Below are 57,671 nucleotides of genomic sequence, written 5' to 3'. Positions count from 1 at the left end.
AGCAGGTTTTTAAACCACAGCATAGTAGTGACAGATCCTAGGTTTGTGCATTGGGGGACAATCTTATACCCAAGCTGCCCCAAGATGCTAGGTTCGCAGTCCGGCATGGGCGGTCTGATCCGCACGATTTTGTCGCATTTTTTTCGATTGGGTGCTCGGTGTCTGACGGGCTGAGGTACAATCGGCCTCTGTTTCATTTGAGCATCCAACCGGCACAGACAGGATCGGCATGAAAATTCTTCACACTTCAGACTGGCATCTCGGACATCAGTTGCACGGCTATCCCCGGGAATACGAGCACCAGCAGTTTCTGGACTGGCTGGCAGAGACCCTCGAACAAGAGCAGGCCGATGCGTTGCTGGTGGCGGGAGATATTTTTGACACCGCCAACCCGCCCGCCAGTGCCTGGCGGATGCTGTACCGGTTTCTGGCCCGGCTGGCGAAAACCCTGCCCAAACTGAACGTTGTGATGACGGGCGGCAACCATGATTCGCCCAGCAAACTGGATGCCCCTCATGAATTGCTGAAAGCCTTTGATTTGCATCTGGTCGGCGGGATCAGCCGGGATGACCAGGGGCAGCTGGAGATGGAGCGGCTGCTGGTGCCCTTGACCGACGCTGCCGGAAACACGGCGGCCTGGGTGCTGGCGGTGCCTTTTCTGCGCAGCAGCGACCTGCGTACCGAAGACTTAACCGAAACAGACGATCGCCTGATCAAAGGCGTGGAAACCCTGTATCAGCAGGTGACAGCGGCTGCGATCCAAAAGCGTGAGCCAGGTCAGGCACTGATTGGCATGGGTCATGTGTATATGGCCTCGGGTCAGTTGTCTGAGATGTCGGAGCGCCGGGTGCTGGGTGGTAATCAGCACGCCCTGCCTGCGTCGATTTTCCCGCAAGAACTCTGTTATGCCGCGCTCGGCCATTTGCACCTCGCACAGCGGGTGGCGAAACAAGAGCACATTCGCTATTGCGGCTCGCCATTGCCTTTGTCGATGTCAGAGCGTCATTACAAGCATCAGGTGGTGTTACTGGAAACGGACGGCGAACGTCTGTCCGAGATCCGGCCTGTTCCGGTGCCCAGAACCGTCGAGATGCTGAAAGTGCCGGCGGAGCCACAGCCACTCAAAGCGGTGCTGAAAGTCCTGACATCGCTTGAGCTGGATGAGCATCCCCGTGAAGCCCAACCGTTTCTTGAAGTGCCAGTGCTGCTCGAAAAGCCGCAGGCGATGCTGCGCGAGAAAGTCATGCAGGCGCTGGAAGGCAAAGCGGTCCGGCTGGCAAAAATCACCCCGCATTATCAGCAGCAGGACAACGCTCCCTCGCTGGCGCACCAGCGATTGTCGGAAGTCAGCCCGCAGCAGGTGTTTGCCCTGAGCTGGCAGCAGAAATATGACGGTCAGCCTTCAGATGCCATGCGTGACGCATTTGAACAGTTGCTGACACAGGTTGAAGATGAATAACCCCCGGACTCCGAATTCTAAGGCTGACTTATCATGAAAATACTGGCTTTGAGAGGCGAAAATCTCGCCAGCCTGCAAACACAGTTCGAGATCGATTTTGCCAACGGGCGGCTGGGGGAAGCCGGTCTGTTTGCGATTACCGGAAAAACCGGTGCCGGAAAATCTACTCTGCTGGATGCGGTCTGTCTGGCGCTGTACGACCGCATGCCGCGTCTGCAATCCAATAAAAAGAACGATGCAGAGATTGGCCGGGGTGAAGATGACAACCGCCTCAAAGCCAATGACGTTCGCAGTATCCTTTCCCGGGGCAAGGCAGAAGCTTTTGCCGAGGTGGACTTTCAGGCCAATGACGGCACGCAATGGCGGGCACGCTGGCAGGTGCGACGGGCCCGAGGCAACGCGGAAGGGCGGATTCAGCCTGCGGAGCAGTGGCTGGAAAATCTTGAATCTGGCCAGCGGTTTGCGGGGAAGAAACAGGAAGTTCAGGCAGAAATTGAGCGGTTAATTGGCCTGACGTTCGATCAGTTTCGCCGGGCAGTGATGCTGCCGCAGGGCGAATTCGCGGCTTTTCTGAAAGCCGGCGCGGATGATCGGGCTGCCCTGCTCGAAAAGATGACGGGCGGGGAAATCTATGGCCGTTTATCCGTTGCGGCTTTTGAAAAAGCCCGAGAAGAAAAACAGAAACTGAGTCAGTTGCAGGAAAAGCTGGGGGATATTGCGCTCCTCAGCGATGCAGAAAAACAGGCACTGGATGAAGCGATCGCGGACCTGAAAGCCCAGTTGACGGCCAGCGAGAAACGATTGGCTGAACTTGGGCAACATCAGCAGGCGATGGCGCATCAGGCGGATTTGCAGGTGCGGGTCACTCAGAGCCAGCAGGCATTGGCGGAGACGAAAGCACAGGGCGAACAGGCCGCTCCCCGCATCGCGTATCTGGCCAAGCTGGAAAAAGCTCAGCCCGCACGGGCAGATTTTATGCTGCTGAACCAGTCAAAACTGCAAATCGAACGGCTGGAAAAATCGCAGGTCACCGCCCAGCAGGCGCTGGAGCGACATCAGCAGCAGCGGATTCAGGCCGATGCCGCGGCTGAACAGGCGCAAGCCGCGCTGCTGAAGGTCCAACAGGACTGGCAGACGCTTGAGCCCAAACTGAAACAGGCCCATCTGCTGGATCAGAAAAAAGAAGGTCTGGAACAGCAGCAACAGGCTTACCGGCAGGAAATGCAGTCGCTGCAGCAGCAACTGAATCAGGAAAATGAAACCTGCCAGCAGTTGCAGGCGGAGCAGCAAGCGCATGAAGCGCAAGGCCAGCAGCTTGCTGCCCGGCTGGAACAGCATCAGGCGCTGGCCGCCGTGGCTGAGCAACATGCGTCGGTGCAAGATAATCTGAAGCAATACCTGAGTGCTCACCGGGCGATGAGCCGGATCAGGCAGGAGCGTCAGCTCGGATTGCAGGAGCAACAGGCTTATCAGCAGCAGAGCAGCACGCTGAATCAGGAAAGCGATCGCCTGCTGACTCAGAAGCAGGCTTTCACACAGCAATTGGCGGCTCTGGATATCCATGCGCTGGAAGCAGCTCAGGCGCAAAGTCAGCAAGCATATCGTCAGAAGCAACAACGATTGGATGGCTTACGCCAGCTGATGGCTCAGGCGCAGGAATGGAGCAACCTGCTGGAGCGGGAGGGACGGTTGACGCAGGAGCAGCAGGAACTGAATCAGGCCCGGCAAACGGCCGAACAGCGACTCCAGGTGCTGAGCCCGGAACTGGCACAGATCCATGTCCGCATTGAAGAATCGGATTACCAGTTGCAGCAAAACCGGGCCGTGCTGCAACTGACCGATTATCGCAGTCTGCTGAAGTCGGGCGAACCCTGTCCGCTGTGTGGTGGCGCGGATCATCCTTACGCAGCGCAGCATCCTGTGGTGGAAAGCCTGCTCGACCAGCAGCAACAGCGTCGTCAGGCACTGGCAAAAACTGCACAGCAACTGGAGGGGGAGCGTCATCACCTTGAACAGTTGCTGCCGCAGCATGCCCAGCGATTGGCCGTGATTCAGGATGAGCTGGCCAGTCTTCAGGTGGTGTCCACCAAGGTTGCAGCACAGGCCTGTCAGCAGGCGCTGTCACTGGATATTTCGCTTTCTGCGGATATCAGCGGGGCTGAACTGCGGACGCATTGGCAGGGATGGCAACAGGAAGCCGAACAGCTTCATCCGCAGATGAAACAACTGCAGCACCAAGATGAAACCAATCAGACGCAGATCCGGCAAGGGCGGGTACTGGAGCAGCAGATTCAGCAACTGGCTCAGGCGGCCTCACAACTGGCTGAGCAAAAACATCAACTCGATCAGAGCGAAGCGGGCAGACAGGCACGTTTGGCGGCTTTGGATGAGCAGCAGCAGGAACAGCAGCAGGTGCTGAAGCACAGGGCAGAGGCGCTGAATTTACCGTTCGGTGGGGAAGCCTGGTTGTCAGGGCTGCGGGAGCTGGGTGAGGAGCAATATCTGCTGCAACTGAATCAGCAGGTAGCGGATTACCGGCAATGGCAGCAGTCGCGGCTCACGACCGAAAAGCAATTGCACGAACTGGCTCCGCGTATTGCTCAGAGTCAGACGCAACGACAAAACCTGCACAAGCAACATCAGGAGACAGAACAGAAACGGACTGCTTTGTCGCAGGACATCCAGCAGTTGTGGCAGGCGCGACTGGCCTTGGTCGGTGAGCAACCACTTGCGCCATTGGAGGCGCAGCACCAGGCATTGATTGAAAATGCCCGGCGGGCAGTCACGACCTGTGAACAGCAGCAGCGACTGGCCGGTGAGGCCTGTGCTGCGGCTCAATCGGCCTTGCACAGCCTTCAGCAGCAGTTGATTGAGGCACAGGCGGAATCTGAGCGGGTGCACCAGCAATGGCTGGACTGGCACCAGAAACTGGGGATGGATGCAGCGGAACTGGTGGCCTTGCTCAGCCGGGAGGAATCCTGGGTGGCTCAGGAAAAATCAGCTTTGCAAGCGCTGGAGCAGGCGCAGGCGGATGCCCGGACCCGATTATCCGAGCGCGAGCAGTCGCTCGAAGAGCATCAGCCGAAGGTGGCGGCTGCCACAGCTTGGTTTGTCGCACAGGATATCCCGCAGGAGGCAGCTCAGCAGGAAGCCTGCCAAGCCCGGTGGCTTGAAGAGAAACAGTTGTTGGATGAGCAGCATTTCAGCAAGCGTCAGCAACGGACCCAGGCCGAACAGGCTGAGCAGCAGGCGGGAACACTGACCACGCAGTTAAAGCAGCAGCAGGCGCAAACCGAGCTCTGGCTGAATATCAGTGAGCTGATCGGCTCTTCTACCGGCGATAAGTTCCGCAAGCTGGCCCAAGGGCTGACCTTGCAGCAACTGGTGCTGCTGGCAAACGAACATTTGCAGGATCTGGCACCGCGTTATGCCCTGCAGCCCGTGCCGGGCAGCCCGCTGGCCCTGCAGGTGATCGATCATGATATGGGGGATGAAGTGCGCAGTGTCGAGTCCCTGTCCGGTGGCGAGAGCTTTCTGGTGTCGCTGTCGCTGGCATTGGGTCTGGCGTCGCTGGCGGCTGATACCCGTCAGTTGGGCTCACTCTTTATTGATGAAGGCTTCGGGACGCTGGATCCGGACAGTCTGGAGCTGGCACTGGCCTGTCTGGATGCATTGCAGGCTGATGGCCGCCAGATTGGGGTGATATCCCATGTCGGGACACTGGTGGAGCGCATTGGCGTTCAGGTGGCCGTCGAGGCAATGGGCGGCGGCCGAAGCCGGGTCAAAGTCACAGGTTGACGAGGCTTGAACAGCATAAGATGACAGTTTAATAGCAATCCCATTAAGCTTTTCGCCGGCGGGTCACAAAAGTGTCATACTTTATTCGGATAATGGCGCCCGACAGAGAGCTACGACTTAGGTATCGAAACTATGGTTAAACGGATTCTAGTGGTTGAGGATGAAGCACCAATCCGCGAAATGTTGTGCTTTGTACTGGAACAGAAAGGCTATCAGGCCATTGAAGCGGAAGATTACGATTCAGCACTGGAAAAGATCAACGAACCTTTTCCTGAACTGATCTTGCTCGACTGGATGTTACCGGGCGGCTCCGGGATCAATCTGATCAAGCACCTCAAGCGTGATGAAGTCACCCGGAACATCCCGGTTGTGATGCTGACGGCTCGCGGTCAGGAAGAAGACAAAGTCCGCGGACTGGAAGTGGGTGCGGATGACTACATCACCAAGCCGTTCTCTCCGAAAGAGCTGATGGCACGTTTGAAAGCGGTGATGCGTCGTGTATCTCCGACATCGCTGGATGATGTGATTGACGTGCAGGGGCTGAAACTCGATCCGGTGTCGCACCGCGTGACGTCGAATGATGAGCCGCTGGACATGGGACCAACAGAGTTCAAGATGCTGCATTTCTTTATGACGCATCAGGAGCGGGTTTACAGCCGTGAGCAGCTGCTGAACAATGTCTGGGGCACCAATGTGTATGTGGAAGACCGGACGGTTGACGTTCATATCCGCCGACTGCGTAAAGCGTTGGAGTCGGGCGGTCACGATAAAATGGTGCAGACTGTGCGCGGCGCAGGGTACCGCTTTTCCACAAGGATTTAACTGCCGGTTTGAACCGCTGCAATTTTTGTATTTCGTTTCTGAAGCGGTTCCAGAACGCTGAAAAGAGCCAGAGGTTGGATGTCCGGTTGTCGCCGACCGCAACTGCTGGTGGGAGACATCAATGGTAGAACGTTTGTCCTGGAAAAAGCTGGTCAGAGAACTGGCTTTTTTTTATTTGCCCTGGGTAATTCTGGGCCTGATTTTCGGCGATATGCCCTGGTTTTTGCTGGCTGCCAGCTGGATTTTGCTGGGCTGGCATTGCCACAATCAACTGAAAATGTCGCACTGGCTGTGGACGGACCGGAGTCTGACACCGCCGTCCGGTTCCGGCAGCTGGGAGCCGCTGTTCAACGGCATCTATCGCTTACAGCAACGGAACCGTCGCCGCCGCCGGGAACTGGCCACCCTGATCCGCCGATTTCGCAACGGTGCAGAATCCCTGCCGGATGCCGTCGTGGTGTTTCGCAGTGAAGGCAATATTGTCTGGTGTAATAAACTGGCTCAGGATCAACTGGGGTTACGCTGGCCGGATGATGCCGGTCAACCGGTCAGCAACCTGCTGCGGAGCCCGGATTTTGTGCGTTATCTGGCGCGTCAGGATTTCGAGGATCCACTGGAAATCACTTCTCCCCTGAATTACGACCGCACGCTCGAGCTGCGGATCATGCGTTACACCGAAGGGGAATACCTGATGGTGGTGCGGGACGTGTCTCAGCTGAAACAGCTGGAAGGCATGCGCCGCAATTTCTTTGCCAATGTTTCCCATGAGCTGCGTACGCCGATGACGGTCCTGCAGGGGTATCTGGAAATGTCCCGTGATCCGGAAATGCTGATCGGTCCGATGTGGGAAAAAGCCCATGGTGTCATGACGGAGCAGCTCACCCGGATGAATTCGCTGGTTGAGCAACTGCTGACACTGTCTAAAATCGAAGCGGCACCCAATCTGGAACTGGATGAGCGTGTCGATGTGCCCGCCATGCTGGATGTGCTGGAGAAAGAGGCGATTTCGCTCAGTGGCGACAAAGATCAGGTGTTTGAGTTTGAGGTGGATGAAGCGCTGCATGTTCTGGGCGATGCGGACCAGCTGCGCAGTGCCATTTCAAACCTGGTGTACAACGCGGTGAAGCACACGCCGCCGCAGTGTAAAGTCAGTGTGCGCTGGTTCCTGTCATCAAAAGGACCGCGTCTGGAAGTGACCGACACCGGCAGTGGGATCGAACCGCAGCATATTCATCGTCTGACCGAGCGCTTTTACCGGGTTGATAAAGCCCGTTCCCGCGAAACCGGGGGCAGTGGCCTCGGACTGGCGATCGTGAAACATGCTCTCAGCCATCATGACACATTCTTAGAAATTCAAAGTGTGGTGGGAGAAGGCAGTACGTTTTCGTTCACATTGCCGCAGCGACTGGTTGCGAAAGCCGCCTGAAGCGAGGATAGTGTGTGACGACTTAATATAGAGGAGGGGACAGAGCGGTCCATGAAACGCAGAGGGCAGAGTGTGAAAAGCAGTTGGGTTGGACTGGGATTGCTGGGAGTCGTGAGTTCAGGTTTAGCCTGGGCCGACAATGATGTGCAGGCGTCTTCGCCGGAATGGCCGGTATACCAACCTGTGGCTGAGATTCAGGGAACCCTGAGTTCCGTTGGCTCTGATACGTTTGCGAATTTGATGACTTACTGGTCCGAAGCGTTTCGCCACCTCTATCCGCAGGTAAATATTCAGGTACAGGCGATCGGTTCCTCGGCAGCGCCAACGGCTTTAACAGAAGCAACGGCACAGCTGGGGCCGATGAGCCGTCCGATGAAGACCAAAGAAATCGCGGCATTTGAACAAAATTATGGCTACAAACCCACCCCGGTCCGGGTCGCCATTGATGCGCTCGCCGTGTTTGTCCATGAAGATAATCCGTTGCCGGGTCTGCGTTTTCAGCAAATCGATGCCATGTTTTCCCGGACCCTGCGGTGTGGCGGCAATCGCCAAATTACACACTGGGGACAGCTGGGGCTGACAGGGCGCTGGGCCATGCGGGATATTCAGCGGTTTGGCCGGAACTCTGTCTCCGGTACGTACGGCTATTTTAAGCAAAAAGCCTTGTGTAACGGCGATTTCCGGAATGATGTCAATGAGCAGCCGGGGTCGGCATCTGTGGTTCAGTCAGTGTCGACTTCTCTCAATGCGATAGGCTATTCAGGTATTGGTTACCGGACCACGGGAATTCGCGCCATTCCGGTTGCACAGGGTGACGGGCCTTTTGTGGCCGCAACGCATGAGAACGTTGCCAACGGGAGCTATCCGCTCGCACGTTATCTCTATATTTATATCAATCAGGTGCCGGGGAAGCCGTTGCCAAAACTACAGGCAGAATTTCTGCGTTTTGTACTGTCGGCGCAGGGGCAGCAGCTGGTCGATAAGGATGGGTATGTGCCCTTACCGCCAGAAGTCCTGGCCCGAGAACTGGCCGTGCTGGGGCTGGCACCCGCTAAATGATATTGGTGCCGGTGCTGCGTGTTCGACTTCAGAATTGCTGCGCAGGCGGGGGAGCTCACCCGCACTGCGCGGGCATCACACCATCTCTTCCGACGGGCTGATGCTCAGTTCCCAACCGGCTTTTCGCCAGTATTCCTGCTCTTTGTCCAGATCAGCTGCCAGCAGCCGGTTATTGGTCTGCCAGCCATCCGGTAAACTCAGTAACCATTTTTCTTTCTCTGCCGTCAGCACCATCGACGGCAGCGGCTCATCGGTGCGCTGGCCATGGAGCGCGACCGCCAGACGCAATGCCCGGATCATCGGATAAAGATGCTTGCGCTTAAAGATGCTCAGCTCAGGCATTTCATCGAGTTTGAGGGATTTGCGCTGGAAGCGGGCCAGTGTCGCCAGCACGGTCTGTTCTTCCAGATTAAAGCCGGGCATTGTACTGTGGCGCAGCAGATAAGCGGAATGGCGGTGAAAACCGGGATAACTGATACTGAGCCCGACTTCGTGTAAAAGAGCGCCCCAGTTCAGCAGGGAGACCAACTCCGCATGGGTGCTGCCAGCCGTCGCCTGGATGTAAATCTCTTTCGCAGTATCCCGGACCCGGGTTGCCTGATCGATATCGACATTATATTGCGTTGCCATCGCTGTGGCGGTCCGGATCCGGATATCACTGTGCCGGAAACGTTCTTCCATTTCATACAGCAGACCTTCACGCAACGCACCGTCCGAAAAGATCATCTGATCGATTTTTAAGGCTGTGAAGATTGCGCTCAGAATGGCGACGCCTGCGGCAAAGACAGGTTTCCGGTCATCTGGCAGACCGGGCAACGCAAGCTCATCACTGTGTTTACAGGCTGAAACCAGCGTCACGACCTCTTCCAGCCGTTCTTTGCTGATGATGCCATCCGCATGGCCCTGCGCAATGATGACTTCCCGAATCGCTTTAATGGTACCGGAAGCGCCGATGGCGGTGTCCCAGCCCAGCCGTCGGTACCGGCTGGCGATGCTCTCCATTTTTTGCAGCGCAGCCATGTGTGCCGCAGCCATCGCTTTGGGGGAGATCTTGCCTTTCGGGAAAAACTGCTGGTTGTAGCTGACACAGCCCATGTGTTTGCTGTATTGCAGCTTGGGCTGAAATCCTTCGCCGATAATCAGTTCCGTACTGCCGCCGCCGATATCAACGACCAGCTTCTGTCCTGGTTCATGCTGGGTATGGGCGACTCCCAGATAGATCAGCCGGGCTTCTTCTGTCCCGGCAATAATTTCTATGGGGTAAGGCAGAACCCGTTCGGCACGCTGCAAAAAGACAGCGGCATTTCGGGCCTGACGCAAGGTATAGGTGGCGGCAATCCGGACATTTTCAGAGTCAAATCCCTGAAGTCGTTCGGCAAACATCGCCAGACAACTCAGGCCGCGCTGAATGGCAGCCTGATCCAGTTCCATGTTGTCATTAAGGCCGTCAGCCAGATGAACCCGTTGTTTATGTCGGCTGACAATCTGCAGGCTGTGGCCGACCACCCGGGCAACCACCATATGGAAACTGTTGGAGCCCATATCGATGGCGGCTATTTCTCGGGGACGATCGATTTCTATCATGCGGCGTTTTCGTTATTCTCTTGAGTGGCTTGTGCATCAGCCTTTCGGCTGGCTTCCTTTTGCAGCTTTTTTTCAGACTGCTTCAGATAATCGTAGATCTCAATCTGAGATCGGATCTTTCGTTTGTTGCCACGAGGCACGTAATGATTGCTCATCGACTTGTCCAGAACCCGGGCTTTGACCGTGTCTGAGAACTGGATATTGAGAATGTCGATGATCTTCTGTTTGAGCTCGGGCTGTCGGATCGGACAGCCGACTTCAATCCGGTTATCAATATTACGCGTCATCCAGTCTGCGGAAGAAATATAAACCTCCGGGTTACCATCGTTTTCAAACACCATGATTCTGGGGTGCTCCAGAAAACGATCGACAATGCTGATGATGCGAATATTGTCACTAATCCCCGGTATTCCCGGGACCAGCGAACACATGCCCCGGATGATCATATCAACCCGGACACCTGCACTGCTGGCCTGATACAAGCGATTGACCAAGCCTTTATCGACCAGATTATTCACTTTCAGTGTAATCGCCGCGCGCTGATTCTGCTTGGCATTGTCAATTTCCCGGTCAATCAGCTCGTACAGACGGCTGCGGGAGTTGCGCGGCGAGACGATGAGCAGGTTGAATTTCACCGGACGATAAGGGTTCTGTATAAAGCTGAACACCTGACGGACTTCATTGGTCAGTTCCGGATCGGCGGTAAAGAGAGAGAAATCGGTGTAGATACGGGCGGTTTTCTCATGGAAGTTGCCGGTTCCGATATGAGCGTAACGGACAATTTCGTCGCCTTCCTGCCGGGTGATCAAACAGAGCTTCGAGTGAATCTTCAGGCCCGGCACACTGAACACGACACGAACGTCAGATTCGGTCAGCCGCCGTGCCCACTCAATGTTGGCTTCTTCATCAAATCGGGCCTGCAGTTCTACAACGACCGTGACCTGCTTGCCGTTGTTCACAGCATCAATCATGGAATCAATGATGCGGGAGTTTTTCGCCACCCGGTAAATATTGATGTATATACTCCGGACTTTGGGGTCGAAAGCAGCCTGGCGCACAAACTCTGTCATATGGCTGAAAGAGTGATACGGGTAGTAGAGCAGGATATCCTGTTCCCGGATGGCCTCAAAAGCGTTGCGGGCACGGGTGAACTGATAGCTTTCGATCGGTGGCAGGGGCTTATTTTCCAGATACTTGCGCCCGACATTCGGGAAGCTGATGAAATCTTTAAAGTTATGGTAGCGGCCACCGGGAATGATACTGTCGTAGCTGGAGACTTTGAGCAGGCTGCACAGCTTTTCTATTAATTCGCCCGGCATGTCCCGCTGATACACAAAACGCACCGGCATTGCGGTCAGTCGCTGACTCAGGCCTTCGGACATCAGCTCCAGAATACTGTGATCCACTTCCTGACTGAGATCGTATTCTGCATCCCGGGTCATTTTCATGGAATAAGCAGATAGGCTGTCGTAATCAAAGAAACCACTGAAAATGTCATCCAGACACAGGCGAATGATGTTATCGAGCAGAATCAGTGTTTTGCGGTTTTTGCCTTTGGCTTCCGGGACTTTGATGAAACGGGGCAACTGATCGGTTGGGATCTCCAGCAGTGCATACTGACTGGATTCGCCCTGCCTCATATCAATGGCCAGATAGGTGTATTCATCTTTCAGGAACTGAAGCAGATCGATATCTTCGGTCAGCAGGATCGGGGTGACATGCGGCAGAATGGTGTTGCGGAAATAGCGTTTCAGCCATTCGCTCTGGTTGTCATCAATTTGCTGTTCATTGACCAGAAAGATATTGCGCCGTGCCATTTCCAGCAGGATTTCATTGTAGAGCGTATCGAAGTCCTGATTCATTTTCAGAACCCGGCTCTGAATCTTACTCAGCAGATGCTTGGCATTGTCGTTGACCCCTTGCTCCTGACTGATCAGGATGCGCCGCTTTACATCAGCAAAGCGGACTTTGTAGAACTCATCGGTGTTGCTTGAAAAAATACCCAAAAAGCGAACGCGCTCAATCAGTGGGACGGATTTATCAGCGGCTTCCTGCAGGACGCGTTCATTAAAAGACAGCCAGCTCAGTTCTTTATCGATATAAAGCGGTTCAGTACTCATGATTTTCCTAACACAAGAATCAACAGCAATTAATGGACCTCGATTCCCTCCGGTTCTTCGAAATCAATCGTCAGATCATCTGCGAGACTTTCCAGTTGGTGCTGCACGGTCGACACAGAAAGCGATGCTGGAATTTCGAGTTCGAACCAGGCGGTAAAAATGGGGTAGCCCCAATTCGGAGCGCTGTGGGTATCGGTTTTTAATTTATAGATATTGATGCCCAGCTCGCCGAGGCTGGTGGTGACTTCTTTGACAATGCCGGGACGGTCATTCCCGGTGACGGTCAGCGATTGCAGTTGCTTGGGAGGCGGCGTGAGGTGAGTGTCTTCTTCAATATGAATCTTCAGCCCTTCGAGCTTGGACATGGCCTGCCGAAGTGCTTTCACGGATGCTTCCGGAACATCCACCTGAAGAATCCCGGCAAATTGTCCGGCCAGATGATTCATACTACTGCCCAGCCAGTTTCCCTGGTGCTGATAAACAGTATCCGATAACTTTCCAACTAAACCTTGGCGATCCTGGCCAATGACAGTAATGACAAGATGCTTCATGTCGTGCCTCCTTCTGGTAGCGGTTCAATTCATTATCTGACCCCACTCTGATTATGTCCAGACAGGATATGCATTGAGTGACCAGAATACGGCTACCGTCATAAAGCACTCAGATTATTCGGTTTTTGTGACACTTTTATGTCAGCCTGTCTTTCTGCGCACAGATTCATTTGTGAAATGAAAAACTTACGGGTCGTGTAATATAATTGTCATCTAACAGACATATAATTTGTCAGTATGTAACTTTCATGGGGTGAGAATGGCAAATGCCGGTGCATTTTTGACAGACGACAGCCGTATCCGTCGATATAAAGACAGGGTGGCGCGTTTTAGTGTGATTGCCGGTGGAATTTTTGTCCTTTTAACGCTCGTTCTGATCTTCTTCTATCTGCTGTATGTGATATTGCCTGTTTTCTCATCGGCAAGGATCACACCTGTTCAGACATTCACGGTACCACTTTCAGACACCCGGGCGGTGATGCTGAATGATCAGGGCACCGCTGCATTTCATTTTTCATCATCCGGTGCGCTGAGTCTGGTCCCGCTGAATTCGAAAGCAACCTCGGTGTCGTCGCTTTCTGTGTCTGTCATGGCGCAACCAACCAGCTTTGCCGCCGGTTTGCCGCACGAACAGGTTTTTGCCTACGGGGATGCCCACGGGGGCGTGCGTGTGGTCAAACCTTTGGTGCATCAGGGTGAACTGCGGGCCGCTTCTCCGCTGGATCAGACGTATATCCAGCTTGATCCGCTGGAGCAGCCTTTGATTCGGCTGGCGATAACAGTCCGGCGACAGGTCGCAATTCTGGTTGGTTTGACGCAGGATCACCGATTGGTCGCGAAAGTATTTCAACGCACGCATGGCTTAGATGCCAGTACACAGGACTGGGCTGAAACCACGCTGTCCATGCCAGAGATTTCTGAAGACATCACCGCGATGATCGCGACGCCGGATGGTCGTTCGCTGTATCTGCTGGCAGGAGATTGGCTGCATGCGATTGATTTACAGGGGGCAAAAGGCAGCATCCGCCTGCAGCAGAATGTCAGCCGGGGTGAGGGTGAGCCTGTGGCCATGACTGCATTGTCCGGGGCGAACTCTTTGCTGATCACCGGTGCGAACGGTGAGGTCGTGCAGTGGTTTGAAGGGATCAAAGGCGGTCGCCGCCAGTTGATAGCTGCCCGCAGTTTTGAGGCTGCGCAGGGCGGATTACAGCAACTGACTCCGGAGTATTACCGAAAAGGTTTTTTTGCGATTCAGGACGATGGCACACTGAATACGTATTACATGTCGGACAGCACCCAACCGGTGCTGAGCATGCCGTTATTGACCGGGAAACCAGGCAATATCCCTGAGCTGATGGCCATTTCGCCCCGGGCCAATCGTCTGCTGGCGATTGACGGAGAGCAATGGCAGTTATTCCGGGTTGAAAACCCTTATCCAGAGGTCAGCTTCAACAGTCTGTGGCGAAAGGTCTGGTACGAAGGTTACCCTGAGCCGGATTATGTCTGGCAGTCGACTTCGGCTTCTGATGAATCCGAGCCCAAACTCAGTCTGGTGCCAATCGTGTTTGGCACGCTGAAAGCCGCCGTCTATGCACTGTTTTTTGCGATTCCGCTGGCATTGGCCGGTGCGATCTATACGGCTTATTTTATGTCGACCAAGATGCGCCGGGTGATTAAGCCTACGGTTGAGATCATGGAAGCCTTGCCGACAGTGATTCTGGGATTCCTGGCTGGGATCTGGCTGGCGCCGCTGGTGGAAACTTACTTGATTGGCATTGGGCTGTGTCTGCTGATTTTGCCGCTGGCGATGGTTGCTGTCGGGTTCGGCTGGGCATTCCTGCCGGGACGCTGGCATCGCCGGGTGCCAACAGGTCTGCATATATTGCTGCTGATGCCGGTGCTGGTGCTGGTCGGTTATCTCTGCTTTGCGATCAGCCCTATGATTGAGCAGGCGTATTTCAATGGTGATATTCGCTCTTATCTGACGAATGTCTGGGGCATTGGTTATGATCAGCGCAATGCGCTGGTGGTCGGGATCGCCATGGGTTTTGCCGTCATCCCAACCATATTTACCATTGCAGAAGATGCGATTTATTCGGTGCCGTCCCATTTGAGTAATGGATCGCTGGCATTGGGTGCGACGCCGTGGCAAACCCTGACCCGGGTGGTACTGCTGACGGCCAGTCCTGGTATTTTTTCGGCGGTGATGATGGGGCTGGGCCGGGCCGTCGGTGAAACCATGATTGTGCTGATGGCGACCGGAAATACACCGTTGATGGAGTGGAATGTGCTGGAAGGGCTGCGCACGCTGTCTGCGACTATCGCGATTGAAATGCCGGAATCAGAAGTCGGTAGCGCACATTATCGTGTGCTGTTTCTGGCGGCATTTGTCTTGTTTATTTTTACGTTTTTCTTCAATACCCTGGCAGAAATCGTACGTCAGCGATTGCGCGATAAGTACAAATCGCTCTGATAGCCGGGGTAAGAGCTGAGTTGCAAAGTTAATGTTGAAATGGATGCGTTCCGGTTCCCCCTGGATCTGGCTGACGGCAGGTATGGTCAGCCTGAATCTGCTGGCGGTGCTGGGCTTATTACTGATGATAGGCTGGAAGGGGTTGAGCTACTTCTGGCCGGCACAGGTTTATCAGTTTGACGTTGATCTGGCCGATCAGCGGCAAACCGTGCTGGGTGAAATTTATGAAACCAGTGCCGTCCCACGTCAGCAATTACTGGATGCCGGATACGCGTTGTCAGGTTCAGACAGCCCGACGATTGACCGATATCTGATTAAAACCGGCAACCGGGAGCTGGCCGCACTGGATTTTATCACCCTGCTGGACACGCAAATCCGAACCAAGGACATTGCTCATGGGGCGGTGGTGATAGAACGTGTCCGAAACGGCAAGTTTTACGGCTATCCGCAGGCTTTGCTTTATGGCTTGGAGCGTCGTGAAATCACCACTCCCGACATGCTGTTGACCTGGCTCGATCATGCGATCGCCGAGCGGGAAACCCTGCCTGATGTTCAGGCGGTACAACAATCACAGGCGCTGCTGATCCAGGATGCACAGGGGCAAGTCATCCGGATTCCGCTGACGGATATATTAGATCTCTGGTATCCCAATGATATGTCATGGCACGACAAGCTGATGCACTGGGGCAGTCAGGTGCGCCATTTTGTGACGGATGCGCCCAGAGAAGCCAATACCGAAGGCGGTGTTTTTCCGGCGATTTTCGGCACTGTGCTGATGGTGTTACTGATGAGTGTGATTGTGACGCCTTTGGGGGTACTGGCTGCAATTTACCTGCACGAGTACGCGGAACAGAATCGCTTGACCCGATTAATCCGGGTCGCTGTGATTAATTTGGCTGGTGTCCCGTCCATTGTGTACGGGGTGTTCGGCTTGGGCTTTTTTGTGTACATGGTTGGCGGTACGCTGGATGAGATCTTTTTTTCGGATCAGCTCCCGGCACCGACATTTGGCACCCCGGGGATACTCTGGTCAGCACTGACGCTGGCAATTCTGACACTGCCTGTGGTGATTGTGTCGACGGAGGAAGGCTTGGCGCGGATTCCGCCTTCGATCCGCCATGGTTCGCTGGCGCTTGGGGCCACACAGGCAGAAACCCTATGGCGGATTGTGCTTCCGATGGCCAGCCCGGCGATTATGACGGGATTGATTCTGGCGGTTGCCCGTGCGGCGGGAGAAGTGGCACCCCTGATGCTGGTCGGGGTGGTGAAAATGGCACCATCTTTGCCAATTGATGCACAGTTTCCATACTTACATTTAGACCGGAAGTTCATGCACCTTGGCTACCACATCTATGATGTTGGTTTTCAAAGTCCGAATGTTGAAGCGGCACGGCCGCTGGTGTACGCAACTTCACTGCTGTTGGTCACCGTGATTGTCGGGCTGAATCTGACGGCCATCGGGATTCGTAATCACCTGCGGGAAAAATTCCGCGAACTGGAACAATAACGAGAAGGATGGAGATGTTTTCATTCAACGCCAGTATGGACTTGCTTCAGCCAGTCGATCTGACCGCACTGCCAGAGGAAAAAACGGCCCTGACTATCGACGGGCTGGATTTGTATTATGGTCAGAAACAGGCGCTGTATCAGATCAACATGAAGATTGCCAAAGGGCAGGTCACGGCGTTTATCGGCCCGTCCGGCTGTGGTAAATCGACCCTTCTCCGCTGTATCAACCGGATGAACGAGCTGGTGGAAGGCTGCCGTGTTGAAGGGCAGATCCGGCTGCATGGCAAAAATATTTATGATCAAAACGTGGATGTGGCGGCACTGCGTCGTCAGGTCGGAATGGTGTTTCAGCGACCCAACCCGTTTCCCAAGTCTATCTACGAAAATGTGGTATACGGCCTTCGGCTGCAGGGCGTGAAGAATAACCGGGTGCTGGATGACGCTGTGGAGAATTCACTGCGCGGTGCTGCTTTGTGGGATGAGGTGAAGGATCGTCTGCACGAAAATGCCTTTGGATTGTCCGGCGGTCAGCAACAACGACTGGTGATTGCACGGGCCATTGCCATTGAGCCAGAAGTGATTCTGCTGGATGAACCGACATCGGCGCTGGATCCGATCTCGACGCTGACCATTGAAGAGCTGATTAACGATCTCAAGAAAAAATATACGGTGATTATCGTGACCCATAACATGCAGCAGGCTGCACGGGTGTCGGACAATACCGCATTTATGCATATGGGTGAGCTGGTGGAATACGCGCCAACCAATGACATTTTCACCACCCCGAAAGAGAAACGTACCGAAGATTACATTACTGGCCGTTACGGCTAAGGAGTTGCAGCGCATGTTGGATAATTTAAGTCTCAGCCGTCATATCTCCGGCCAGTTTAATGCCGAGCTTGAAAGCATTCGTACCCATGTGCTGGCGATGGGCGGACTGGTGGAACAGCAACTGACTGATGCCCTGAAAGCCATGCATAAGCAGGATGTTGATCTGGCACGGCGGGTCATTAAAGATGATCACAAGGTGAATGCCATGGAAGTGGCCATTGATGAAGCCTGCACCCGGATCATTGCCAAGCGCCAGCCAACCGCCAGTGACTTACGACTGGTGATTGCGATTATCAAGACGATTACGGATCTGGAACGTATCGGGGATGTGGCAGAGAGCATCGCCAAGGTTGCGCTGGAGAATTTCACGAACAAGCAATATAACCTGTTGGTGTCACTGGAAGCCCTGGGCCAGCATGCGGCCCGGATGCTGCACGAAGTCCTGGACGCGTTTGCCCGGATGGACGTGAAAGCGGCGATCCGGGTCTATCAGGAAGACGACCGTATTGATAAAGAGTATGAAGCGATCATTCGCCAGCTGATGACCTATATGATGGAAGATCCAAGGTCGATCCCCAATGTCCTGCAGGTGATGTGGTCTGCGCGCTCCATTGAGCGAGTCGGGGATCGCTGCCAGAACATTTGCGAATACATTATCTATTTCGTCAAAGGCAAAGATATTCGTCATACCAGTCCGCAGGAAATGGAACATTTTATCGACAGCAACCGTTAGGGGGAGCTGATAGCCATGTTTTCAGGGAGCTTCAGGCTCCCTGATGGTTTGGGGCGGGATCAGTCATTGTCGCCCTTGTCGAATCGGTCCGGTACAAAGGTTTGCTCATCCATCGGCGGGCGGTGATAACCTTCTTTATTGATCTCAGGTAACTCGATGTCCGGGTATTCGATGGATTCGTAAGGAATCTGGCTGAGTAAGTGCGAGATGCAATTGATCCGGGCTTTTTTCTTATCGTCGCTGTCGACCACCCACCAAGGGCTTTGCTTGGTATCCGTGTGGGCAAACATTTTGTCTTTGGCTGCGGAATACTCGACCCAGCGCGAGCGGGACTCTAAATCCATCGGGCTGAACTTCCAGCGCTTAATTGGCGTATTGATTCGCTCCAGAAAGCGTTTTTCCTGCTCTTCGTCAGAGACGGAAAACCAGTATTTGAGCAAAATGATGCCAGAGCGCTGCAGCATGCGCTCGAATTCAGGGCAGGCAAGCAGAAACTCTTCATATTCTTCTTCGGTGCAAAACCCCATCACTTTTTCGACACCGGCTCGGTTGTACCAGCTGCGGTCAAACAGCACAATTTCTCCGGCAGAAGGTAACTGCTCCACATAACGCTGAAAATACCATTGGGATTTTTCTTTCTCGGTGGGTTTTGGTAAGGCAACCACCCGGCAGACCCGTGGATTGAGCTTTTCGGTGATCCGCTTGATGGTTCCGCCTTTCCCTGCGGCATCCCGGCCTTCAAAAATCACCAGCACACGCAAGCCTTCCTGCTTCACCCATTCCTGGCATTTCACTAATTCTATCTGAAGGTGCTCGAGTGCTTTTTCGTAATCTTTCTTCTTGAGTTTGCTTTGTAACTGCTCATCCGACATAGATAAGTCACACCCCTGTTTGATTGGATGATTTAATCTTAGCGGGTTTCAGGGCTGGAATATGTGATCAGTCGGATAAGATAACCAACCGGGCAATCATGCCCGGCTGGTAAAAACATGACTCATTAGGCTCGGGCCGCCTGAAGCACTGCGGCGATTTTTTCTGCGCTGGTGACGGGAATGGCGAAGTCGTCCACACTGGCATCACCCATATGCGCGCCCGCGGCGACATGTTCCATCAGGCTTGGCCGCGTCGTTTTACCTGACAGGTGTAACTCGGTTACGCCGGTTTGAGTCAGAATGTCGGCAGCGTTATCCGCGGTAACCCCAGCACCGGCCATGATGCTCAGACGGTTATCGCAGTAGCGTACCATTTCGGCTAGCGTCTCTGCGCCCTCCAGTACCGAGGCTTGTAAGCCAGAAGAAAGGACCCGTTCACAGCCTGCCGCCATCACCACATCCAGAGCCTCGTAAACATTCACACACTGGTCAATCGCACGGTGGAAAGTGACGCCCAGCCCATCGGCAGCCTGCATGAGTGCGGCGAGCTGATTGTGATCGACTTTTCCTGCGGCGTTGAGTACGCCAATGACGACGCCTTGTAATCCAATCTGTTTGGCCGCATGAATATCAGCCAGCATGATTTCCATATCCTCTCCGGAGAATAGGAAGTCGCCCTGACGGGGGCGGATCATGGCATAAACCGGGACACTCGACAGGCGGGCTGCCTGACGCATAAATCCGACGCTTGGGGTCAGTCCGCCCAGAGAGAGGGATGAGCAGAGTTCAATGCGGGTTGCACCGCCCTGTTGTGCGGCATGAAGGGATTCAATGTTGTCGATACAGACTTCAAGATGGGTCAGCGCAGTCATGGTTCAGCCTTTGCAAAGAAATATCATTGCTGAGTGTAATCGCTGAAAGGAGCGCAGTCGAAGCGGAAGATCAAAGGAGCTCAGAAAAAAAGAAGCCCGGCACAATGGCCGGGCTCAGAAATCTAGCGCAAAGCTGGATTACAGGTCAGCAGTGTGCTCAGACAGGTAAGCTGCAACGCCGTTTGGAGAAGCGTCCATACCTGCTTTACCTTCTTCCCACTGTGCTGGGCAAACTTCACCGTTCTTCTGGTGGAAGTTCAGAGCGTCAACCATACGCAGCATTTCGTCGATGTTACGGCCCAGTGGCAGGTCGTTCACAACTTGGTGGCGAACAACGCCTTCTTCGTCGATCAGGAAAGAACCACGGAAAGCAACGCCCGCTTCTGGGTGCTCAACATCGTAAGCTTTACAGATTTCGTGCTTCACGTCTGCAACCAGAGGGTATTTCACTTGACCGATACCGCCGTTTTCAACAGCAGTGTTACGCCATGCGTTGTGAGAGAACTGAGAATCGATCGATACACCGATGACTTCAACGCCTTTTGCTTGGAAATCAGCGTGACGCTTGTCGAAAGCAATCAGTTCAGAAGGACATACGAAAGTGAAGTCCAGCGGGTAGAAGAAAACAACCGCTTTTTTACCTTCAGTGAACTGCTTGAAGTTGAAGTTTTCAACGATTTCACCGTTACCCAGAACTGCAGCAGCTGTGAAATCTGGTGCTTGACGACCTACTAGTACCATGTTGGTGCTCCTAATATTGGAATGTTTACCACCCCGTATGGGCAGTCCCTGATAAAACAGGACACACTATATCGAAAGTGCTACATTGAAAAAAGTGGAATAAATAGATTATTACAATCGAAAAATACGATGAGCAAATTTCCTTCACTGAAACAACTACATTATCTGGTGACTTTATATGAAACCCGTCACTTTGGTGAGGCAGCCAAGCAATGTTTTGTCAGCCAGTCTACCTTGAGTTCCGGGATCCAGAATCTGGAAGACTTGATTGGCTGCCAATTAATCGAGCGCGACAACAAAGCGCTGGTGTTTACGTCGGTTGGCGAAGAAGTGGTGATCCGGAGCCGGGAATTACTGGCCCGGACACAGGATATGATGGAACTGTCGAAAAGTGGCGATGATCAGATGGCAGGGCAGGTCCGTTTGGGGTGTATTCCGACCATTGCGCCTTTCCTACTGGGAGATTTGGTCCAGGCCGTCAACCGCCGTCACCCCCAGCTTCACCTGTTATTAAGAGAAGACACCACGGATAATCTGCTCAGCGCCCTGAGAAACGGCGAAATGGATGTGCTGATTCTGGCATTACCGGTGGAAATCAGTGGCATGCAAAGCCAGGTGGTGGGGCGGGATCCATTCAAAATGGTGCTCAGCAAAACTCAGGCTGTCCGGGTGGCATCGCCGCTGCGCTATACGGATTTGCCCGACGAATCTGTGTTTTTACTGGAAAAAGAACATTGTCTGACTGGTCATGCGGTCTCAGCCTGTCAGCTGACCAGTAAAGAGAAGATCAATCCTTTCGCTGCAACGAGCCTGCATACGCTGGTTCAGATGGTTTCCAATGGTTTGGGATCGACCTTTATTCCCCAGATGGCGATCAAGCATGGCTTGGCTGATAACCCGGATCTGGTCATTCTGGAACCACCGGGTGATGCAGCATACCGGGAAATCGGTCTGGTCTGGCGTCCGACTTCAAGCCGAATTCCGACTTTTCAGGCGCTCGCAGCGATTGTTGCCGACTTACTTTAAGTGCTTCCAAACGGGTCAGCAGAAAATATCTTTATATTTGGTGAATAATTCTGCTGATCTGCCATTCTTCTGAAGTATTGTCCTGTCTCGAGAAAAGCTCAAATCACTGATTTTGTAGATTTTTTCTGTTTCGTTCAGAAAAACAATTCTGTTTTGCATCATGAAAGTGATTCCCTGTGTGTATGACTCCTATAATTTTTGTCTATAAATGTATTGAGATTGAGCCGTTTGCATCCGGTTGCTAATCCGGCTGATGTTTTAAACGTTCTTTTTGCAATTCAGAATTGCACCCGAAACTGTTATTTAATTACGTAATCCTCAACATTTTTGAGGCCGTACAGAATGAAAGTCAAAAAAACGGAAATATCGCTTCAGGCTGTTTTAATTTGGTGTTTTGAGTAATAGCTCTACATTTCATAAATATATGATTTTAATTAAATTTATTTGTTTTGCTGTTTGGTTTGAGTTTTGGGGTGGTTTGCTTTTCTCAATTCATTCAGGCAACTTAGCTTCCATGTCGAGGCCAATTCTGGTCTAAGCTGAACATCAGCGAACGCCTTGTTTAGGTGGTTATTTAGTTACAGCTGTCTGTGGCTGAAGCAAATGGGGAGATTTCAATGGATAGGGACAATCAATATCAGTTTGGTCAGTTGACCTTGAAGGCATCACTGTCTGATTCGCAACGCGATATTTTAAGTGATGAGGCGATGGCATTTATCGACAAACTGGTGACCCGTTTTGCTGCCCGTGTCCCTGAGTTGCTGGCAACCCGTGAAAGCCGTCAGAAGGCCATTGATGACGGCCAGCTGCCGGATTTCCTTCCAGAAACCCGGGATATCCGTGAAAGTGACTGGACCATTCAGAATATTCCTGCCGATCTTCAGGACCGCCGTGTTGAGATTACCGGTCCGGTCGATCGGAAAATGGTGATAAACGCGCTCAATGCCAACGTGAAAGTCTTCATGGCTGATTTTGAGGATTCGTTCGCACCGGCCTGGAGTGCTGTGATTGATGGTCAGCGAAATCTGCGTGATGCGGTGAATCGCACGATTGCTTATACCCAGCCTGAAACGGGCAAAGTCTATGAACTGAACGCGGACCCTGCGGTCTTGATTTGCCGGGTGCGCGGACTGCACCTGCCGGAAAAACACGTGCTGTGGCAAGGTCAGCCCATTCCTGGGGCGCTGCTGGATTTCGGCCTGTATTTTTTCCATAACCACAAACAGTTGCTGGCCAATGGCAGCGGGCCCTATTTCTACGTGCCGAAACTGCAGGCCTATCAGGAAGCGGCCTGGTGGAGCGATGTTTTCAGCTTTGCTGAGGATGAAGCCGGTCTGTCCCGCGGCACCATCAAAGCCACTGTGCTGATTGAGACGCTGCCGGCCGTATTCGAAATGCATGAAATTCTGCACAGCCTGAAAGCGCATATCGTTGGCCTGAACTGTGGTCGCTGGGATTACATTTTCAGCTACATCAAAACACTGCGTAATCACCCGGACCGTATTTTACCGGACCGTCAGGTGGTGACGATGGAAAAGCCATTCCTGAATGCTTACTCCCGTTTGCTGGTTCGCACCTGTCACCAGCGTGGCGCCTTTGCCATGGGCGGTATGGCTGCCTTCATCCCGTCAAAGGATCCAGATCAGAATGCCTGGGTGCTGAATAAAATCCAGACCGATAAAGCACTCGAAGCGAAGAATGGTCACGATGGCACCTGGGTGGCACACCCGGGACTGGCAGATACTGCACGCGCTGTGTTTGATGAGTATCTGGGTGAACGTTCGAACCAACTGGATGTGACCCGTGAATCTGATGCGCCGATTACCGCGCAAGAATTGCTGGCCCCTTGTGAGGGGGAGCGAACGGAAGAAGGCATGCGCCACAATATTCGTGTCGCGGTGCAATACATTGAAGCCTGGATTTCCGGCAACGGTTGTGTGCCGATTTATGGCCTGATGGAGGATGCAGCGACGGCGGAAATCTCCCGCGCTTCAATCTGGCAGTGGATCAAGCACGGCAAGACGTTAAGCAATGGTCAGGTGGTCACAAAAGATTTGTTTGCGCAGATGCTGGCAGAAGAAATGCAGGTGCTCGAGCAGGAAGTCGGTTCATCCCGGTTTCATCAGGGCCGGTATCAGGAAGCTGCCTCGATGATGGCACGCCTGACCACCAGTGAAGCACTGGTGACCTTCCTGACATTACCGGGCTATGAATACCTTGAATAAGCCTGCCGTTGTCACAGTCAGGCAATGAAACGTGAGCGACCCGATTGAAATATGGCTGTCTGGAAAAAACCGGACAGCGGAAGCCCAAGAAACCCAATGAAAACTGAACCGCAGAACCTCCAATTTTGCGAATGATCGTCACATAATATGAGGGATTTATTATGACACTGACTCGCCAGCAACAGATTGAAGCCATTGAAAAGGACTGGGCTGAGAATCCGCGTTGGAAAAACGTGAAGCGTACTTATACCGCGGAAGACGTGGTGAACCTCCGGGGTTCCGTCGTCCCGGCGAACACACTGGCTCAGCGCGGTGCTGACAAGCTGTGGGATCTGGTGAACGGTGCTGCGAAAAAAGGGTACGTGAACTGTCTGGGTGCGCTGACCGGTGGTCAGGCTGTCCAGCAGGCGAAAGCTGGAATTGAGGCGATTTACCTGTCTGGCTGGCAAGTGGCGGCAGACAATAACACAGCCTCTTCGATGTATCCGGATCAGTCGCTGTACCCGGTGGACTCTGTCCCGGCCGTGGTGAAGCGAATCAACAACTCTTTCCGCCGGGCTGATCAGATTCAGTGGGCGAATGGGAAGAGTCCGGAAGAAGGCGGTATTGATTACTTCCTGCCGATTGTCGCAGATGCAGAAGCCGGTTTTGGTGGTGTTCTGAATGCTTACGAGCTGATGCGCAGCATGATTGATGCGGGTGCGGCCGGGGTTCACTTTGAAGACCAGCTGGCTTCTGTGAAGAAGTGTGGCCACATGGGCGGTAAAGTGCTGGTGCCGACGCAGGAAGCCGTTCAGAAACTGGTTGCCGCCCGTCTGGCTGCAGACGTTGCAGGCACAACCACGCTGGTGATTGCGCGAACCGATGCCAATGCTGCGGATCTGCTGACCTCGGATTGTGATGCATACGATGCCGACTTCATCACCGGTGAGCGGACAGCGGAAGGTTTCTATCGCGTTCGCGCCGGGATTGATCAGGCGATTGCCCGTGGTCTGGCTTATGCACCTTATGCCGACCTGATCTGGTGTGAAACGGCGACGCCGTGTCTGGAAGAAGCCCGTAAGTTTGCAGAAGCGATTCATGCGGAATATCCGGATCAGCTGCTGGCCTATAACTGCTCCCCGTCATTCAACTGGGAGAAGAATCTGGATGCTGCAACCATTGCGAAGTTCCAGCAGGAACTGTCCGACATGGGCTATAAGTATCAGTTCATTACCCTGGCAGGGATCCATAACATGTGGTTCAACATGTTTGAACTGGCCCACGCTTATGCGCAGGGCGAAGGCATGCGTCATTATGTCGAGAAAGTACAGCGTCCTGAGTTTGCGGCAGCAGAGAAGGGTTATACCTTCGTGGCGCACCAGCAGGAAGTGGGTACTGGTTATTTCGACAAAATGACCAATGTGATTCAGGGCGGAAACTCTTCAGTGACCGCGCTGACCGGCTCGACCGAGGAAGATCAGTTCTGAGTCCAGTTCTGAGCAGACTGATTGGATTTGACTGAGCAATCTATCCTAGTAAGACCGTTTCGCAGCTGTACTCCGCAAGGAGATTGCGATCAGCGTTATCTTCTATATCCAGGGGCTGGTCACGCAGCCCCAGAAAGATAGCCTTTGAATACCAATCGCAGTCAATCACTGGTCATCCTAGCGGGTTCAAATGTTCGATCACTGCGTTAGATTTTTTGATTGTAGAATGACGACTGATCTAAAAAATCTGCCTTTTTCTCAAACATTTTTCCTGCGCTATTTCTGAACATTGACTGACTTTGATTGGTATAACTTTGAAATTGTTATCGCCTTGGGAGCCGCTGGCTCCCCTTTTTCATTCTTCATCTTTCGAAGGTTCAGCCAGATCCGGCTGTATCAGCCTCGCCTGATTTTCCTGCCAGTACATCCGGCTTGCCGCCATCAATCTCGGGTACAGAATCAGAAAACTCTCTTCCAGTGCAGCGTAATGTGTCGTCAGAAACGGCGGGCATTCAGACAGTGCATGCAATTTGGGACGTCTGGCAGCCATCCGCGCCAACGCATGATGAATACTTTCAGCCCGGCGGTACTCCAGCAGCCAGGCTTGTTCCCACATCCGCGTGGTCATTTGCTGGTACGTCTCTGGTACGGGTTCGGCAAAGTCTTCGATTTCCGCTCTGGCCTGTGCAACAAATGCGGTGAGCGGTAACCTATGAAATGTCGTCCAGTGACGTGCCAGATAGTGATCCCAGATCATATCCAGAGCAATGCCACTCACCCGGCGGATTACCGGCGGAAACGTCTGACGCCAGGCCCGGACTTCGGGCTGGCTGTCAATAAAGCCGTCGACAAAGCGATGCAGCCGGATCCCCGCAGCCACTTCTGGCGAGTATTGCCTGTATGGGTCACCGCGGACAAAATCAGCCAGCAGGTTGCCGGTCAGATGGCTCTGGCAATGATCGGCCAGATGCAGATGTGCAAGGAAATTCATGGGCTGTACTTGTAAAAAACGTCATCGTCTGGGCCCCAGTTCTTCAGAGCGCATACCAATACTGTAACAGGGAAATGGCTGTGCTGTGCAATCGGAATGCCAGACATTGTAATGCCGGAAGATTCTTCCCCGATTGATAGAAAGCCTGTGCTGTGGTGTCCAACTTTTTAGAAAATCTGACTCGAATCGAAAGAAATGGCAACTTCAGGGGTCAACATCACAATGCGGCTGGTAGTTTTTTATACAATAAAAGGAGATGTCGCAGTCATGTTATGTTCAGGCAAGGTGAAGGTGTCATGCGAATCTCAAAAGCGATGAAGGTTTCTACAGGGGTGGCACTGGTCATTTCTGTGCTCAGTTGTTCTGTTTTTGCACAGCAAAATTCTTCACAAGATGAAGTCTCTGCGGTAGCGAAAATCATTGGCGGAACACCAGCCGAGCAGAATGCATTACCCTGGCAGGCTTTAATTTATATTGATTATGGCCGGGATGGGCAGGATATCTTTCAATGTGGCGGGGTGATTATCGATCCCACGACAGTCCTGACTGCGGCACATTGCATGGAACAGAACCAAGTTGTTGCTATGCCATTTGAAATTTTGGTCTGGGGAGGCATCACAACGACCAGCAGTGCCCGGGAGAGCAATGCCTATACAGTGGCCAGTGTGACCATCCATCCTGATTTTGACCCTGTTACCTTCGCGAATGATATTGCGTTGCTGCGACTGAATTCTGCACTCACCGGTGATGTACAGCCGATTCAGATTGCCACGATCAGTGAGCAGTTTGAGGCCGATCTGGCTTTCGACAATACCTATACCCAAGGGGGGGGCAATCCGGAAAATCTGCTGGTTTCCGGCTGGGGCCTGACGTCTACTGAGCCTGATGCCACAGTCTCCAATACCTTACAGCAGGTCCTGCTGTCTGGGGTGCCGGATGAGGTGTGTGATCGGGTCTGGAGCAATATTAATCTCGGGAACCGGGATCAGGTCGTTTGCGCGATTGCTCCGTCACCGGCGGTCGAGCGGGACAGTTGTCAGGGGGATTCCGGCGGACCCCTGGTGTGGCAAAACCCGCAGAATGAGGGCGATACGGACTTCGGACTCCGGTTGGTCGGGCTGGTGAGTTTTGGGGCTCAATGTGCCTCCGATGCGCCGGCAGTCTATACGGAAGTGTCGCATTACCGGACCTGGATTGGCTCTGTCGCGGGTGTCGGGCTGGATTTTGACCCCGATCCGGTATTTATCATCGATCCGTTTGAACGGGCCAACTTGAATCCAGAACCGTCTTTTCAAGGTTCAGAAACGCCCGTTCATTCAGGGCTGTCCCGTTCTGACAGCGGTGGTGGAAGTCTGGCGCCCGGCGGACTGTTGGGATTACTGTTCCTGTTGTACTGGCGCAGGAAAAAGTAAGTGACAGACAGCCTTTTCGCGTCTGAATGAGCGGCGCGAATTGTGCAGGAAAGCTGGCACGATGGACGGGCCTCACCTGTGGTGCAGGCCCGTTTCGCAATTCTAACCCTGAATATCATTTATGTAACAATTGACGATTTTTATCGGGCCTTATACTTAACCCACTGTAGTTCATGAGGGTAGTAGTGATGAAAGCCCCCATCGATAAGTGCCTGTTATTCCTTCTTTTCTGTGTTTTTCATGTTTCACCTGTTTTCGCTGAAACTGAGTCGCCGCCCATGGGGAACACGGAAAATCCACCTGAAGCCAGAATCATTGGTGGTATTTCAGCCTCGCCGGGGGAAGTGCCCTGGCAAGCGTTCATCAGCATCGATTTCTCCAGCAACGGCACAGAAGCCTATCAATGTGGCGGTGTGGTGGTTGATGCCAGAACTGTCCTGACCGCTGCCCATTGCATCATCAATGCCGGACGAAGAGCGACACCTGAACACGTCCGGGTCTGGGCCGGTATTACCTCACTGCTTGGGGCGACCAGTCGCAGCGTCACGCCTGTGATCGCCATTACGGTCCATCCGGCTTATAACAGCAGTAACTTCAATCATGACATTGCCATTTTGCAGTTGGCGATGGATCTGCCTGAAGCGGCAATCCCGATTCAGATTGCGTCTGTAGCCACACAACTGCGAGCCGATAATGCGTTTGCCAATACCTGGGTGGCGAATGGTGATCGACCAGGAAACCTGCTGGTGACAGGGTGGGGCAGTACAACGCCAAATCCGGACGCACCCGGGGCAACGCAGCTTCAGCAAACCTTGTTATCCGGCGTGCCGGATAGGAACTGCGACATGCTGTGGGGCAGTTCGGTGAATCCGCAGGTGTACCGTATTTTTGTGTGCGCTTCTCCCCCTTCTCCCCGGTTGTCGCGAGACAGCTGTTATGGTGATTCCGGCGGACCGCTGGTTTGGCAGGATCCGCAGGCGAGCAGTGATCCGGACTTCGGACTGCGTCTGGTCGGGCTGGTGAGCTTTGGTGAGGGGTGTGCCGGCAATTTGCCGGGTGTCTATACCCAAGTTGCAACCTATCTGGATTGGATTGCCGCGGTGGTGGGCAGCGGTTTTGTCGCAACCCCGGCTTCCGCTTTTGCCATGAATCCTTTTTTGAAAGATTACAGTCAGGCCGGGCTGGAGAACATTAATGTTCAGAGCAGTGGCGGCGGTGGAGATGACAGTGGCGGTGGTCTGTCGCTGTTCATTTTACTGGCCCTGACGGGGCTGGCCGTCCTGCGAACCCGACGCTGACAATCAAGCAAAGTATTTCATCCCATTGCTGCGGGCTTGATCTTGCAGTAAGGCAGCCTATACTAGCTGCCTGCTGTAAGTTAGGGCCCAAAATAATGCAAGTTTCAGATTTTCACTTTGACCTTCCCGATGAATTGATCGCGCGATATCCGCAACCTGAGCGTTCTGCGAGCCGTTTACTGCAATTAGACGGTAACAGCGGTGAGATTGCGCATCAATCGTTCAAAAATGTGTTGGATCTGGTTCAGCCAGGTGACTTGCTGGTGTTTAACAACACGCGAGTGATTCCGGCACGTCTGTTCGGCCGCAAGGCAAGTGGCGGTAAGCTGGAAGTTCTGGTTGAGCGGCTGCTGGATGATCAAAGCATTCTGGCACATGTTCGTGCTTCCAAGGCTCCGAAGCCGGGCACACAACTGCTGCTGGGCGAAAACGATGAATTCGAAGCCGAAATGGTTGCCCGCCATGACGCCCTGTTTGAAATTCGATTCAACAGCGAGCTGACCGTACTGGAAATTCTGGAACAGGTTGGCCATATGCCATTGCCGCCTTATATCGACCGCCCGGACGAAGATGCAGATAAAGAGCGTTATCAGACTGTCTATAACGCTAAGCCGGGTGCAGTTGCAGCACCCACGGCCGGGCTTCATTTTGATGATCAGCTGCTGGCAGACATCAAAGCCAAAGGCGTTGAATTTGCTTTTGTGACCCTGCATGTTGGTGCGGGAACATTCCAGCCGGTTCGCGTGGATAACATTCACGACCATCACATGCATGCGGAATACGTCGAAGTACCGCAGGATGTGGTGGATGCGATTCAGGCAACCCGTGCTCGGGGCGGTCGCGTGATTGCAGTGGGCACCACTTCGGTTCGTTCACTGGAAAGTGCGGCACAGGATGCCCTGAAAAACGGCACCGAACTGGTCCCGTTCTTTGGCGACACCGACATCTTCATTTTCCCGGGCTACGCATTCCAGCTGGTGGACGTATTGATTACGAACTTCCATCTGCCGGAATCAACACTGATCATGCTGGTCAGTGCTTTTGCGGGATATGAGCACACCATGAATGCTTATCGTCAGGCGGTTGCAGAGCAGTACCGCTTCTTCAGTTATGGGGATTCCATGCTGATCACGCGGCGGCAGGCTGAATAAAAAAACATCGGTTCGCGACATGTTTTTGCTTTGTGGCAATCCGTGTCGAACTTTCCCCGAATCTGACTGTCTGGCTTTCTGCCGGACAGTTTTCGATCTCATGGCAGATCACTGCTGCATCAGGCGAAGGGCCTTTTGCATAAACCTGGGTCGTCAGACCTGAATGTCAGACTGTTTCTCTGGCAATTGGAGGCTTTGTGAAATTTGAATTAGATAAATCTCTGGGACGCGCCCGTCGTGGCCGTCTGGTATTTGAACGCGGTACCGTAGAAACGCCGGCGTTTATGCCCGTGGGAACTTATGGCACCGTCAAAGGGATGACGCCGGAAGAAGTCAAAGATACCGGTGCTCAAATCCTGCTGGGGAACACATTCCACCTGTGGCTGCGTCCGGGTCAGGAAGTGATGAAGCTGCATGGCGACCTGCATGATTTCATGCAATGGCAAGGCCCGATTCTGACGGATTCAGGCGGCTTCCAGGTGTTCAGTCTGGGGGATATCCGCAAAATCACAGAAGAAGGCGTTCATTTCCGTAACCCGGTGAATGGCGACAAGATCTTTATGGATGCCGAGAAATCCATGGAAATTCAGTACGACCTGGGTTCAGATGTCGTGATGATTTTCGATGAATGTACACCGTACCCGGCGACGCATGATGAAGCCAAGCAATCGATGGAAATGTCACTGCGCTGGGCCAAACGCAGCCGGAACCATTTCGATAAACTGGGTAATGAGAACGCACTGTTCGGTATTGTTCAGGGTGGCGTGTACGAAGATCTGCGTGATGTGTCCGTGAAGGGCCTGACGGAAATTGGTTTTGATGGTTACGCGGTGGGTGGTCTGGCCGTTGGTGAACCGAAAGAAGACATGCACCGTGTGCTGGAGCATACCTGTCCGCAACTGCCGGAAGATAAGCCACGTTACCTGATGGGTGTGGGTAAACCGGAAGATCTGGTGGAAGGTGTGCGTCGCGGCATTGACATGTTTGACTGTGTGATGCCAACCCGGAACGCCCGTAACGGTCACCTGTTTGTCACTGGCGGTGTGATCAAGATCCGCAATGCGAAACATAAAACGGATACAAGTCCACTGGATCCGCATTGTGACTGTTACACTTGTCGCAACTATTCGAAGGCGTATCTGTACCACCTGGATAAATGTAATGAAATTTTGGGGGCGCGCCTTAATACAATCCACAACTTACGTTACTATCAGCGTTTGATGGAAAGCATTCGTCAGGCGATTGAAGAAGATCGTTTCGACGCATTCGTAGAAGAGTTCTACGCGCGCCGGAACCGCGAAGTTCCACCGTTGAAAGACATTTAACTATAACGAGGACGTGAATAAATGAGTCTTTTTGTTTCTCAAGCACATGCTGCTGCTGAAGGTGCACCACAGGGTGGCGGCATGCAACTGTTCATCATGCTGGGCCTGTTTGCAGTCATTTTCTATTTCATGATCTACCGTCCGCAGGCGAAGCGGGTGAAAGAGCATAAGAACCTGATGTCTTCTATGGGCAAAGGGGATGAAGTGCTGACGAATGGTGGTCTGGTTGGCAAAATCACCAAAGTGTCTGAAGAAAATGACTACATTGTGATCGCACTGAACGACACCACTGAAGTGACAATCAAGAAAGATTTTGTTTCTGCGGTTCTGCCAAAGGGCACAATGAAATCTCTGTAATTTATGGCTTTGAAGGATCTTCTCAGTGTTAAACCGGTATCCCTTGTGGAAGAACCTGATGGTGGTGTTCGCACTGCTGATCGGTTTGCTTTATGCACTTCCCAATGTGTACGGTGAAGATCCAGCGATCCAAATCTCCGGGGCGCGTGGCGCCTCGGTAGATATGTCGGCGCTGGATAAAGTCACCGCGCAACTTAATCAAGATAATCTCTCCTACAAATCTATCGCATTCGAAAATGGGACTATTCTGGTCCGGTTCCAAGACACTGAGACGCAAATCAGTGCCCGCGATTTAATGAATCAATCTTTGGGTGATGACTACGTTGTTGCTCTCAACCTTGCCCCATCAACGCCTCAGTGGCTGGAAATGCTGGGGGCATCACCCATGAAACTTGGTCTTGACCTGCGTGGTGGTGTTCATTTCCTGATGGAAGTGGATATGGATGCGGCCATGGATAAGCTGCTGACCCAACAGGAAGAGGCGTTCCGTACCGAGCTGCGTGAAGCCCGCATTCGTTACCGTTCGATTGATATCAAAGAGAATGGTGTTGAAGTGCGACTGCGTAATGAAGAGCAGGTTCAGCAGGCAAGACGTGAACTGTCCAAGTTACATCAGGACATGGTGTTCAGCGAAGGCAGCGGTTTCTCACTGAATGCACAATTTACCGAAGGCCGTTTGCAGGAAATCCGCAATTACGCCGTTGCTCAGAACATTACGATTCTGCGTAACCGGGTGAATGAACTGGGTGTTGCCGAGCCGCTGGTTCAGCGTCAGGGTGCAAACCGTATTGTTGTTGAATTACCGGGTGTTCAGGATACTGCACGTGCGAAAGAGATTCTGGGAGCAACTGCGACCCTGGAATTCCGTGAAGTCGATACTGGCGTTGATCTGGCCGCTGCTGCGTCAGGACGAGTACCGCCGGGCAGCGAAGTGAAATCCTCGCGTGAAGGTAATCCGGTTGTCTTGAAAAAACGTGTGATTCTTGAGGGTGCACACATCACAGACTCCACTTCCGGCAGTGATGAATATGGCCGTCCTCAGGTCAGCATCAAGCTGGACAGCGAAGGTGGCAGCAAAATGACCGCGTTCTCACGGAATAACGTGGGTAAGCTGATGGCCACGCTGTTTATCGAATATAAAGACAGCGGCAAGCGCACTCCGGAAGGCAAGGTGATTCTGGAGAAACATGAAGAAGTGATCAACCAGGCCACGATTCAGACGGTGCTGGGACGTGACTTCCGGATTACGGGAATTGATACCCCGGCTGAAGCGCAAAATCTGTCTCTGCTGCTCCGTGCCGGTGCACTGATTGCCCCAATCTCAATTGTTGAAGAACGGACAATTGGTCCATCAATGGGACAGCAAAACATCGACATGGGGATCCAGGCTTGTATCTGGGGCATGGTCGCAGTGATGTTGTTCACCCTGATGTACTACCGCAAGTTCGGTCTGATCGCTAATATGGCACTGGCCATGAACCTGATTCTGATCATTGGTGTGATGTCGATGATTCCGGGGGCGACGATGACGTTGCCGGGGATCGCCGGTATTGTTCTGACCGTTGGTATGGCGGTGGATGCCAACGTCTTGATCTTCGAGCGGATTCGTGAAGAGCTGCGCGAAGGACGGAGTCCGCAACAGGCGATTCAGCAAGGTTACGCGAATGCCTTCAGTACGATTGCAGATGCCAACATTACCACGTTAATCACCGCGATCATCCTGTTTGCTGTGGGAACCGGGGCAATCAAAGGCTTCGCAGTCACTCTGTCTATCGGTATTCTGACGTCAATGTTTACGGCCATTATCGGGACCCGCATGCTGGTGAACCTGCTGTATGGCGGCAAACGTATTGATAAGTTGTCGATCTAAGGAGACGCTGACATGTTTCAAATCTTGAAAGCGGATAAAGTGATCGACTTTATGCGTTGGTCAAAACTGGCCTTTGTGTTGTCTGCCGTCATGATCATTGCCTCGATTGGCGTGGTTGCGACCAAAGGCATGAACTGGGGGCTGGACTTTACCGGTGGTACGCTGATTGAAGTCGGCTTTGAGAATCCGGCTGATCTGGAGCAAATTCGTCAATCACTGGAAACGGCTGGTTTTGGCGATGCGATCGTTCAGAACTTTGGCACGGCCCGTGATGTCATGGTGCGTTTGCAGCCGCGTGAAGGCGTTGCTGGCGAAACACTGGGTAATCAGGTGCTGGATGCCCTGCGTGATGGGACGCATCAGCAAGTGGAAATGCGACGGATCGAATTTGTTGGCCCGAATGTTGGTGATGAACTGGCAGAAGCGGGCGGTATGGCGATTCTGGTCTCGTTGATTTGTATTTTGCTCTACGTTTCTATGCGCTTTGAATGGCGTTTGGCTGCGGGTGCTGTTCTGTCACTGACACACGATGTCATTATCACGATTGGTATCTTTTCTCTGCTGCAGATTGAAGTTGACCTGACCATAGTTGCGGCACTGCTGACCGTTGTCGGTTACTCACTCAACGATACCATCGTGGTGTTCGACCGGATTCGGGAAAACTTCCGGAAGATGCGTAAAGGCGGCCCGGCAGATATCATGAACAACTCCATCACACAAACATTAAGCCGGACGCTGATCACGTCAGGAACAACCTTGTTTGTTGTGATTGCACTGTTCATGAAAGGTGGCACCATGATCCACGGTTTTGCAACCGCATTGCTGATTGGTATCACGGTTGGTACTTACTCTTCTATTTATGTGGCTTCTGCACTGGCGCTGAAACTGGGGATTACCCGTGAGCACCTGATGCCACCAAAAGTTGAGAAGGAAGGCGAAGAATTTGATGCGATACCTTAAGGCAGGTATCTGGTGGTCAGTTCGCTGACCACTGTTCTTCAGTCGAAAAAAAGCCCCGGCCATTCAGCCGGGGCTTTTTCAGTTCTGAGGTCCCTGTTCGGGATCAGCCAGACTTATTTTTTCAGCGCTTCGCTGCCGTGTTCACGGATCTTGGACAGAATCGGTTTCACAACGCGAACGTTACCCGCCACGATGTTGCCGGACACCAGGTAGTTTGTGTTCCCAGTGAAGTCAGTACAAATTGCGCCTGCTTCACGTGCAATCAGTTCACCTGCAGCCATTTCCCATGGCTTTTGGCCCAGTTTGAAAACGCCGTCAACGCGGCCGGCTGCCAGATAACACAGATCCAGCGCAGTCGAACCGGACTGACGCATGTCATCACATTCAATAAACATGGCGTGCTGAATTTTTGAATAGCTTTCAGCGTGTTGTTTTGCCGCAAAAGGCAGGCCAGTTGCCAGAATGGTACCGGTCAGGTCACGTGGCTGAGAGGCACGGATACGCTGGTTGTTCAGCTGCGCGCCAGAACCACGAGTTGCAGTGAACAGTTCGTTACGGGAAGGATCATAAACAGCAGCAACTTCGGTGCGACCACGCATACGCAGGGCAACAGAAATTGCAAAGTGCGGCAAGCCGCGAACGAAGTTATTGGTGCCATCCACCGGGTCGATGATCCATTGGCATTCTTTGTCACGGCCTTCCTTTGTGCCAGACTCAGCACCCACGATACAGTGCTCAGGATAGGATTTCAGAATCGTGTCGATGATCATCGCTTCTGCTTCGTGATCGATATTGGTGACAACATCGTTGCCTTTTTTACTGACTTCAATGCCTTGTGGTTTTTCTAAAGACTTAGCGACATGGTCACCGGCTTTACGTACAGCACGGATCGCGATATTGAGCATCGGATGCATAGGATCTTCCCAACGGATGTTAAAGAACTAAAAAGCGGCGGGGAGTATATCAGAGACTGTGCAAAAGGGAAGCGGTTATTTTTCGTACGAAACTGACTATGCATATCTGTCCAATGTCTCTCTGATAATGTTTTCCCCACTTTAGGATTGGCTGTGCTAAAATCCCCCGGTTTTGGAATCAGAGTTGGAAAACACACCTTCATGTTAGAGCAAATCCGCGTGGTGCTGGTGGGCACCTCTCATTCAGGAAATATTGGTTCAGCGGCACGCGCCATGAAAGTGATGGGATTAAGTCAGCTGGTGCTGGTCGAACCGGCCTGTGAAATTGACGGACAGGCAATCGCACTGGCTGCCGGCGCGGCAGACATCGTTGAAAATGCCAGCGTTGTTGGCAGCCTGGACGAGGCGATTGCCGACTGCGGTCTGGTGATTGGCTCCAGTGCGCGCTCCCGCAGCCTGGAATGGCCGCAACTGAATCCGCGTGAGTGCGGTCTTCAATCGATTGAAGAAGCGCCTTCTCATCCGGTTGCGCTGCTGTTTGGACGTGAGCGGACCGGCCTGACCAATGAAGAGCTGCAAAAGTGCCACTGCCATGTGTATATTCCGGCAAACCCGGAGTACAGCTCGCTGAATCTGGCCATGGCGGTGCAGACAATCAGTTATGAAGTCCGGATGGCTTATCTGGCCAAAGAAGCGCAGGCATTCCCGGCAGAAGAGACGTTGGCGGAATATCCGAGAACCATGGAACTGGAGAAGTTCTTCGATCATCTGCAGGAAGTCATGGCGCAGACCCAGTTTATCAGCAACCGTTCCGGCATGGTGATGCAAAAACTTCGCCGTTTGTTTGTTCGGGCCAGACCGGAAGAACAGGAGCTGAATATTCTGCGAGGCATCCTGTCTTCAGTACAAAAATCCCTCTCTGGACAGAAAAAATAACCATAAATGAACAAGATAAAACCTGACTGTTTTACTCAGGTATATACTTGACCAAATTAGTCAGGTATGCGACACTGCTGCCATAGATTGAAGTGGGTAGCGGTGTGTTATGAGATTGACATCAAAAGGACGGTATGCAGTCACAGCCATGTTAGATGTGGCACTGCATTCTCAGGAAGGTCCGGTGCCTCTGGCAGATATTTCAGAGCGCCAGGGGATATCACTGTCTTATCTTGAGCAATTATTTGCTCGCTTGCGCAAAGCCGGTTTGGTTGCGAGTGTTCGCGGACCTGGTGGCGGCTATCGCTTGGGTGAAGAAGCGCATCAGATTGCAGTAGGCACTGTCATTGCTGCTGTCGACGAATCTGTTGACGCAACGAAATGTCACGGGAAAGGCGATTGTCAGGGCGGCGTACGCTGTCTGACCCATACCCTCTGGCATGATTTGAGCACCCGAATCAGTGACTTCCTGAACAATATTACGCTCGGTGAGCTGATGCAGGATAATGACGTTATCGAAGTTTCGGATCGTCAGGACCAACGCCTTCAGAAATCGTCCTTTGGAAATAAAAATACACACGACAGCGCCACTATAGGTGTCGATGTTCGCTCCTAGCGCCCAGCGGCCCGTGTTTTTGGAGATGAAGATGAAACTGCCAATATATTTAGATTATTCTGCGACTTGCCCTGTTGATCCACGTGTTGCCGAGAAAATGGTGCAATGCATGACAATGGACGGAAACTTCGGTAACCCGGCGTCCCGTTCTCATCGTTTCGGCTGGCAAGCCGAAGAAGCAGTCGATACTGCCCGTGAGCAAGTGGCTGACCTGCTGAATGCTGATCCACGCGAGATCGTATTCACGTCAGGTGCAACAGAATCTGATAACTTGGCGATTAAAGGTGTTGCACACTTTTACGCGAAGAAAGGTAAGCACATCATTACCTGCAAAACCGAGCACAAAGCAGTTCTGGATCCATGTCGCCAACTGGAGCGTGAAGGCTTTGAGGTGACTTATCTGGAGCCTGAAACCAATGGTCTGATCGATCTGGCGAAACTGCGTGATGCCATTCGCGAAGACACCATTCTGGTTTCGATTATGCACGTGAACAATGAAATCGGTGTGATTCAAGACATCACAGCGATCGGTGAAATCTGCCGCGAAAACGGTGTAATTTTCCACGTGGACGCTGCGCAATCTGCAGGCAAACTGCCAATTGATGTTCAGGAAATGAAAGTTGACCTGATCTCTTTGTCTGCACACAAAGTTTATGGCCCGAAAGGGATTGGCGCACTTTATGTTCGTCGTAAGCCGCGTATCCGTCTGGAAGCGCAGATGCATGGTGGTGGTCATGAGCGCGGTATGCGTTCAGGGACTCTGGCAACACATCAGATCGTGGGCATGGGCGAAGCATTCCGTATTGCAAAAGAAGATATGGACAAAGATCGTCAGCACGCACTGGCACTGCGCAACCGCCTGCTGGACGGTGTGAAAGACATCGAAGCGATGACGGTCAACGGTGACCTGGAGCAACGTGTTCCGAACAACCTGAACATCAGCTTTGCTTTTGTTGAAGGTGAGTCGCTGTTGATGGCGCTGAAAGACCTGGCGGTTTCTTCAGGTTCTGCCTGTACTTCTGCAAGTCTGGAGCCTTCTTATGTACTGCGTGCATTGGGTCTGGACGACGAGCTGGCACACAGTTCAATCCGCTTCTCTTTCGGTCGATTCACAACGGAAGAAGAAGTAGACTACGCAATTTCGCAAATCAGTTCCGCAGTCAACAAACTGCGTGAGATGTCACCGCTTTGGGATATGTACAAAGAGGGAATCGATCTGAACACAGTTGAGTGGGCGCACCACTAAGTTGCGATCTGCACGAATTCGAGGAAACTACCATGGCATATAGTGACAAAGTAATTGATCATTATGAGAATCCACGTAACGTGGGCTCTTTTGATAAAGATGACAAAAACATCGGTAGCGGTATGGTGGGTGCACCAGCCTGTGGCGATGTGATGAAACTGCAAATCAAGGTATCTGATGAAGGTATCATTGAAGATGCACGCTTTAAAACATACGGTTGTGGTTCAGCAATCGCATCCAGCTCTCTGATCACTGAGTGGGTCAAAGGGAAGACACTGGACGAAGCTGCATCGATCAAAAACTCAGCCATTGCTGAAGAGCTGGAACTGCCTCCTGTGAAGGTACACTGCTCGATTCTGGCAGAGGACGCCATCAAGGCGGCAGTCAGCGATTACAAAAAGAAACATCAAAGCAATTAATGAAATAAGGGTTGTTGTTTATGGCCATTACCATCACTGAAGCGGCAGCGAGCCGTGTTGCGGCTTTTCTGGAAAATCGAGGCAAAGGCATTGGCTTGCGTCTGGGGGTCCGGACATCAGGATGTTCTGGTATGGCCTATGTCCTTGAGTTCGTAGACGAACTGGATGAAGGAGATCAGATTTTCGAGCAACATGGTGTGAAAGTCATTGTGGATGCCAAAAGTCTGGTTTATCTGGAAGGGACAGAGCTGGATTTTGCCAAAGAAGGGCTGAATGAAGGTTTTCAATTCAACAACCCGAATGTATCCAGCGAATGTGGTTGTGGTGAAAGCTTCAACGTTTAATATTTGCTGACGGCAGACCCTGCCAGGGCGCGGACCCTCAGTGCCGCGCCACTTGCTTGTAAACCGATATCAGACGCCATATGAATCATTTCGAACTCTTTGGGCTACCTTTCCAATTTGAATTGGACGGTAGCCTTCTTGCCACTCGCTTCCGCGAATTACAACGCCGATTTCATCCGGACAATTTTGCGACCGCTTCAGAGCGTGACCGATTGATGGCTGTCCAGAAGGCAGCGCAAATCAATGATGCATTCCAGACGCTGAAAAATCCGGTTTCCCGTGCGGAGTATATGCTGGCAGAGAACGGCGTGGATATCCGTGCTGAGCAGCAAACCCTGCAGGATCCAGAATTTCTGATGCAGCAAATGGAACTGCGCGAAGCTTTGGAAGAGATTCCTTCCGCTGCTGATCCGCAAGCGGCTCTGTTTGATTTTGATCAGCAGGCCGTACGTTTGCAAAAAGCCCAGCTCAGTGAGCTGAAGGCCTTGCTGGAATCCGGTGAGTGGGAACCAGCAGCCAATGCAGTGCGAAAACTGAAGTTTATCGACAAACTGCGTACTGAAGTCGAGCGTCTTGAAGAGAGCATGTTCGACGACTAACTCTTTCAACTCTATTCCAGCGAAAGCCCACAGGAAGGACAATGGCACTGTTACAGATTGCTGAACCCGGTCAAAGTGCTGCACCGCATGAACATAAACTCGCGGTGGGGATTGATCTGGGAACAACCAACTCCCTCGTTGCTGCGGTTCGTAGCGGCGTGGCTGAGACTCTGCCAGACGAGCAAGGCAAGTCAATTTTACCCTCTGTCGTTCATTACGATGCGGACACGATTCGCGTGGGTGAACCCGCAAAATCACTCGCTCAACAAGATCCGGCGAATACCATCATTTCAGTCAAGCGAATGATGGGTCGTTCTCTGGCTGATATTCAGCAACGCTATCCGAATCTGCCTTATCAGTTTGAAGCGTCTGAATCCGGCTTGCCTCAGGTCGTGACCCGTCAAGGGAAAGTGAATCCGGTTCAGGTGTCTGCCGATATCCTGAAACACCTGAGTGAGCGTGCTAAAGCGACACTAGGCGGCGAACTTGAAGGGGTGGTGATTACGGTCCCTGCATATTTTGATGATGCTCAGCGCGCCGGAACCAAAGATGCGGCAGCGCTGGCTAATCTTAAAGTCCTGCGTTTACTGAATGAGCCGACAGCGGCTGCGATTGCCTATGGCCTGGATTCAGGTCAGGAAGGCGTAATCGCTGTATATGACCTGGGCGGGGGGACTTTCGATATCTCCATTCTGCGTTTGTCGAAAGGTGTTTTCGAAGTTCTGGCAACGGGGGGCGACACCGCACTGGGCGGGGACGACTTCGACCATCTGCTGAGCGACTGGATTCTGGCCCAAAGTGGCCACGAAGCGACACTGACGGCGTCTGAGCGTCGTGCGCTGCATGATGTGTCCACCGCTGCTAAAATCGCGCTGTCTGATCAGGATCAGGCTGACATTGATGTGCTGGGCTGGCAGGGAACGATTTCCCGGGTACAGTTTGATGCGCTGATTCAGCCATTGGTGAAAAAGACGTTGATGTCATGTCGCCGTGCTGTAAAAGATGCCGGTATCGATCTGGATGAAGTGATTGAAACTGTCATGGTGGGCGGTTCAACCCGCGTTCCGCTGGTACGGGACATGGTCGGAGGTTTCTTCGGAAAAACGCCACTGACTTCAATCGATCCGGATAAAGTCGTTGCGATTGGTGCTGCGATTCAGGCCGATATTCTGGCTGGGAATAAGCCTGATTCAGAAATGCTGCTGCTGGATGTGATCCCGCTTTCTCTGGGTATCGAAACCATGGGCGGCATGATCGAGAAAATTATTCCACGCAATACCACCATTCCGGTGGCCCGCGCTCAAGAGTTCACCACGTTTAAAGACGGCCAGACAGCGATGTCGGTTCATGTGGTGCAGGGTGAACGGGAAATGGTGGCAGATTGCCGTTCACTGGCGCGCTTTACCCTGCGTGGCATTCCTGCCATGGCTGCGGGCGCGGCACACATTCGCGTGACCTATCAGGTGGATGCGGATGGACTGCTGTCGGTGAATGCGATGGAAAAAAGCTCTGGTGTTCAGTCATCCATTCAGGTGAAACCTTCCTATGGTCTGACGGATAACGAAATCGCCGACATGATTCGCGACTCAATGACACATGCCCGCGAAGATAAAGATGCGCGGGCGCTGGCCGAACAGCGTGTCGAAGCGGACCGTGTGCTTGAGGGGCTGATTGCTGCGCTGGCTGCCGATGGTGAGACGCTGCTGTCGAAAGAAGAGCGTGATGCACTGGAAGCCGTGATGATGGAGCTGGTTCAATTGCGGCAGGGAGAAGACCCACGCGCCATTGAAGCTGGTATTAAGAAAACAGATAAAGCAAGCCAGGAATTTGCCGCGCGCCGGATGGATAAATCCATTCGAGAGGCACTGGCCGGTCAATCGATTGATGAGGTTTAGGCATGCCTAAAATTGTTGTATTACCCCATGTAGAACTGTGCCCGGAAGGGGCGGTACTGGAAGCCAAGAGCGGCGAAACCGTATTGGATGTCGCCCTGCGTAACGGGATTGGTATTGAACATGCCTGCGAGAAATCCTGCGCTTGTACAACGTGCCACGTGATTATCCGTGAAGGCTTTGACTCTCTTGACGAAAGTGAAGAGCTGGAAGATGACATGCTGGATAAAGCCTGGGGACTGGAACCTGAATCCCGTCTGGGCTGCCAGGCCATTGTGGCCGAAGAAGATCTGGTTGTAGAGATCCCGCGCTACACCATTAACCTTGCCAGCGAAAACCACTAATCTCCCTCCAGCCCGTTCACGTGCCGTGAGCGGGCTTGCTACACTCTAAAGACTTCTTCTTTTCATCAAAGACCTGCAGGTGAAATCATGGGACTGAAGTGGACGGATTCAAGAGAACTTGCCTTAGCCTTAATTGATGCGCATCCAGATGTCGATCCGCAGCAAATCCATTTTGTCGATTTGCGGGACTGGATCCTGGCGCTGGACGTCTTTGATGATGATCCGAAACACTGCGGTGAAAAAGTGTTAGAAGCGGTACAATTGTGCTGGATGGAGGAGATGGACTAACGCTGATTGCAACAATAGTCGATCATTCTCTTAATCTTGCTGCAAATGCCTTGTTTATTTGTGATTTTGTCGGCAAGGTGAACCAATCGCTTACGATTGTCAGTTCGGGCCAATCTTTTACCTGTAACCGACAAAGCTTTCCAGCGGGCCCTGAGGTCCGCTTTGTTGTTTTTTCGCACGGCTTATCTTGCTTCTTGCCGGAGCGACCCCCATAACCATGAATATTTGACGGGCGATGCAGTGCATTGACCTGAAAAAGCATGACCCACGGGTACAGAGCCAGGTGCTCTGATGAGATAAGCATGCCGTCGGCTGTGTTGAACACGGTATCCGGCGATGATTCGAGGAGTTTTTCATGTCTGCCACTATGTCAGTCTTCCTGACCGAAGAAACCGCAGCAGCGCAATGGGGCGAGAACGCCCTGATTTCCTTTACTGCTGAAGGTGTCCAAATTCATATCACCAATGATGATGTGCTCAACACGATTCAGCGGGCCGGTCGCCTGCTGGACGGACAGGGGATCAAACAGGTCAGCCTCAGTGGAGAGGACTGGGATCTGGAAACGATCTGGTCGTTTATTCAGGGACACCGGAACGCGAAGGCGGGCAATCAGGTCAGCTGGACTGCACTGGAAGATGCCGACGAGGCTGAACTTCAGGCGCGTCTGACTGCAACCAATTGGGTGCGCGATATCATCAACCAGAGTGCCGAGGTCGTGAATCCGTCTCATCTGGCAAATCGCGCGGGCGAATTTATCAAATCACTGGCCCCGGATCAGGTCACTTATAAAGTGATTAAAGGCAATGATTTGCTGGATGAAGGCTGGGTGGGCATTCACACGGTTGGCCGGGGTTCTGAGCGTTCGCCTGCTATGCTGATTCTGGATTACAACCCAACGGGGGATGCTGAAGCACCTGTGTTCGCTTGTCTGGTGGGTAAGGGAATTACCTTTGACTCCGGCGGCTACAGCATGAAACCGTCTGCGGGTATGGCTTCGATGAAAGCCGACATGGGTGGTTCAGCCATGGCGACCGGTGGTCTTGCACTGGCGATTGCCCGTGGCGTGGAAAAGCGGATCAAGCTGGTTCTGTGCTGCGCTGAAAACATGGTCTCTGGCCGTGCCTTTAAACTGGGTGACATCATTACCTATAAAAATGGCAAGACAGTTGAAATCCTCAATACTGACGCCGAAGGCCGACTGGTGCTGGCAGATGGTCTGATTTACGCCAGTGCCCAGAAGCCAAGCCTGATTATTGACTGTGCAACCCTGACGGGTGCCGCGAAAAATGCGCTGGGTAACGACTATCATGCACTGTTCAGTTTTGATCACGGCATGGCGCAAAGAGCGCTGATCGCGGCCAGTGAAGAGCATGAAGGCCTGTGGCCATTGCCGCTGGGCGAGCACCACCGTCGAATGATGCCGTCCGGGTTTGCGGATCTGGCTAATATTTCAAGCGGTGACTTTATGCCGGGCGCAAGCACAGCGGCGGCATTCCTGTCTTACTTTGTCGAAGACTACAAACAAGGCTGGTTGCATTTAGACTGCAGTGGTACATACCGCAAGTCGGCCAGTGATAAGTGGGGCGTCGGTGCAACAGGTATGGGGGTTCGCACACTGGCAAATCTTCTGGCGCAGGACATTTAACTTTATCTTTGAATTGAATTGACGCACAACAGGTTAACCTGTTGTGCGTTTTAACGCAGGGAACACCGTTATGCTTACCGTATTACTTTCCGCTGAACCGAGTCAGGGTGTCTGGGGCGACAAGGCGCTGGTTTCTTATCACAACGACAGTGCAGTGATTCACTTTCAGGGTGATTTTGTGCTGCGCCGCATCCAGCAGGCTGCCCGCCAGCTGTCCAACCAGGGAGCAACACAGGTTAGCTTGAGCGGCGATGGCTGGAGCTATGAGCGTCAGTGGGCGTTTTACTGTGGCTTTGTTGCACCCCGGAAAGCTGTTGAAGTGCAGTGGGCGTCTGACGATGAAGATGAAATCGAGCTGCTGAATGCGCGCCGCCGCAGCGCGGAATGGGTGCGTCAGGTGGTGAACGCGACTCCGGAAGATATGTATCCGGAGAAGCTGGCGAAAGACGCAGTTACTTTCCTGGAAAATATTGCCGGCAACCGCATCAGCCATGACATTCTGGTGGGTGACGAACTGCTGAGCGAAGGCTGGATCGGGACACACAGTGTTGGCCGCGCGAGCAGCCGCCCGCCAGTCATGCTGACGCTGGATTACAACCCGACTGGCGACGCCGATGCCCCGATTCATGCTTGTCTGGTCGGGAAAGGGATCACCTTCGATTCCGGGGGTTACAGCATCAAGCCAAGTGCAGGCATGGTTGCGATGAAATGTGACATGGGTGGCGCTGCGACTGTTGCAGCGGCACTGGCGTATGCGATTGAGCAGGGCCTGAAGAAGCGTGTGAAACTAATTCTGTGCTGTGCTGAAAACATGGTTGCCGGGAACGCCTATAAACTGGGCGACGTGCTGACTTACAAGAATGGCCTGACGGTAGAAGTCGTGAATACAGATGCGGAAGGTCGTCTGGTTCTGGCTGATGGCCTGCTCAAAGCCAGCGAAATGAAAGCACCATTGATCATTGATGCCGCGACGTTGACAGGCGCAGCAATGATGGCTGTTGGTCAGGACTACAATGCTATTTTCTCGATGCAACCTGAACTGCTGAGAAAAGCACAGCAGTTGTCTGAGCTGGTCAATGAACCGGCATGGCCGTTGCCGCTTCAGAAATGGCACCAGAGCTATTGCCCGTCAGACTATGCGGATACCGCGAACAGCCGGACGGTGAAAGGCGGTGGTATGGGCGGCGCTTCGAATGCGGCAGCGTTCCTGTCTCGTTTCGTCAGTGATGACAGCCGCTGGGTACATTTTGACCTGGCTTCCTGCTTCCGGGATGGTGCGGATGCCCGTTGGGCAGCCGGCGCGACCGGTCTGGGGGTAGCGAATATTGCTGCCTTGCTGTTACAGTAAGGCTCAGAGGGCAGGGAAGCCTGCCCGCCTGAAGTGAATCAAGTATAAGGAATATAATAATGACAATTGAACGTACCTTCTCAATTGTGAAGCCTGACGCCGTGGGACGGAACCAGATTGGCGCAATTTATCACCGGATGGAAAGCGCGGGCCTGACGATCGTTGCGGCCAAAATGCTGCACCTGACTGCCGAGCAGGCGCAAGGCTTTTACGCAGAGCATGAAGGCAAACCTTTTTATGAACCACTGATTGAATTCATGACCTCAGGTCCGGTCATGGTTCAGGTGCTGGAAGGTGAGCTGGCGATTTCCCGCTACCGTGAACTGATGGGCAAAACCAACCCGGAAGAAGCGGCTTGCGGCACCCTGCGCAATGATTTTGCAGAAAGTACACGACTGAACGCAGTTCACGGCTCCGACAGCCCTGAATCTGCTGCGCGTGAAATTGCGTACTTCTTCTCTGATGACGAGATTTGCCCGCGCGGGTAATACCAATCGCAGTAAATAACTGGTCATCCTAGCTTGCTAAAATGTTCGATAACTGCGTTAGATTTTTTGATAGTAGAATGACTACTGATCTAAAAAATCCGCCTTGTTCTCAAACATTTTTCCGACGCTATTTCTGATCATTTACTTACTTTGATTGGTATAAGCGTCGGCCAGAATCGAACGAACGGGAAGCGCAGGCTTCCCGTTTCCGTATGGAGTCCTCCACACGGCTCAACTATGCTTTCTGTGGGAAAAGTGGAAACGCATCGATAAAGTCTGTACAATTTCGCGCCTTGAATCTCCCGTATTCGGGCCACCCAAACGGATCTGTCATTTTTTAGTGAGGCAACAACCGATGACTAATGCCAAAATCAATCTGCTGGATTTTGATCGCGAAGGACTGCGGCAATACTTTGCCGATGAGCTGGGCGAAAAAGCCTTCCGCGCCGATCAGGTCATGAAGTGGATGTATCATTTCGGTTGTGACGACTTCGATCAAATGACGAACATCAACAAGAAGCTGCGCGAAAAGCTGAAAGCTGTCGCAGAAATTCGTGCGCCTTACGTGTCGGAAGCACAGCATTCCTCAGACGGCACCATTAAATGGGCGATGCGTGTTGGTGATCAGGATGTTGAAACCGTGTATATCCCGGAAGATGACCGGGCGACCTTGTGCGTTTCATCTCAGGTCGGTTGTGCGCTGGACTGTAAGTTCTGCTCCACAGCGCAGCAGGGTTTTAACCGGAACCTGAAAGTTTCAGAAATTATCGGTCAGGTTTGGCGTGCTGCCAAAGAAATCGGTGTTGAGAAAGAAACGGGTCGCCGCCCAATCACCAATGTGGTGATGATGGGGATGGGTGAACCGCTGCTCAACATGAAAAACCTGATCCCATCGCTGAAAATCATGCTCGACGATCTGGGATTCGGTCTGTCTAAGCGCCGTGTCACCGTTTCGACTTCGGGGGTGGTTTCGGGTCTGGAGCAAATGATCGGAAAAATCGATGTTGCCCTGGCGATTTCTCTGCACGCAGGAAACGATCAGCTGCGCTCTGAAATTATGCCGATTAATGACAGATACAACATTGAAACCTTCCTGGATGTTGTCCGCCGTTATGTGGCTTCTTCGAATGCGAACCGCGGGAAAGTCACCGTGGAATATATCCTGCTCGATCATGTCAATGACAGCATGGATCATGCGCGTGAGCTGGCCCAAACGCTGAAAAATACGCCAGCGAAAATCAACCTGATCCCGTTTAATCCATATCCGGGTTCGCCTTACCGTAAGCCAAGCAATTCCAGAATCGATCGGTTTATGAAAACCCTAATGGAATATGACTTTACGGTCACCGTGCGGAAAACGCGCGGGGATGATATTGATGCCGCCTGCGGACAGCTGGTAGGCGATGTGATTGACCGCACGAAAAGAACCATGGCCAAGCAAGCCCATGGTGAACCAATTCCGGTTAAAGCGGTCTCATAACCAAGAGATATCCCCCTGAAAAGGGCATTTCAGGGATGTATGCAGGGAGCAATGATGGTCCGTCAGAGACTGTATCCAATCACAAGCGGCATGATAGCCGCTTGTTTTTTAATGGGCTGTGTGACCGTAGAATCGCCAGCCAAGCGACAATCCGTTGATCCTGTTGCGGCTTCTGATGCCAGAGTGACGCTGGGCCTGAGTTATCTGGAGCGCGGCCAGTGGCAGCGCGCCCATCTGAATTTGCAAAAAGCACTCGATGCCGCCCCCGCTTATCCAAGAGCACAGCTGGCATTGGCACATTATTACCAGAAAGTGGGTGAAAATCGTTCAGCTGAAGCACTCTATGTCCGGGCTTTGCAAGATTCCCCAAAAAATGGCGATGTGCTTAATAACTATGGTGTATTCTTGTGTAGTGAAGGCCGCTACGGTGAGGCGATTTCGGCTTTTGACCGGGCCGTCCTGCAGCCGGATTATTTTCAGGTCGCATCCAGCTATGAAAATGCTGCTTTGTGCAGTATGAAGCAAGGGAATGCGACCGAGGCAGCGGATTATTTCAGAAAAACACTGGATCATGAGCCATACCGGCCAGTCGCCATGCTGCAACTGGCGAAAATAGAGATGAGCGACGGACAATTCCGTGCAGCCGATGACAGACTGGCTGAGTTCAGCCAGCGTTATGGTGAGACTGCTGATAGTCTTCTTCTTAAAATTCAGTTGTCCCGCCGGAATGGTCGCCTTGATCGGGTGGAAAAATATGCCGAATTGTTAAGACAACAATTTCCTGATTCTCAGCAATATCAGAATTATCTAGCCAATGAATACTGAACAGAACGAAGAACGAGTAACGGAAGACGTCATTCGTCCGGGCGACATACTCCGTCAGGCGCGTGAGCAGCTAGGCTATTCTCAAAAGGATGTCGCTAGCCGCTTGCGTTTGCGGGTATCAGTGATCGATGACATTGAGCAAAACAGATTTGATGAAGCACAAATGGCCACGTTTACCCGTGGTTATGTAAGATCTTATGCCAAGTTTGTCGGACTGGATGTAAACGATGTCTTGAGTAAGCTGGAGAGCTGTGGCCAGGGGCAACCTCAGGCGCAGACCATGCAAAGCTTTTCCCGCAAAACCAATCGCGAAAAACATGACAGCCGGATTATGGGGCTGGCCTGGATTTTCGGCGCCGTAGTCGTCGGAATGACCGCGGCCTGGTGGTGGCAGGCAGAGCAGAAAACCGAAACACCGGTGATCACCGAACAAACCAGCACAGGCTCTCAGCCATTGGATGAGTCTCTGGCGGGCACGACGGATGAACTCGGGACCATGAGTCGCGATGACGTGAGTGCAATTGCGGAAGGGATCACTCAGCCTCAGCCGTCGGAAACGGCCAATGCTGTGGGTGAAGAGTACAGCAACGCTGCGACAGATAATGATTTGCCTCTCAGCACTTTTGATGAAGCGGCGCAGAATCCAGGGAGTGAAACACAATCTGGCTTTCTTGCAGATGAGGCTGGCAACGGTCTCTTTGATGAGGCGACAGAATTGCTGACAGCAGAGGCGACGCCGGCAGAAGAAGTTCAGGTTCCAGATCTGAAACTGACTTTTGACGGTGATTGCTGGATTGATATCCGCGATGCAAAAGGCAAACAGCTTGAAACTGGGATTAAAAGTTCCGGTGATGTGGTTTCTCTGGACGGTCAGGCACCGTTTAAGATAGTGCTCGGTGCGCCGAGTGTTGTTACAATGAGCTTTAAAGGTGAACCAGTTGATCTGAGCGGCTATCCGGCCGGTAAAGTCGCCCGGTTGAAATTGCCGTTGTAAGCAGAGAATGAGAGATGCATAACGAGTCCCCGATTAAACGTCGTCCGTCTACCCGAATTTATGTAGGCAAAGTGCCGATTGGTGATGGTGCGCCGATTGCTGTGCAGTCGATGACCAACACCCGAACCACCGATGTCGAAGCAACGGTTGCACAAATCCGTGCACTGGAAAAGGTAGGGGCAGATATTGTCCGTGTCTCTGTGCCGACGATGGATGCGGCAGAAGCTTTTAAGTTAATCAAACAGCAAGTGAATGTGCCTTTGGTAGCAGATATTCACTTTGATTACCGGATTGCTTTACAAGTGGCGGAGTACGGGGTGGACTGCCTGCGGATCAATCCGGGAAATATCGGCCGCGAAGATCGCATTCGTGCGGTGGTTGACTGCGCCCGTGATAAGAACATCCCTATCCGGATTGGGGTGAACGGCGGCTCTCTCGAAAAAGATCTGCAGCTCAAATACGGTGAGCCCACCCCTGAAGCGCTGGTTGAATCTGCCATGCGCCATGTCGATATTCTGGATCGTCTGAACTTTGATCAGTTCAAAGTCAGTGTGAAAGCTTCCGATGTGTTCCTGGCCGTTGAATCCTACCGCAAACTGGCGAAAGAAATTCAGCAACCCCTGCATCTGGGGATTACGGAAGCGGGTGGTGCCCGTGCGGGTGCTGTGAAATCTGCTGTGGGCCTGGGGATGCTGCTGGCTGAAGGGATCGGGGATACACTGCGTATCTCTCTGGCCGCAGATCCGATTGAAGAAATCAAAGTGGGCTTTGACATTCTGAAATCGCTGCGCATCCGCTCCCGGGGCATTAACTTTATTGCCTGCCCGACCTGTTCCCGTCAGGAATTCGATGTGATCGGAACCGTAAACGAGCTGGAACAGCGCCTGGAAGATGTGACCGTACCGATGGACGTCTCAGTCATTGGCTGTGTCGTAAACGGTCCGGGTGAGGCGGAAGTGTCGCATATGGGCATTGCCGGCGGTAACCGCAAAAGTGCCTTTTATGAAGACGGTGTCCGTCAGAAAGAGCGCTTCGACAATGACAATGTGATCGACCAACTGGAAACGAAAATCCGTGCCAAAGCAGCAATGCTGGATCAGCGCAACCGGATTGACGTAATCGAAAAGTAAGCCTTTTCTGTTTACCTTGCCCCGGAATCCTGCGGGGTAAGGTTCACAACGTCCTGCAGAACCGATATATTCGGTTTAATCTATTCGAACTTAATCCCCTTCGGTGAATTGAGAATCAACGTGGCGAAACAAATTCAAGCAATCCGAGGCATGAACGACTGCCTCCCAGCCCAGTCTCCACTGTGGCAAAAAGTGGAAAATACCGTGAAACAGGTCGTCAGCGCCTACGGTTACAATGAAATCCGTATGCCGATTGTCGAAATGACAAATCTGTTCAAACGTGCCATTGGCGAAGTGACTGATGTGGTTGAGAAGGAAATGTATACCTTCGAAGACCGCAACGGCGACAGCCTGACATTGCGACCAGAAGGAACGGCGAGCTGTGTTCGTGCCGGGATTGAAAATGGTTTGCTGTACAATCAGGAACAGCGTCTGTGGTATATGGGCCCAATGTTTCGTCATGAACGACCACAGAAAGGCCGATATCGTCAGTTCCACCAGTTCGGTGTTGAAGTTTTTGGCATTGAAGGGCCGGATGTTGATGCAGAGCTGATCATGATGACGGCCCGTTTGTGGCGTGAATTGGGCATTGACAAGCATGTGCGTCTGGAGCTGAACTCCATTGGTTCTTCTGATGCGCGTGTTGCTTATCGTGAAGCGCTGGTTGTTTTCCTTGAGCAGCACATTGAAGCACTGGACGACGACTGTAAACGCCGGATGTATACCAATCCGCTGCGTGTTCTGGACTCCAAAAATCAGGCGGTCCAGGAACTCTTGGCGGATGCGCCGAAGCTGTCTGAGTATCTGGACGAAGATTCCAAAGCACATTTTGCCGGATTGTGTGAACTATTAGACGCTGCTGGCATCGAATACCAAGTAAATGAACGCCTTGTACGTGGTTTGGATTATTATAACCGCACTGTATTTGAGTGGATCACCAACAGTCTGGGTGCTCAGGGCACTGTCTGTGGCGGTGGCCGCTACGATGGCATGGTTGAACAACTGGGTGGCCGTGCAACGCAGGGCGTCGGTTTCGCCATGGGCCTGGAACGACTGGTGCTGATGATGGAAGAGCTGAAGCTGACCGACGTTCGTCGCAGTGTGGATGTTTACGTGGTGACGGCTGGTGAAGGTACGCTGATGGCGGGCATGAAGCTGGCAGAATCACTGCGTGAAACGGTTCCGGGTCTGCGAGTCATGAGCCACTTTGGCGGGGGGAACTTCAAGAAGCAGTTCAAGCGTGCGGATAACGTTGGTGCTGTGGTTGCCCTGGTTCTGGGTGAGAACGAAATCGCAGACAATACTGTGGTGCTGAAAGACCTTCGTGGTGGTGAGCAGCAAACTTTACCTCAGGCAGAGGTTGCGGCCAAGCTGGCAGAATTGATTTAAGAGAGGACAGGACGTGGACGTCAATACCACTGAAGAGCAACAGATTGAATCCATCAAAGCATGGATGAAGGAAAACGGGAAAGCCGTTGTTCTTGGCGCCGTATTAGGTTTAGGTGGCCTGTATGGCTGGCGTTATTACCAAAGTGAAGTTCAGACGGCCAAAGAACAGGCCTCGGAAGCTTACACTCAGGCCGTGCAGGCACTGGCCAGCGGTAACGACGAAGCGATCAGCCAGACACAAAGTTTTATTCAGAGTCATGAAAGCAGTCATTACGCGGTGCTTGCTGCGTTGCAACTGACCAAAGTACAGATCGAGAAAGGCGATCTGGAAGCGGCTGCCGAACAATTGAACTGGGTCACCAGTCACACGGAAGATTCTGCACTGTTAGCCGTTGCGCATACGCGACTGGCGCGAGTTCTGGCCGCACAGCAATCGTTTGATACTGCGTTGTCTGAGCTGGATAAAGTGACTGCAGAAAGCTGGCAGGGCAAAATTGCTGAACTGCGCGGTGATATTCTGCTGCAAAAAGGTGACAAGTCCGCTGCACGTAATGCTTATCTGGATGCGAAGGATCAAGGCGCTTCACCTGCACTACAGATCAAGCTCGACGATTTAGCCCAGTAAAGGCGACAGATGATGCGCAAGCGATTGAAGCAAGCTTTAGTTCTGGCCGTTGCCATTGGTGTGTTAAGTGGTTGTGCCAGTGAGGAAGAAGCGGTACAGATGGCGACTTTGCCAGCTGTAACCAATCAGTTCACGCCCGTGCAGGACTGGACTCGCAGCATCGATGATGGTGTACAGCACTTTTACTCTCGTCTGGTGCCTGTGACGGGGTATGGCAAGCTTTATGTTGCCAGCCGGAACGGTTTGATCGAGGCACTTGATCCGGTCACGGGTCAATTGGTCTGGGAACATCAGATCGACGCGGAAGAGAGTGCCAAGCTCTCTGGCGGCCTGTCTGTGGCATATAATAAAGTGTTTGTCGGCAGCGAAAATGCTGAAGTCATTGCACTGGATGCTGAAACGGGTGAAGAAGCCTGGCGTGCCAAAGTAGATGGCGAGGTGCTTGCAAAACCATTGGCCGATGAAGGCATGGTGATGGTCAATACCAGTCGGGGCATTCTGCAGGCCATGGATGCACAAACGGGTGCCACGAAATGGCAAATCAGCAGTGAAGTGCCAACCCTGACACTGCGTGGTGACAGCGCACCGGTGTCGATTTCCGGTGGAGTCTTCTGGGGACAAGCGAATGGTCGTTTAGCTGGCGCCTATATCCAGAATGGCCAGTTGATCTGGCAGCAACCTGTCGGGCAGCCTCAGGGCGCGACCGAGATTGATCGTCTGGTCGATGTCGATGCGTCGCCGGTGATTGATGGGGGCCGTTTGTATACAGCAGGTTATAACGGCAATCTGATTGCCATTGATCTGCGCAGCGGTCAGCAAGTTTGGAAGCGGAATTATTCGTCGGCAACAGATTTTGTGATTGAGTCTGGCGTGCTGTATCTGGTGACGGCAGAGGATCATCTGGTCGCTGTCGATATCCGCAGCGGGACCGAACTGTGGAAAAATTCCGAGTTGTCATACCGGATACTCAGCGCGCCTGCTGTGATTGGCGGGCGTCTGGTGGTCGGCGACAGTCTGGGCTATCTGCACTGGTTGGATCCGCTGAATGGTGAGTTTGTTGCTCAGCAACAAACAGACGGCAGCGGCATCTCAGTCCCGCCGCTGGCACTGAACGATGGTTATCTGGTAGTGACCCGAGAAGGCAAACTGAGCAAAATGCATTTGCCTTAGTCACAGGCCTATTCTGTGATAAGATTAACGCTTCGGCTCCTGTTTGTGTTCGCATCAGGGGCCGTTGTTATTCTACCCGTGGCGTCGTGATTGTCGTTTGAGACAAACATGGCTTCATTAAGATGATGAAAAGATAGAGGTAAGCTCATTATGATTCCTGTAGTTGCCCTTGTCGGGCGCCCGAACGTGGGTAAATCGACGTTGTTTAACCGTCTTACCCGCACCCGGGATGCGCTGGTCGCTGACTTTCCTGGCCTAACCAGGGATCGTAAGTACGGTCGAGCAGAGCTCGAAGAGAACGAATTTATTGTCATCGACACTGGCGGTATCGACGGAACAGAAGAAGGCGTTGAAACCAAAATGGCAGAGCAATCGCTGATGGCGATTGAAGAAGCCGACGTGGTCCTGTTTCTGGTGGATGGCCGTGCCGGACTGACGGCAGCGGACGAAGCTATTGCCAAGCACCTGCGCAGCCGCGATAAACCGACCTTCCTGGTTGTGAATAAAATCGACGGGATTGATGCAGACAGCGCTTGTTCCGACTTCTGGAAACTGGGTGTAACCGAAATGCACCAGATTGCTGCGTCGCAGAACCGGGGTGTCACCGCGTTAATGGAACGTGCGCTGGCGCCATTTGTGGAAGCCTGGACAGCGCGTCAGACGGAAGATGAAGAGTTCATCGATATTGAAACGCTGGATTCGGTCGAAGCGATTGAAAAAGCAAATCTGACCGAAGAAGATGCGGAAGCGGCTTACAAGCGTCTGCAGGAGCAGCCGATTAAGCTGGCCATTATCGGCCGCCCGAATGTGGGTAAATCTACACTGACCAACCGGATTCTGGGTGAAGAGCGTGTGGTTGTGTACGACATGCCGGGCACCACGCGTGACTCCATTTATATTCCAATGGAACGTGATGGACAGGAGTATGTCCTGATTGATACTGCGGGTGTTCGTCGACGCAAAAACATGAATGAAGCCGTTGAGAAATTCTCGGTGATTCAGACACTAAAAGCGGTTGAAGATGCCAACGTTGTATTGCTGGTGATTGATGCCCGCGAAAATATCTCTGATCAGGATCTGAGCCTGTTAGGCTTTGCCCTGAATGCGGGCCGTTCATTGGTCATTGCCGTTAATAAATGGGATGGTCTGGATAACGAAGTCAAAGAGCGTGTGAAGTCTGAACTGGACCGCCGTCTTGGCTTTGTTGATTTTGCCCGGATTCACTTTATTTCGGCATTGCATGGGACAGGCGTTGGTCATTTGTACGAATCTGTGCGGGAAGCCTATCAGTCTGCGACCAAACGAATCAGTACTTCTTTGCTGACCCGTATCATGCAAATGGCACAGGATGATCACCAGCCGCCAATGATTCGTGGCCGACGTGTGAAACTGAAGTATGCGCACGCAGGGGGTTATAACCCGCCGATTGTGGTGATTCACGGCAATCAGGTCAAGGAATTGCCTGGCGCTTACAAGCGATACCTGATGAACTATTACCGTAAAACGCTGGAGATGATGGGAACACCGATTCGTATTCAGTTCCAGAACAGTGATAACCCGTACGGCAATATGAAACGTCAGAAGCTGACTGTTTCTCAGGAGCGCCAGCGAAAACGACTGGCAACCGCGTTGAAGAACAGAGAACAAAATCAGTAATCCATAAGAACCCGGCCAGTGTGCCGGGTTTTTTTTGATCTGAATCTGGTGAAATCGATCCTGTGACGGGAACGATGGGATCAATTAACGCAGATTATGCTGCTCGTTTACGACGATGTGATCGCAGCGGAAATGGGGTAAGTAATTGTTAATCCACTCAGAAATCAATGAATCTGATCGAAGATGAATTTTTGGTTCATTCTGGATCTCGACGGGAAAGGGTGAGTTTTCTGTATTTTATCCTGTTTAAAATCCAAATACAGCATATGTAACTTATGCTTTCGGGAAGTGTATTGATAAATATTCTTTTCAGGGGTGATCGCTGATCATTCTGGACTTTGTCGTTGATCATGTCTTTGTTGCGGATCCCTGCTATCGTCATGTCAGTGGTATTCATCAGGGGGAAGACCATCGGATGTCACAGTCATTCTGTCCGGCTTGTCAGCTGCCGTTGTTATGGCAATTGGGCGGGTATTATTGCGCGCACTGCCAGAATAAATTCGTGAAGGAAGCATTCTGCGAAGATTGTGGCCACCTATTGGAGCGCCTTAACGCTTGTGGTGCCGACAATTATTTTTGCCCGCATTGCAATGTCCTCAAATCGAAGTCACGGGCGCGGATCACTTTTCGGATCGCAGCGGCTGATTCACAGAAAAATTCAGGAAATCCTTCTTCCTCAGCATAGATTTTCCGGACAAAAACGATCTGAGCCTGATTTTTGCCATTTTTTACTGCTGATTTTGGACTAATCTGTAGTCAGCCTCCTTGTTTCAATATAATCTTATTTGCCAATAATTCTCATTATTACTTATGGACGAGAAACGTAAGGGCTCAGGTATGAATAAGCACAAGTCGCTGCTGACAGTCGATGCACTGTCGGTGTCGTTCACGATGGAAAGTGGTACCGTAGATGCGGTGAAATCAATGAGCTTCACCCTGGAGAAGGGACAGACGCTGGCACTGGTGGGAGAATCCGGCTCTGGTAAATCGGTTACTTCCAGTGCGGTGATGGGGTTGTTGCCGAAGAATGCGCGTGTTTCACCCACAAGTAAAATCTGGTTTCAGGGCACTGAGCTGCTCGCTTTGCCGGATAAAAAGCTGCGTCAATTCCGTGGCGGGAAAATTGGGATGATTTTCCAGGAACCCATGACCTCGCTGAACCCTTATATGCCCGTTGGCGAGCAGGTTGCGGAAGCGATCCGGTGCCACCGGAATCTTTCCATGAAAGCTGCCATGGAAGAAACGCTGGCTTTGTTTGAGCGGGTCCATTTACCGGATCCCCGGAAACGTCTGCGTCATTATCCCCATGAATTCTCTGGCGGTCAGTTGCAACGGATCATGATTGCGATGGCTCTGGCGAATAAGCCAGATCTGCTGATTGCCGATGAGCCAACCACGGCGTTAGATGTGACAGTACAGGCGGAAGTGCTGGCTTTATTGAAAGAAATTCAGGCAGAAATGGGGATGGCCATTTTGTTCATCACCCATGATCTGGGTGTTGTACGGCATTTCGCCGACGATGTGGTTGTGATGTGTAAAGGGGAAGTTGTCGAGACGGGCTCCGTTGAGAAAGTGTTCCATCAGCCGGAAAATCCCTATACCCGGATGTTGCTGGATGCCGAACCGAAACCTGCCGTGCGAGATGATAACTCCACTTCTCCTCTGATATTGCAGGCTGAAGACGTCCGTGTGAATTATGTGCTGAAATCGAACTGGCTGGGCCAGCCGACCGAGTACCTTGAAGCCGTGAAGGGGATCAGTCTCCAATTACGTCAGGGCGAAACGCTGGGGATCGTGGGCGAATCCGGCTCAGGAAAATCAACACTGGGCCGCGCACTGATGCAGCTGCTACCTTCAACCGGAGATATTGCCTTTGAAGGCAAGAACATGAACCAGATGACTGCTTCGGAGCGATTTGAGCTCAAGCGGCACATGCAGATGGTCTTTCAGGACCCGTTTGGTTCTCTGTCACCGCGGATGACGGTCGGGGATATCATTACGGAACCCCTCACGGTCTTCACCAAGATGACACGTGCAGAACGGATGCAGAAAGCGCGTCAGGTTTTGCATGAAGTGCGTCTGGACCCACACAGTATCAACCGCTATCCCCATGAGTTTTCCGGTGGTCAGCGTCAGCGGATTGCGATTGCACGGGCGCTGATTTTTGAGCCGAAATTCATTTTGCTTGATGAACCAACTTCGGCGCTGGACCGTTCCGTTCAGCTGACGGTACTGGATCTTCTGAAAGATATTCAGCGCAAACACAATATCGGCTTTCTGTTTATCAGCCATGACTTGGCAGTGGTGCGTGCCATTTCTGATCATGTCATGGTGATGCAGCGTGGCGAAGTGGTTGAGCAGGGAACGCCTGATCAGATCTTTGACCATC

The 57,671-nt window shown here is 52.5% G+C and carries 50 protein-coding genes (2 of these 50 cut by a window edge); 41 read left to right on the top strand and 9 right to left on the bottom strand.

The annotated features are described in order from the left end of the window. Positions 1 to 20, bottom strand: the start of a protein-coding gene (rdgC, locus tag Q4579_RS00490) for a recombination-associated protein RdgC (RefSeq protein ID WP_303561146.1). The gene continues 892 nt to the left of window position 1, outside the view; the window shows 20 of its 912 coding nt (coding positions 1-20); the start codon lies at positions 18 to 20; the stop codon falls past the left edge of the window. A gap of 209 nt (positions 21 to 229) precedes the next feature. On the opposite strand from rdgC, the gene Q4579_RS00485 reads away from it, so the two are divergent. The 5 genes from Q4579_RS00485 (at position 230) to Q4579_RS00465 (ending at position 8,564) form a co-directional block, all read left to right on the top strand. Continuing rightward, on the top strand, positions 230 to 1,459 hold the full coding sequence (locus Q4579_RS00485) for an exonuclease SbcCD subunit D C-terminal domain-containing protein (RefSeq protein ID WP_303560804.1): 1,230 nt from the start codon (positions 230 to 232) through the stop codon (positions 1,457 to 1,459). 33 nt (positions 1,460 to 1,492) lie between these two features. Then, positions 1,493 to 5,257: an AAA family ATPase gene (locus Q4579_RS00480; protein WP_303560802.1), complete on the top strand. Its 3,765-nt coding sequence runs from the start codon at positions 1,493 to 1,495 to the stop codon at positions 5,255 to 5,257. A gap of 132 nt (positions 5,258 to 5,389) precedes the next feature. Continuing rightward, positions 5,390 to 6,079, top strand: coding sequence for a phosphate regulon transcriptional regulator PhoB (gene phoB / locus Q4579_RS00475; protein WP_303560799.1), 690 nt, complete (start codon positions 5,390 to 5,392; stop codon positions 6,077 to 6,079). Positions 6,080 to 6,200: 121 nt separating this feature from the next. After that, a complete protein-coding gene (phoR, locus tag Q4579_RS00470; RefSeq protein ID WP_211647297.1) occupies positions 6,201 to 7,505 on the top strand; it encodes a phosphate regulon sensor histidine kinase PhoR in 1,305 nt (434 codons plus the stop codon). Between the two features lie 51 nt (positions 7,506 to 7,556). Next, positions 7,557 to 8,564 carry a PstS family phosphate ABC transporter substrate-binding protein gene (locus Q4579_RS00465; RefSeq protein WP_303560798.1) on the top strand — a complete coding sequence of 336 codons (1,008 nt, stop codon included), beginning with the start codon at positions 7,557 to 7,559 and terminating at the stop codon, positions 8,562 to 8,564. Positions 8,565 to 8,639: 75 nt separating this feature from the next. On the opposite strand, the gene ppx is transcribed toward Q4579_RS00465, so the two are convergent. From ppx to Q4579_RS00450, 3 genes are read right to left on the bottom strand one after another with little or no spacing between them, the layout of a single operon-like run. After that, entirely contained in the window at positions 8,640 to 10,148 is a 1,509-nt protein-coding gene (gene ppx, locus Q4579_RS00460) for an exopolyphosphatase (RefSeq protein WP_303560797.1), read from the bottom strand. Continuing rightward, the gene (gene ppk1, locus Q4579_RS00455) at positions 10,145 to 12,268 is read right to left on the bottom strand and encodes a polyphosphate kinase 1 (RefSeq protein ID WP_303560796.1); all 2,124 of its coding nucleotides are present in this window, start codon (positions 12,266 to 12,268) and stop codon (positions 10,145 to 10,147) included. Before ppk1 ends, ppx begins: the two co-directional genes overlap by 4 nt. 29 nt (positions 12,269 to 12,297) lie before the next feature. Continuing rightward, on the bottom strand, positions 12,298 to 12,819 hold the full coding sequence (locus Q4579_RS00450) for a glycine cleavage system protein R (protein WP_303560795.1): 522 nt from the start codon (positions 12,817 to 12,819) through the stop codon (positions 12,298 to 12,300). Between the two features lie 259 nt (positions 12,820 to 13,078). On the opposite strand from Q4579_RS00450, the gene Q4579_RS00445 reads away from it, so the two are divergent. From Q4579_RS00445 to phoU, 4 genes are read left to right on the top strand one after another with little or no spacing between them, the layout of a single operon-like run. After that, positions 13,079 to 15,292: an ABC transporter permease subunit gene (locus Q4579_RS00445; RefSeq protein ID WP_303560793.1), complete on the top strand. Its 2,214-nt coding sequence runs from the start codon at positions 13,079 to 13,081 to the stop codon at positions 15,290 to 15,292. A gap of 31 nt (positions 15,293 to 15,323) precedes the next feature. Further along, positions 15,324 to 16,799 (top strand): phosphate ABC transporter permease PstA, encoded by a 1,476-nt coding sequence (gene pstA, locus Q4579_RS00440; RefSeq protein WP_303560792.1) that lies wholly within the window; start codon positions 15,324 to 15,326, stop codon positions 16,797 to 16,799. Between the two features lie 14 nt (positions 16,800 to 16,813). Then, positions 16,814 to 17,632: a phosphate ABC transporter ATP-binding protein PstB gene (gene pstB / locus Q4579_RS00435; RefSeq protein ID WP_303560789.1), complete on the top strand. Its 819-nt coding sequence runs from the start codon at positions 16,814 to 16,816 to the stop codon at positions 17,630 to 17,632. 13 nt (positions 17,633 to 17,645) lie between these two features. Beyond that, complete coding sequence (gene phoU / locus Q4579_RS00430; protein WP_211647305.1) at positions 17,646 to 18,365, top strand: phosphate signaling complex protein PhoU; 720 nt, start codon at positions 17,646 to 17,648, stop codon at positions 18,363 to 18,365. 59 nt (positions 18,366 to 18,424) lie between these two features. Here phoU and ppk2 read toward each other — a convergent pair whose 3' ends face one another. From ppk2 to Q4579_RS00415, 3 genes are all read right to left on the bottom strand, one after another. Beyond that, entirely contained in the window at positions 18,425 to 19,237 is an 813-nt protein-coding gene (gene ppk2 / locus Q4579_RS00425) for a polyphosphate kinase 2 (RefSeq protein WP_303560787.1), read from the bottom strand. Positions 19,238 to 19,362: 125 nt separating this feature from the next. Beyond that, positions 19,363 to 20,109: a copper homeostasis protein CutC gene (locus Q4579_RS00420; protein WP_303560785.1), complete on the bottom strand. Its 747-nt coding sequence runs from the start codon at positions 20,107 to 20,109 to the stop codon at positions 19,363 to 19,365. Between the two features lie 138 nt (positions 20,110 to 20,247). Next, positions 20,248 to 20,850 carry a peroxiredoxin C gene (locus Q4579_RS00415; RefSeq protein ID WP_211647309.1) on the bottom strand — a complete coding sequence of 201 codons (603 nt, stop codon included), beginning with the start codon at positions 20,848 to 20,850 and terminating at the stop codon, positions 20,248 to 20,250. Between the two features lie 129 nt (positions 20,851 to 20,979). On the opposite strand from Q4579_RS00415, the gene Q4579_RS00410 reads away from it, so the two are divergent. The 3 genes from Q4579_RS00410 to aceA all read left to right on the top strand — a co-directional run bounded on the left by Q4579_RS00410 (position 20,980) and on the right by aceA (position 25,570). Then, positions 20,980 to 21,876 carry a hydrogen peroxide-inducible genes activator gene (locus tag Q4579_RS00410; RefSeq protein ID WP_303560783.1) on the top strand — a complete coding sequence of 299 codons (897 nt, stop codon included), beginning with the start codon at positions 20,980 to 20,982 and terminating at the stop codon, positions 21,874 to 21,876. A gap of 617 nt (positions 21,877 to 22,493) precedes the next feature. Then, the gene (gene aceB, locus Q4579_RS00405; protein ID WP_303560782.1) at positions 22,494 to 24,101 is read left to right on the top strand and encodes a malate synthase A; all 1,608 of its coding nucleotides are present in this window, start codon (positions 22,494 to 22,496) and stop codon (positions 24,099 to 24,101) included. A 161-nt stretch (positions 24,102 to 24,262) separates the two neighbouring features. Further along, a complete protein-coding gene (gene aceA / locus Q4579_RS00400) occupies positions 24,263 to 25,570 on the top strand; it encodes an isocitrate lyase (protein ID WP_303560781.1) in 1,308 nt (435 codons plus the stop codon). A gap of 355 nt (positions 25,571 to 25,925) precedes the next feature. On the opposite strand, the gene Q4579_RS00395 is transcribed toward aceA, so the two are convergent. Then, positions 25,926 to 26,561 (bottom strand): ACP phosphodiesterase, encoded by a 636-nt coding sequence (locus Q4579_RS00395; protein ID WP_303560779.1) that lies wholly within the window; start codon positions 26,559 to 26,561, stop codon positions 25,926 to 25,928. A 296-nt stretch (positions 26,562 to 26,857) separates the two neighbouring features. Here Q4579_RS00395 and Q4579_RS00390 point away from each other — a divergent pair, with 296 nt between their 5' ends. The 7 genes from Q4579_RS00390 (at position 26,858) to secF (ending at position 34,934) form a co-directional block, all read left to right on the top strand. After that, positions 26,858 to 27,973 carry a trypsin-like serine protease gene (locus tag Q4579_RS00390; protein ID WP_303560778.1) on the top strand — a complete coding sequence of 372 codons (1,116 nt, stop codon included), beginning with the start codon at positions 26,858 to 26,860 and terminating at the stop codon, positions 27,971 to 27,973. A gap of 278 nt (positions 27,974 to 28,251) precedes the next feature. Beyond that, the gene (locus Q4579_RS00385; RefSeq protein WP_303560776.1) at positions 28,252 to 29,271 is read left to right on the top strand and encodes a serine protease; all 1,020 of its coding nucleotides are present in this window, start codon (positions 28,252 to 28,254) and stop codon (positions 29,269 to 29,271) included. A 95-nt stretch (positions 29,272 to 29,366) separates the two neighbouring features. After that, positions 29,367 to 30,422 (top strand): tRNA preQ1(34) S-adenosylmethionine ribosyltransferase-isomerase QueA, encoded by a 1,056-nt coding sequence (queA, locus tag Q4579_RS00380; protein ID WP_303560775.1) that lies wholly within the window; start codon positions 29,367 to 29,369, stop codon positions 30,420 to 30,422. 197 nt (positions 30,423 to 30,619) lie between these two features. Further along, entirely contained in the window at positions 30,620 to 31,747 is a 1,128-nt protein-coding gene (gene tgt / locus Q4579_RS00375; protein WP_303560774.1) for a tRNA guanosine(34) transglycosylase Tgt, read from the top strand. A 21-nt stretch (positions 31,748 to 31,768) separates the two neighbouring features. Further along, the gene (yajC, locus tag Q4579_RS00370; protein ID WP_211647318.1) at positions 31,769 to 32,104 is read left to right on the top strand and encodes a preprotein translocase subunit YajC; all 336 of its coding nucleotides are present in this window, start codon (positions 31,769 to 31,771) and stop codon (positions 32,102 to 32,104) included. Positions 32,105 to 32,129: 25 nt separating this feature from the next. After that, positions 32,130 to 33,974: a protein translocase subunit SecD gene (gene secD / locus Q4579_RS00365; RefSeq protein ID WP_303560771.1), complete on the top strand. Its 1,845-nt coding sequence runs from the start codon at positions 32,130 to 32,132 to the stop codon at positions 33,972 to 33,974. A 12-nt stretch (positions 33,975 to 33,986) separates the two neighbouring features. Next, positions 33,987 to 34,934 carry a protein translocase subunit SecF gene (secF, locus tag Q4579_RS00360; RefSeq protein ID WP_303560769.1) on the top strand — a complete coding sequence of 316 codons (948 nt, stop codon included), beginning with the start codon at positions 33,987 to 33,989 and terminating at the stop codon, positions 34,932 to 34,934. A 113-nt stretch (positions 34,935 to 35,047) separates the two neighbouring features. Here the strand turns inward: secF and suhB are convergent, their stop codons facing one another. Further along, positions 35,048 to 35,848 carry an inositol-1-monophosphatase gene (gene suhB / locus Q4579_RS00355; RefSeq protein WP_211647321.1) on the bottom strand — a complete coding sequence of 267 codons (801 nt, stop codon included), beginning with the start codon at positions 35,846 to 35,848 and terminating at the stop codon, positions 35,048 to 35,050. A gap of 201 nt (positions 35,849 to 36,049) precedes the next feature. Between suhB and trmJ the strand changes: the two genes are divergently transcribed. The 22 genes from trmJ to Q4579_RS00245 all read left to right on the top strand — a co-directional run. Further along, positions 36,050 to 36,784: a tRNA (cytosine(32)/uridine(32)-2'-O)-methyltransferase TrmJ gene (trmJ, locus tag Q4579_RS00350; protein WP_303560767.1), complete on the top strand. Its 735-nt coding sequence runs from the start codon at positions 36,050 to 36,052 to the stop codon at positions 36,782 to 36,784. A gap of 109 nt (positions 36,785 to 36,893) precedes the next feature. Continuing rightward, complete coding sequence (gene iscR, locus Q4579_RS00345) at positions 36,894 to 37,400, top strand: Fe-S cluster assembly transcriptional regulator IscR (protein ID WP_303560766.1); 507 nt, start codon at positions 36,894 to 36,896, stop codon at positions 37,398 to 37,400. Between the two features lie 31 nt (positions 37,401 to 37,431). Continuing rightward, a complete protein-coding gene (locus Q4579_RS00340; protein ID WP_303560765.1) occupies positions 37,432 to 38,646 on the top strand; it encodes an IscS subfamily cysteine desulfurase in 1,215 nt (404 codons plus the stop codon). A 32-nt stretch (positions 38,647 to 38,678) separates the two neighbouring features. Beyond that, positions 38,679 to 39,065 carry a Fe-S cluster assembly scaffold IscU gene (iscU, locus tag Q4579_RS00335; protein ID WP_046218868.1) on the top strand — a complete coding sequence of 129 codons (387 nt, stop codon included), beginning with the start codon at positions 38,679 to 38,681 and terminating at the stop codon, positions 39,063 to 39,065. A gap of 20 nt (positions 39,066 to 39,085) precedes the next feature. Then, a complete protein-coding gene (iscA, locus tag Q4579_RS00330; protein WP_211647325.1) occupies positions 39,086 to 39,409 on the top strand; it encodes an iron-sulfur cluster assembly protein IscA in 324 nt (107 codons plus the stop codon). A gap of 80 nt (positions 39,410 to 39,489) precedes the next feature. Next, positions 39,490 to 40,008 (top strand): co-chaperone HscB, encoded by a 519-nt coding sequence (hscB, locus tag Q4579_RS00325; RefSeq protein ID WP_303560763.1) that lies wholly within the window; start codon positions 39,490 to 39,492, stop codon positions 40,006 to 40,008. A 41-nt stretch (positions 40,009 to 40,049) separates the two neighbouring features. Then, entirely contained in the window at positions 40,050 to 41,903 is a 1,854-nt protein-coding gene (gene hscA, locus Q4579_RS00320) for a Fe-S protein assembly chaperone HscA (protein WP_303560762.1), read from the top strand. 2 nt (positions 41,904 to 41,905) lie between these two features. After that, complete coding sequence (gene fdx / locus Q4579_RS00315; protein WP_303560760.1) at positions 41,906 to 42,244, top strand: ISC system 2Fe-2S type ferredoxin; 339 nt, start codon at positions 41,906 to 41,908, stop codon at positions 42,242 to 42,244. 93 nt (positions 42,245 to 42,337) lie between these two features. After that, positions 42,338 to 42,532: a Fe-S cluster assembly protein IscX gene (gene iscX, locus Q4579_RS00310; protein ID WP_368501948.1), complete on the top strand. Its 195-nt coding sequence runs from the start codon at positions 42,338 to 42,340 to the stop codon at positions 42,530 to 42,532. 355 nt (positions 42,533 to 42,887) lie between these two features. Further along, positions 42,888 to 44,177 (top strand): aminopeptidase PepB, encoded by a 1,290-nt coding sequence (gene pepB / locus Q4579_RS00305; protein ID WP_303560757.1) that lies wholly within the window; start codon positions 42,888 to 42,890, stop codon positions 44,175 to 44,177. A 70-nt stretch (positions 44,178 to 44,247) separates the two neighbouring features. Continuing rightward, positions 44,248 to 45,525, top strand: coding sequence for an aminopeptidase PepB (gene pepB, locus Q4579_RS00300; RefSeq protein ID WP_303560755.1), 1,278 nt, complete (start codon positions 44,248 to 44,250; stop codon positions 45,523 to 45,525). Between the two features lie 59 nt (positions 45,526 to 45,584). Next, positions 45,585 to 46,013: a nucleoside-diphosphate kinase gene (ndk, locus tag Q4579_RS00295; protein ID WP_303560753.1), complete on the top strand. Its 429-nt coding sequence runs from the start codon at positions 45,585 to 45,587 to the stop codon at positions 46,011 to 46,013. A gap of 355 nt (positions 46,014 to 46,368) precedes the next feature. Next, positions 46,369 to 47,493, top strand: a complete 1,125-nt coding sequence (locus Q4579_RS00290; protein WP_303560752.1) for a bifunctional tRNA (adenosine(37)-C2)-methyltransferase TrmG/ribosomal RNA large subunit methyltransferase RlmN — start codon at positions 46,369 to 46,371, stop codon at positions 47,491 to 47,493. Between the two features lie 54 nt (positions 47,494 to 47,547). Continuing rightward, positions 47,548 to 48,318 carry a type IV pilus biogenesis/stability protein PilW gene (pilW, locus tag Q4579_RS00285; protein ID WP_303560750.1) on the top strand — a complete coding sequence of 257 codons (771 nt, stop codon included), beginning with the start codon at positions 47,548 to 47,550 and terminating at the stop codon, positions 48,316 to 48,318. Beyond that, the gene (gene rodZ, locus Q4579_RS00280; protein WP_303560749.1) at positions 48,308 to 49,312 is read left to right on the top strand and encodes a cytoskeleton protein RodZ; all 1,005 of its coding nucleotides are present in this window, start codon (positions 48,308 to 48,310) and stop codon (positions 49,310 to 49,312) included. The genes pilW and rodZ overlap by 11 nt, the downstream gene beginning before the upstream one ends. Positions 49,313 to 49,326: 14 nt before the next feature. After that, positions 49,327 to 50,442, top strand: a complete 1,116-nt coding sequence (gene ispG / locus Q4579_RS00275) for a flavodoxin-dependent (E)-4-hydroxy-3-methylbut-2-enyl-diphosphate synthase (protein WP_211647335.1) — start codon at positions 49,327 to 49,329, stop codon at positions 50,440 to 50,442. A 120-nt stretch (positions 50,443 to 50,562) separates the two neighbouring features. Then, on the top strand, positions 50,563 to 51,831 hold the full coding sequence (hisS, locus tag Q4579_RS00270) for a histidine--tRNA ligase (RefSeq protein ID WP_303560748.1): 1,269 nt from the start codon (positions 50,563 to 50,565) through the stop codon (positions 51,829 to 51,831). A 13-nt stretch (positions 51,832 to 51,844) separates the two neighbouring features. Then, a complete protein-coding gene (locus Q4579_RS00265; RefSeq protein WP_303560747.1) occupies positions 51,845 to 52,456 on the top strand; it encodes a tetratricopeptide repeat protein in 612 nt (203 codons plus the stop codon). Between the two features lie 12 nt (positions 52,457 to 52,468). Beyond that, positions 52,469 to 53,626, top strand: a complete 1,158-nt coding sequence (bamB, locus tag Q4579_RS00260) for an outer membrane protein assembly factor BamB (protein WP_303560746.1) — start codon at positions 52,469 to 52,471, stop codon at positions 53,624 to 53,626. A gap of 150 nt (positions 53,627 to 53,776) precedes the next feature. After that, positions 53,777 to 55,282, top strand: a complete 1,506-nt coding sequence (gene der, locus Q4579_RS00255; protein WP_303560745.1) for a ribosome biogenesis GTPase Der — start codon at positions 53,777 to 53,779, stop codon at positions 55,280 to 55,282. A 415-nt stretch (positions 55,283 to 55,697) separates the two neighbouring features. After that, complete coding sequence (locus Q4579_RS00250; RefSeq protein WP_303560743.1) at positions 55,698 to 55,967, top strand: zinc ribbon domain-containing protein; 270 nt, start codon at positions 55,698 to 55,700, stop codon at positions 55,965 to 55,967. A gap of 152 nt (positions 55,968 to 56,119) precedes the next feature. After that, positions 56,120 to 57,671 carry the 5' portion of an ABC transporter ATP-binding protein gene (locus Q4579_RS00245; RefSeq protein ID WP_303560741.1) on the top strand. It continues 62 nt past the right edge of the window, so only the first 1,552 of its 1,614 coding nucleotides appear in the window; its start codon is at positions 56,120 to 56,122; its stop codon lies off the right edge, out of view.

The organism is Photobacterium sp. 1_MG-2023 (assembly GCF_030547945.1).
Classification (GTDB): domain Bacteria; phylum Pseudomonadota; class Gammaproteobacteria; order Enterobacterales; family Vibrionaceae; genus Photobacterium.
The sequence above is the reverse complement of the archived record's forward strand: the minus strand, read 5'-3'. Positions and strand labels throughout refer to the sequence as shown.

What these genes read in the sequence shown, in the direction of transcription:
- Q4579_RS00485 (WP_303560804.1), top strand. Translation starts at nt 230, where the DNA reads ATGAAAATTCTTCACACTTCAGACTGGCATCTCGGACATCAGTTGCAC.
- Q4579_RS00480 (WP_303560802.1), top strand. Translation starts at nt 1,493, where the DNA reads ATGAAAATACTGGCTTTGAGAGGCGAAAATCTCGCCAGCCTGCAAACA.
- phoB (WP_303560799.1), top strand. Translation starts at nt 5,390, where the DNA reads ATGGTTAAACGGATTCTAGTGGTTGAGGATGAAGCACCAATCCGCGAA.
- phoR (WP_211647297.1), top strand. Translation starts at nt 6,201, where the DNA reads ATGGTAGAACGTTTGTCCTGGAAAAAGCTGGTCAGAGAACTGGCTTTT.
- Q4579_RS00465 (WP_303560798.1), top strand. Translation starts at nt 7,557, where the DNA reads ATGAAACGCAGAGGGCAGAGTGTGAAAAGCAGTTGGGTTGGACTGGGA.
- ppx (WP_303560797.1), bottom strand. Translation starts at nt 10,148, where the DNA reads ATGATAGAAATCGATCGTCCCCGAGAAATAGCCGCCATCGATATGGGC.
- ppk1 (WP_303560796.1), bottom strand. Translation starts at nt 12,268, where the DNA reads ATGAGTACTGAACCGCTTTATATCGATAAAGAACTGAGCTGGCTGTCT.
- Q4579_RS00450 (WP_303560795.1), bottom strand. Translation starts at nt 12,819, where the DNA reads ATGAAGCATCTTGTCATTACTGTCATTGGCCAGGATCGCCAAGGTTTA.
- Q4579_RS00445 (WP_303560793.1), top strand. Translation starts at nt 13,079, where the DNA reads ATGGCAAATGCCGGTGCATTTTTGACAGACGACAGCCGTATCCGTCGA.
- pstA (WP_303560792.1), top strand. Translation starts at nt 15,324, where the DNA reads ATGTTGAAATGGATGCGTTCCGGTTCCCCCTGGATCTGGCTGACGGCA.
- pstB (WP_303560789.1), top strand. Translation starts at nt 16,814, where the DNA reads ATGTTTTCATTCAACGCCAGTATGGACTTGCTTCAGCCAGTCGATCTG.
- phoU (WP_211647305.1), top strand. Translation starts at nt 17,646, where the DNA reads ATGTTGGATAATTTAAGTCTCAGCCGTCATATCTCCGGCCAGTTTAAT.
- ppk2 (WP_303560787.1), bottom strand. Translation starts at nt 19,237, where the DNA reads ATGTCGGATGAGCAGTTACAAAGCAAACTCAAGAAGAAAGATTACGAA.
- Q4579_RS00420 (WP_303560785.1), bottom strand. Translation starts at nt 20,109, where the DNA reads ATGACTGCGCTGACCCATCTTGAAGTCTGTATCGACAACATTGAATCC.
- Q4579_RS00415 (WP_211647309.1), bottom strand. Translation starts at nt 20,850, where the DNA reads ATGGTACTAGTAGGTCGTCAAGCACCAGATTTCACAGCTGCTGCAGTT.
- Q4579_RS00410 (WP_303560783.1), top strand. Translation starts at nt 20,980, where the DNA reads ATGAGCAAATTTCCTTCACTGAAACAACTACATTATCTGGTGACTTTA.
- aceB (WP_303560782.1), top strand. Translation starts at nt 22,494, where the DNA reads ATGGATAGGGACAATCAATATCAGTTTGGTCAGTTGACCTTGAAGGCA.
- aceA (WP_303560781.1), top strand. Translation starts at nt 24,263, where the DNA reads ATGACACTGACTCGCCAGCAACAGATTGAAGCCATTGAAAAGGACTGG.
- Q4579_RS00395 (WP_303560779.1), bottom strand. Translation starts at nt 26,561, where the DNA reads ATGAATTTCCTTGCACATCTGCATCTGGCCGATCATTGCCAGAGCCAT.
- Q4579_RS00390 (WP_303560778.1), top strand. Translation starts at nt 26,858, where the DNA reads ATGCGAATCTCAAAAGCGATGAAGGTTTCTACAGGGGTGGCACTGGTC.
- Q4579_RS00385 (WP_303560776.1), top strand. Translation starts at nt 28,252, where the DNA reads ATGGGGAACACGGAAAATCCACCTGAAGCCAGAATCATTGGTGGTATT.
- queA (WP_303560775.1), top strand. Translation starts at nt 29,367, where the DNA reads ATGCAAGTTTCAGATTTTCACTTTGACCTTCCCGATGAATTGATCGCG.
- yajC (WP_211647318.1), top strand. Translation starts at nt 31,769, where the DNA reads ATGAGTCTTTTTGTTTCTCAAGCACATGCTGCTGCTGAAGGTGCACCA.
- secF (WP_303560769.1), top strand. Translation starts at nt 33,987, where the DNA reads ATGTTTCAAATCTTGAAAGCGGATAAAGTGATCGACTTTATGCGTTGG.
- suhB (WP_211647321.1), bottom strand. Translation starts at nt 35,848, where the DNA reads ATGCATCCGATGCTCAATATCGCGATCCGTGCTGTACGTAAAGCCGGT.
- trmJ (WP_303560767.1), top strand. Translation starts at nt 36,050, where the DNA reads ATGTTAGAGCAAATCCGCGTGGTGCTGGTGGGCACCTCTCATTCAGGA.
- iscR (WP_303560766.1), top strand. Translation starts at nt 36,894, where the DNA reads ATGAGATTGACATCAAAAGGACGGTATGCAGTCACAGCCATGTTAGAT.
- Q4579_RS00340 (WP_303560765.1), top strand. Translation starts at nt 37,432, where the DNA reads ATGAAACTGCCAATATATTTAGATTATTCTGCGACTTGCCCTGTTGAT.
- iscU (WP_046218868.1), top strand. Translation starts at nt 38,679, where the DNA reads ATGGCATATAGTGACAAAGTAATTGATCATTATGAGAATCCACGTAAC.
- iscA (WP_211647325.1), top strand. Translation starts at nt 39,086, where the DNA reads ATGGCCATTACCATCACTGAAGCGGCAGCGAGCCGTGTTGCGGCTTTT.
- hscB (WP_303560763.1), top strand. Translation starts at nt 39,490, where the DNA reads ATGAATCATTTCGAACTCTTTGGGCTACCTTTCCAATTTGAATTGGAC.
- hscA (WP_303560762.1), top strand. Translation starts at nt 40,050, where the DNA reads ATGGCACTGTTACAGATTGCTGAACCCGGTCAAAGTGCTGCACCGCAT.
- fdx (WP_303560760.1), top strand. Translation starts at nt 41,906, where the DNA reads ATGCCTAAAATTGTTGTATTACCCCATGTAGAACTGTGCCCGGAAGGG.
- pepB (WP_303560757.1), top strand. Translation starts at nt 42,888, where the DNA reads ATGTCTGCCACTATGTCAGTCTTCCTGACCGAAGAAACCGCAGCAGCG.
- pepB (WP_303560755.1), top strand. Translation starts at nt 44,248, where the DNA reads ATGCTTACCGTATTACTTTCCGCTGAACCGAGTCAGGGTGTCTGGGGC.
- ndk (WP_303560753.1), top strand. Translation starts at nt 45,585, where the DNA reads ATGACAATTGAACGTACCTTCTCAATTGTGAAGCCTGACGCCGTGGGA.
- Q4579_RS00290 (WP_303560752.1), top strand. Translation starts at nt 46,369, where the DNA reads ATGACTAATGCCAAAATCAATCTGCTGGATTTTGATCGCGAAGGACTG.
- pilW (WP_303560750.1), top strand. Translation starts at nt 47,548, where the DNA reads ATGGTCCGTCAGAGACTGTATCCAATCACAAGCGGCATGATAGCCGCT.
- rodZ (WP_303560749.1), top strand. Translation starts at nt 48,308, where the DNA reads ATGAATACTGAACAGAACGAAGAACGAGTAACGGAAGACGTCATTCGT.
- ispG (WP_211647335.1), top strand. Translation starts at nt 49,327, where the DNA reads ATGCATAACGAGTCCCCGATTAAACGTCGTCCGTCTACCCGAATTTAT.
- bamB (WP_303560746.1), top strand. Translation starts at nt 52,469, where the DNA reads ATGCGCAAGCGATTGAAGCAAGCTTTAGTTCTGGCCGTTGCCATTGGT.
- der (WP_303560745.1), top strand. Translation starts at nt 53,777, where the DNA reads ATGATTCCTGTAGTTGCCCTTGTCGGGCGCCCGAACGTGGGTAAATCG.
- Q4579_RS00250 (WP_303560743.1), top strand. Translation starts at nt 55,698, where the DNA reads ATGTCACAGTCATTCTGTCCGGCTTGTCAGCTGCCGTTGTTATGGCAA.